The sequence below is a fragment of the Acinetobacter zhairuonensis genome (genome assembly GCF_022601715.1).
GTDB lineage: Bacteria > Pseudomonadota > Gammaproteobacteria > Pseudomonadales > Moraxellaceae > Acinetobacter.
In genome coordinates, this window is the sequence record NZ_JAKVIM010000027.1 from 1 (window position 1) to 46,759 (window position 46,759).

Below are 46,759 nucleotides of genomic sequence, written 5' to 3' on the forward strand. Positions count from 1 at the left end.
TATTGCCTATCAAAAAATCCCCACGCTTCACTCTCGTTTTATGCTAAACCTTAAATAAATGAAAATATAAGAAGAGGGATTTTATGAACCCAACAAGCATATTTGATTCTCTGCCGAGAGATCTAAATTTGGAAGTGTTCGAGGAGCTTGTTCATGCTTCAACAGTAAGAATTGAGCGTATAGTTTCAAAAGGACAGACCACACCTGAAGTAGGCTGGTACGATCATGAAGAAAATGAGTGGGTTATGGTTGTTAAAGGAAAAGCTTGTTTAGAATTTGAGGATGGCTCTATCTGTGATTTATCTGCTGGAGACTACATCAATATTTCAGCGCATGTTAAACATAAAGTACTTTGGACGGATCCCAATCACATGACAATCTGGCTCGCGGTCTTTTATTCTTAGAAATAGCACTTACTGAGTGCAATTCAATTTTAGGGTGGAATGTAGCATAAGTTAATACAAACACTTTAAATAGATATTGTTTGTGCTTTAGCTGCTTAACCAACCGGACCTAATTTATCTGATTCAAATCACTAAGGTAGTAATCTTACACATATTATTCACTTGATATTTTAAGGGGAAGCGTGGTGTTGATAAAGAGAGTGGCTGATTTAATTCATTACAGATAAAACTTTGTATGATTTTTAATAAAACTATGCTATAAAATTATAAAGCGGCATAAAAATTGCTTATATTTAATGATTAATAATGAGTAGGGTTGTATGAAGTTATCGGTTGGACTTAAAGTTGCGAACTCATTGTCATTGACACCTCAATTGCAACAAGCCATTCGTTTGCTTCAATTATCAAGTCTAGAGTTAGAACAGGAAATTCAAGTTCAACTCGACAGTAACCCATTATTAGAAAAAGTAGAAGAGCAAAATAGTGTCGAAAGTTTATCGAATCTAGAAAAAGAACAGGATAATAGTGATTTAACCAATGAGTTAAATGCAAATCATCTACCAGATGATTTGCCTGTAGATACCAATTGGGATGATGTGTATACCCATCAATCGACAAGTTTAGGCAGCGCTGAATTTGAAGAGCGAGAAGATAATCGTCAGGGCCATCTCGGTTTAAAAGAGCATATGCTCGAACAAATCAACTTACTACATTTCTCCCAAATTGATCGTTTAATTGCCTACTGTATTATTGATTCACTGGATGAGAAAGGCTTTTTAGATGCAGAACTGTCTGAAATTACGACTTCGGTGCAGCATCTTTTGGAATCTATGGAATATGACGATATCGTTGAGGAAGATGAAGTTGTTGTAGTTTTAAAACATATTCAACGTCTTGATCCGATTGGGATTGGTTCGCGTAATCTGGCGGAATGTTTGATGGTTCAACTGGAAAGTTTACCTGTACAAACAACTTATCGAAATGAAGCCATCATCTTGCTCAAGCACTATGAGTTGTTGATTTCTAATGAGCTTGCCAAATTACTCAAACAAACAGGATTAAATACTGATCAGTTAAAGTCAGCAGTTAATTTATTAAAAACTTTAAAGGCGCATCCTGGACTTGAGTTTGAAGAGAAGGATTCTGATTATCAAATTCCTGATGTTGTTGTGATGAAACGTAATGATCATTGGCAAGTTCAGTTAAATCCTGATGTCATGCCTAAATTAAGAATTAATTCGTTTTATTCCAACATGATTCGTCGGGCAGATCAGAGTGATGAAAATCAATATTTGCGTAATCAGATGTTGGAAGCCAAGAACTTCATTAAAAGTGTTGATGAACGGCATAAGACCTTGCTAAAAGTAGCTTCTTGTATTGTTGAACATCAAAAATCATTCTTGGAAATTGGTGCTGAAGGAATGAAACCTTTGGTGCTGCGTGATATTGCGGAAGAAGTTGAATTACATGAATCAACTGTTTCACGTGTGACGACGAATAAATATATGTTAACGCCGCGTGGCTTATTTGAATTGAAATATTTCTTTTCTAGTCATGTGGGGACTACCTCTGGCGGTGAAGCATCTTCAACAGCGATTCGTGCGAAAATCAAAAAAATGATTGCAGAAGAAAATGTGCGTAAGCCTTTGTCAGATAATGCAATCGCAAATATGTTGAAGGAAGAAGGAATTGATGTAGCACGACGGACTGTAGCCAAGTATCGTGAATCGTTACATATTCCGTCATCTTCTGAACGAAAAGTCTTGATCTAAAATTTAAAGTATGGCTATTCTAGAGATTCATTATGACGAAATAATGAATCTCTTTTTTATTTAAAGGAAAGTTGAAATGGTTTGATCAGGTTATTCAGATTCTATTTCTGGCTGTGAAGCATTTCGGCTGTACCTTTGCTAATCCTAAAAGAAGGTGAGGGATAGAACTATGCAAATAACAATTCGTGGTCATCATTTAACTATCACCCCTGCAATTGAAGAAAATATTCGTGAAAAATTTGCCCAAATGACGAAGCATTTAGATCAAGTCAATAGTATGCAGGTCAAATTATCTAAAGATCATCAAATCGATAAACATTCTAAAAAAGGGAGCGCGAATCATATCGCTGAAGCGATTATACGTTTACCAGGCATAGAATTGTTCGCACAGGCCACGGCAGATGATATGTACACTTCGATTAAAAAATTGACGGAAAAATTAAAACGACAATTACATAAACATCGTGAATTACAAATGGATCATGCACCAGTTTTAGCTTAATCTGGATTCTGATCTGAGGAGGTTTTGATAAACCTCCTTTTTTTATCTATAAAATTTGTGTGATGACTGCTTTATTTTACTTGATTTATAGTAAAATGGCGGGTTTTACACCATTGGTCCTGTATAGAGGTCTTTGTCATGAATAGTGAACAGCTCACTGAAATTTTAAAAACTGCTTTTCCTGAAGCTGAAGTTGCAGTTAGTGGGCAAGCTGGCAAGTTTGATCTTCGAATTGTTGATGATCAGTTTGAAGGAAAGCGTCCTGTTGCACGTCAACAGACTGTTTATGCTCCGTTGAACTCATACATCGCAAGTGGTGAAGTACATGCTGTGACCATCCGCGCAATGACAAAAGAAGAATGGCGCAAAGCAAGCCTTTTTGGAGCTTAAAATTTAATGGATAAATTTTTAATTCAGGGTGGTACCAAGCTCGAAGGCGAAGTTCGAATTTCAGGCGCAAAAAATGCTGCCTTGCCTTTGCTTGCCGCTATGATTTTGGCGGATTCTCCAATCACACTGACCAACGTTCCACATTTAAAAGATGTAAATACTTTGGTGAAGTTGATTGCAGGCTTAGGTATTAAAATGACCTATGAAGGCGATACAGTAACTGCAGATACATCCACTTTAGATAACCAGTTTGCTCCTTATGAGTTGGTTAAAACCATGCGTGCCTCAATTTTAGTATTGGGTCCACTGGTTGCGCGTTATGGCAATGCTATGGTTTCTTTACCAGGTGGTTGTGCGATTGGCTCGCGTCCAGTCGATCAGCACTTAAAAGCATTAGAAGCTTTAGGCGCTGAAATTACAGTTGAAAATGGTTATGTGCATGCCAAAGTAGACGGTCGCTTAAAAGGTGGCGAAGTTGTCTTTGATATGGTCACTGTAGGTGGTACTGAAAATATTTTAATGGCAGCTGTTTTGGCAGACGGTGTCACCACCATTCGTAATGCGGCTCGTGAACCAGAAATCACTGACCTTGCGAATATGCTCATCAAGATGGGTGCAAAAATCGAAGGTTTAGATACGGATACGCTGGTTGTGACTGGTGTTGAAAGCTTACACGGCTGTGAATATGCAGTTGTTGCAGACCGTATTGAAACTGGCTCATATCTAGCAGCAGCTGCGATTACCGGCGGACGTGTCAAAACGACACATACCGATCCATCTTTGCTTGAATCTGTTTTAGACAAATTTGAAGAAATGGGCGCCGAAGTGACCCGTGGCGATGACTGGATTGAACTGGATATGATGGGTAAACGTCCAAAAGCCGTGAGCTTCCGTACTTTGCCACATCCTGATTTTCCAACCGACATGCAAGCACAGCTCATGGCTGTGAACGTGATTGGTCGTGGTTTTGCCACAATTTCTGAAACGATTTTTGAAAACCGTTTTATGCATGTGCCTGAATTGTCGCGTATGGGTGCAAATATTGAAGTTGAAGGCAATGATGCTGTTGTGACTGGTGTAGAAAAATTATCTGCTGCACCCGTGATGGCGACAGATTTACGCGCATCTTTTTCTTTAGTATTGGCGGCATTGGCTGCTGAAGGCGAAACATTAATTGACCGTATTTATCATATCGATCGCGGTTATGAAGATGTTGAAGCAAAATTACAAGGTTTAGGTGCTCAAATTAAGCGAGTAAGTGCATGAGTGACATGAGAAACGATGATCCTAATTTCAATGTAATGGGTAATTTTGATCATGGTTTAACATTGGCATTAAGTAAGGGGCGTATTCTCAAGGAAACTTTACCTTTACTTGAAACAGCGGGTATTAATTTACTCGAAGATCCAGATAAATCACGTAAATTAATTTTTCCAACCACGCATAAACAAGTCCGTATTTTAATTTTACGTGCTTCAGATGTGCCGACTTATGTGGAAAATGGGGCTGCGGATTTAGGTGTTGCGGGTAAAGATGTTCTGATGGAACATGGAGCACAAAATGTCTATGAACCATTGGATCTTAAAATTGCCAACTGTAAGTTAATGACGGCAGGTAAGGTCGGCATGGAACGTCCAAAAGGTCGTTTGAAGATTGCCACTAAATATGTCAATTTAACTCGACAATACTATGCCAGCTTAGGTGAGCAAGTGGATGTGATTAAGCTTTATGGTTCAATGGAGCTTGCACCTCTGGTCGGTTTAGGTGATTACATTGTGGATGTGGTGGATACTGGAAATACTTTACGTGCCAATGGTTTAGAGCCATTGGAAGAAATTTGTAAAGTTTCTTCGCGTTTGATCGTGAACAAAGCCAGTTTTAAACGCAAACAAGCATTGTTAAATCCTATTCTTGCACAGTTAGAAACAGCTGTTGAAGATCGTCAAAAAGCTAAACAAGCTTAATTTAATCGATATTCTAAAACCGTCCTTTGGGGCGGTTTTTTTATTTTTAAGAAATAGAATGAAATTATGATGTAAAAATGGCTGGCGTAAATACATAGGAATGGTTTAATGCCACAGTATTTTTATATTAATTAAAGTCATTTTCGATGGGACTAAGTTGAAATGCTGATGTTATCTTGCCCACAATCTGATGGAAACAATGTAAACTAACGCTTTCTAACTCAAACCTTGTGGGTAAATTGATGCGACGTTTATCGACTCAAGATCAAAACTTCAAGCAAGCTTTTGCTGACTTGTTAGCTTTTGAAACTGTAAGTGATCCTGAACTTTTAAAAACCGTAGACCAAATCATTGCTGATGTTCGTCAGCATGGTGATGCTCATGTTCTTAAACTTACCCAGCAGTTCGATCGACATCCAGCGCATCAATTTTCAGATCTAGAACTGACCCAAGCAGAACTTAAAACAGCATTTGAAGGTTTAGACTCGGAAGTGCGAGAAGCACTTGAGTTTGCAGCTGAGCGTATTCGTGAGTTTCACCAAGCACAGAAGCAAGAAGGCTGGACCTATGTGGATGCTTTGGGAAATACTCTAGGGCAAAAAGTCACGCCTTTAGACCGAGTGGGGATTTATGTTCCAGGTGGTTTGGCATCTTATCCATCTTCAGTATTGATGAATGCTGTACCTGCGCATGTGGCGGGTGTACCTGAAATCATTATGGTGGTTCCAGCACCGAATGGTGAGTTAAATCCATTGGTACTCGCGGCTGCTTATTTGGCGGGTGTGACACGTGTATTTACCATAGGTGGTGCACAAGCGGTTGCTGCTTTGGCCTATGGTACAGAAACCGTTCCTTGCGTAGACAAAATCACAGGACCAGGTAACCGTTTTGTTGCTGCTGCGAAGCGTGCGGTTTTTGGTCAAGTCGGCATCGACATGATTGCAGGCCCTTCAGAAATTTTAGTTTATGCTGAAGGTCAAAATGATGCGAAATGGTTGGCGATGGATCTGTTGTCTCAAGCTGAGCATGACACGGTTGCTCAAGCCATCTTTATTACCCCAGACGAACAGTTGCTGAATGATGTAGCTCAAGCGGTAGAAGAGCATTTGGCTGTACTGCCAAAAGCAGAGATTGCGCGTACCTCAATTGCAAACCGTGGTGCATTGGTCTTGGTTAAGGATCGTCAAGAAGCGATTGATTTGATTAATCAAGTGGCACCAGAGCATTTAGAGTTGTGCTTAGATGACGCACAAGAGATGTCTGAAAGCATTCGTCATGCAGGCGCAATTTTTATGGGCAGATATACCCCAGAAGCGATTGGTGACTACTGCGCAGGCCCGAATCACGTTTTACCGACTTCTGGTACGGCACGCTTTTCGTCACCACTCGGTGTCTATGATTTCCAAAAGCGCTCAAGTCTGATTATGTGCTCTCAAGCTGGGGTCAAACCTTTAGCGAAAACTGCGGATATCTTGGCGCAACAAGAGAATTTGGATGCTCATGCTCGTTCGGCGCGTTATCGTTATCAATAAACTGTATTAAAACCTTGTCCTAACCTTTTCCTCAATAGAGGAAACTCATAGATGAAATCAATAATGGGGCGTAAATTCCTTGCTCTATGAGAAAGGTTAGGAGAGAGTGAAAAGAGAAAAGAAAATGTCGATTACTACAGCACAAATGCGTTTTTGGAGTCCTGAAGTACGTGAGTTAGAACCTTATGTACCGGGTGAACAACCGAAAATTCAGAATTTATTAAAATTAAATACCAATGAAAACCCATACCCACCATCACCTAAAGTGGTCGAGGCAGTACAAGCCGTTTTAGCCAATTCTGCAGATGCCTTGCGTTTATATCCTGATCCAGATGCTTCGGCACTAAAACAAGCCATTGCAAAACAACAGCAGGTGGATGTTGCTCAGGTCTTTGTTGGCAATGGTTCAGATGAAGTTCTGGCGCATATCTTTAAAGCCTTTTTTATTCAAGAACAGCCAATTCTTTATCCGGATATTACCTATAGTTTTTATCCTGTTTATAGTCAGTTCTTTGGGGTGAAAACCAAAGTTTTACCGCTAAATGATGCTTTTGAAATTGTGGTGGCAGACTATAAACAAGCCAATGGTGGCATCATTATTACCAATCCGAATGCGCCAACCAGTATTGCCTTAGGCTTAGATGCGATTGAAGAAGTTCTGCAAGCGAATCCAAATTCAGTGGTGGTGATCGATGAAGCCTATGTCGATTTCGGTGCTGAATCTGCTGTGAAACTGGTGGAAAAGTATGAAAACTTGGTGGTCTGTCAAACCACGTCTAAGTCACGCTCTTTGGCGGGATTACGCGTTGGTTTTGCGATTGCCCAACCACATTTGATTGCTGCACTGGAAGCCGTGAAAAATAGCTTTAACTCCTATCCGATGGACCGTTTTGCGATTGCGGCAGCAGTGGCTTCATTTGAAGATCAAGCTTATTTTGAGCAGCAATGTGAAAAAGTCATTCAGAGCCGTGAAAAATTGGTCCGTGAACTAGAAGCGATTGGTTTCGTGGTCTTGCCATCCAAAGCCAATTTTATTTTTGCATCCTTACCGGGTAAAGATGCAGGTGAGTTGGCTGCTGAATTACGTGCGTGTGGTATTATTGTGCGTTATTTCAATAAGCCACGGATCAATCAATTCCTGCGTATCACTGTTGGCACAGATGAGCAAAACCAGCGTTTGGTCGAGACCTTAAAGCAAGATATTTTGGCTTAAGACTCTGTTTTCTGCCATGTATTAAGTAAATTCAGCATGGCAGAAACTTTATCAAAACATTCCTGATATTCTGCGTCGCAGTCTGAGGCAATGGTGATTCCACCTCCTGCCCAAAGAGAAAGATCTTGTTGATATTTCTGAATGGAACGAATCAGAATATTCCACGAACCTGTGCCATCAAAATTAAAATAACCCATCGAGCCACAATATGCACCGCGTGGCGCACCTTCTAGTTCTTCAATAATTTGCATGGCCCGAATTTTGGGTGCGCCTGTAATGGAACCACCCGGCAGAGCCGCGAGTAACACATCTAAGGCTTTCACTTCAGGTTGAAGTGTCGCAGTCACTTCACTGACCATGTGATGCACTTGATTAAAGGATTCAATGGCAAACAATTTCGGGGTTTTGACGCTTCCCGTTTCGGCATACACACTTAAATCATTACGCAGTAAATCAACGATCATGACATTTTCAGCCTGATCTTTGGCTGAATGCTGTAATTGTAATTTGGATTGCAGATCTTTCTCTGTATCAGCATAGCGTGGCATGGTGCCTTTAATCGGTTTGGTGACCAGTTGCCGCTCCGCAAGAAACTCAATAAACAGTTCAGGTGAGCAACTGAGCAACTCGAATGCTCCAGTTTTTAAATAGCCTGAATAAGGTGCATCGGTCAGTTGCCAGAACTCTTGTGCTACAGAAAGTAAGCGACCTTCAGCCTGTCCGATAAACTCCTGAGTCAGGTTAATTTGATAACAATCACCAGCTTTAATGTACTCCTGAACTTGTGCGAAAGCTGCTTGATATTGTTGCTTATTCCAACGTGCTTGGCAGGACTGAGTAAGCTGTAGTGGAGCTGTTTTAGGCACAGTCTCTAGCTTGCTTTGAAGTAAGCTATAGATCTGATCTGCTTCAGGTTCATCGCTATAAAAACACCAACCATCCCCTGTCAATTTTAAATAGCTTCTGAATAAACCTAGCCAAAAAGATGGTTGATCTTTTGAGTGAACTTTCACTTGCTGTGCACTGGCATAGTCATAACTGACAAAGCCCATGACACCGCCACAAAAACCAGCAGTATTTTCCAGAGAATGCTCAGTTTGCTCGAAATTCAGATGAGATTGAATTGGGCGATACTCGTATAAATCATTCCTTTGATACGTGTGACGAATACCTTGTTTGACATATTCAAATTGCAGAGGGAGAAATGCAATCACGGGCGCCGAATTATTTTTTAAATAAATTAAATGAGGCAAATCATCAAGGCGAGCAAGAATTTCTTGAGCATTAAGATTTTGATCAGAAATAACTTTTTTGAAAAAAGAGGGGGTGGTCATACGCTTGGGAAAAGCTGGCATTAAAACTATATTTTACATTTTACTCGAATGTGAATGAAACAACACGGTAAATACCGTTTGTCGGTAAGATTCATATTGCGACCAACAGCAGTTGAACAAAAAATAACAGACATATAACGTTGTCAATGCCAACGGATCGCTCAAGGAAAAATGTAGCACTGTCGAAAAACAAATAAAACAGCTGGTACATCGAGTGGTTGACATTAAAGAAAAATAATACTCTTGGGAGAGTGGAACATGAAAAATTTGACTAAACTTGTTTTAGTTTCTTCGATGGCTATTAGCGCGAATGCGATGGCTATGCAAGCAATGGATGATGCTGCATTAAGCGCGGCAACGGGTCAAGATGGTTTGAATATCGGTATTGGCATTTCTAAAGTTGAAATTGAAAAACTCTTCATTCATGACAATGATGGTTTTACCAATTCAGCTTTAGGTGGTACTTCTACTGCTGGTGCAATCGTGATTAAGGGCAATGGCAAAACGGGTGATGCGAATGAGACCAATGGTATTGTTATTGGTGCCAACTATGACAACGCTGGGGCATATTTATTGGCTTCACGTAACCTTGCAGATTTAACCATTGATAGCGATGCAGGTACGACTGGAACTGGCGGAGCATTCCTCAACATTGGCGCACAAGTTTCTGGTTTAGATATCAAAATTGGTGAAATTGGGGTAACAGGTTCAGGTGCTCTTCCAACTGCAGCTTCAACTGACATTCGTCGTGGTGGGGATGATGCAAACTACAATGCGATTTTGTCTGGTTTATCTTTAAAAACGGGTCCAATGTCAGCCAATATTCAATTGGGTGCAGCACCTCAAGGCGCAATGGTGAAATTGAATGCGCAAATGATTGGTGGTCTTGAAATTACCAACTTAGGTATTTTAGATAATTCAACTAAACAAGGCACGGGTGATGGAACAGTGGGTAACCGTGCAGCAGGTCAAATCTTTGTGGATAGCATTAAAGTTGCAGATGCGAATTCAAAAGATTTAACTTTGAATCAAGCGATCAGTGTGGTGGGTGCTGAAGGTGCATCGACGGGTTACTTGCGCATTATCAGCTCTAGCGGTCCTGTAGATAACTATGTGAAAGGTGTACATTTAGGTAGTCAAGGCGCGGCATCAATTGGTGATGTAGAAGTACAAGGTTTACAGACGTATTACAGCCCTTCAATGGGTGTATATAATCAAGGTGCGGTGATTACGATTTCTGGTCACTAAGTTTCTGATTTCAAAAGCGCGTGAATTCACGCGCTTTTTTTTACAAAAAAATATTCAGTCATCGAAAAATGTAAGAAAAAGCTGTTTCTTTTTTTTAAAAACAGGTATCTTGTCGAAAGACAAGGAAGTATAGAGTTTTTACTCTAGAAAATAATAAAATTCAGGCACATCATGCCGAAAACTTAAAAGTTAGGGAATATGTTAGAGATCGCATTGGGCTCGGCATTGATGTATTATTTTGCCACACAAGCCTTTGAAATAAAAGAAAAATCACCTGAAACAGTCTATTACACGGAAACCTTGGATTCACGGCAAGATTCCTTTACCCGCATGCATCGTGAAACCGTACAAATTCAACCTGCACTTATTGATCAATTCCGTGGCATTGTCCGTCAAGCCTACGATTACAGTTGTGGCTCCGCTGCATTAACAACCTTGCTCAATGGTTATGTCGGGACTCAACTGACTGAGCAACAGACCATGACAGGCCTGCTTAAATTTGGTGAGTCAGAGCGAATTATCGAGCGTCGCAGTTTTTCTTTGTTAGACATGAAACGTTTTGTGGCTGCTTTAGGACTAGAAAGTGGTGGCTATAAGGGCGCATTTGAAGATCTGGTTGCACAGGGGCAACCTGCGATTGTTCCTATTTCCTATGCAGGTTTTAAGCATTTTGTGGTGTATAAGGCGTACAAGGATGGCCGTGTTTATGTAGCAGATCCAGCCCTCGGTAATATTAGTTTTGATGAAGAGCGCTTTAAACAGGTCTGGGAAAATAACACCTTGTTTTTAATAAGTGTGCCGCCAGAGCAACGTAAAAATTTATTGGCATTACAGGAAAGTGATATGCGTCATGTTGAGGATGCAACAGTGAACCGTTATGCACTGGTTGATATTCAGTATCCGCAGTTTTATATGGAAAAACTGGCGGATCGGGGGGCAACGACCTCAAGAATTGTCAATAATAACCCTGAATCCGAGATGAACGGCCAATATGTCGATCGACATTTACGCCTATATTACAAGAGCAAATAGCACAGTTTAAAGCAAATAAAAAAAGAATAGAGTGGATGGAAATGAAAAATCAATGGATGAATAAAACATTATTGCTACTGAGTATCCAAGTCTTGATGGGGACTGCTTATGCAGCGGATACCGTAACAGAAGCGCAAGGAACGTCAGCTTCAGCAAATGTGGAAAATGAGAGTGTTGCCAATCCTCAAGAGGCATCAACTGCCTTGCAGCAACAAGAAGGGGATGCCACTAAACAGACGAATCTTGAAGAAGTTTTTACCTCAAATGAGCGTCAATATTCCTTGATTAAAAGAGGGGATATTTCTGCATTTTATGATGTGGATTATACCTATTATCGCGATACCCAGTTAGATTTAGAGATGGCACAGGGCAGTCTTTATCAGTTACGGGTACAGGAAAATGCCAGCCATACTTTAACCAATATCTTTACAGTGCAGTACGGGATTCTGGATAACTTAACCTTTACCGCATCCTTACCTTTGGTCGCGAAAACCGACAATTTAAAAGACACCTCTACAGCTGGTTTAGGTGATATTTCTTTAGGCACACGTTGGGAACCCTTTCCGTTAAAAACAGGTCGTTTACCTTTAATTTTATTTGGAAATGTATCGACCAAAACTGGGGATAGTCCATATGAAATTAATCCCACGACAGATCTAGCAACGGGCAAAGGCTATTACTCTGTTGGCGTAGGCGCGAGTACGCGTAAGTATATTGATCCTGTGGTCTTGTTTGCATCTGTTTCTGCCAACTATGGATTTAAAGAAACAGGTTTAGATCAGCGCCGCGGTCCACGTGTAATTGAAGAGTTTGATCCAGGTATAAGTGGAGGCTTTTCATTCGGTTTTGCTTACTCCTTTAACTATGATGTTTCTATGACCATGTCATATCAACAAAGTTTCAATACAGGGGCAGAATTTCTGTATACCTCGGGTGAAAGCTATTCTCCTGCCGACCAAACCAGTTCAACCTTTGCCATTTCATTGGGTGTACGTGTTTCACCTGAAACCATTGTGAACGGCACGTTAGGCATCGGCTTAACGGAAGATGCACCAGATGTATCTTTAGGTTTGTCTTTCCCATTAGATATTGCAGGTTTCGGTAAAAAAATTAGCTAAGAGGGCAGTCGCATGTACAAGGTACGACTTAGCCCGTTAGTTTCAGCGATAATTTTATCGGGCTGTTCAAGTATGGCTTTTGCTCAACTTGGGCAAAATTTATCAGTAGATATTCGATCACTAGCCATGGGGAATGCGGTTACAGCCGATCCTCCAGGGGTCAGTGCAGTCCATTATAACCCAGCAGCACTTACCAAAATTGAAGGGCTGCAAACCGATGTACAGGGTATTTTGGCTGACTTCAACATTAAACGTCAGTACTCTGCACCTGAAGGCTATAACGTTTTTGGCTATTCAGATGATCCTTTGGTTTGTAATGATGGTCCAGAAGTCGCTTCAGATTTATGTACTGACTATAAAGGTGCGGTGAATGGGGATGTGGAATACATCAGCCTGTATGTGCCTTTTTTAAAGAAAGTGGTGGATTTAGGTGAGGGCATGCCAATGCTGGCACCAACTGCGGGTGCCGCCTATAAACCGCCAGGCTCAAAAACCACGTTTGCAACAGCCTTCTATGCGCCGTTGGTTGCAGGCTTTGGTGCTGAAAATGGTAATCCCAGTAATTTTATGGGGCAACAAGTTGCCTTAGAACGCTTTACCTATTTATCACCATCTATCGCCTATGAAGTCAATGATGAGCTTTCGATCGGTGCTTCGGTGGGAATGTCCTATCAAGCTTTTGCTTTAAAAACCGATCTACGGTTTCCCAATGAAATGATTGGGATGCTGCGTATGATTGATGAGGTGGTGTGTACCCCGTTTAAAGACAATTCTGATGTTATCACTGACATTTTATTGCTCGGGATTTGTAATGCCGAAGAAGGCATGAATCCATTTGGCCGCTTTGGACGGATGGAAGTAGCCATGGAGCAGTCGCTGAGTCCGAGTTTTAACCTTGGAGTCATGTGGGAACCCACCGACGAGTTTAGTTTTGGGATGGTGTACCAAAGTGCAGCCAAAATGCGCTTAAAAGGTAAATACACCATTGATAACTCGAAAGCCCCCCGCGAACTCATCAATGGTTTGATGTCTTCACCGACAGGACAGATTCTTGCGGCCATTCTTGGTTTTCCACAGAGTATTCCTGCATCAGAGTCTGGTCTGGTTTCGATGGATTTTGAATATCCACAACATATTCAGGCAGGGATCAAATATAAAATTTTTCCTGATTTACAAGTTAATTTTGATGTGGGCTGGACGGATTATCGTGCTTGGGACAAATTTAAGTTTGAATTTGACCGCTCCATTTCTGCTTTAAAAATTGCGAAATTGTTGTCGCCTGACATTACCGATAACAGTTTGGCTTTGCCGTTGAGGTTTGACTCACCTTGGAACTATGGCATTGGGATTGAATATTCGGCAACAGATCGTCTGAAACTACGTGCAGGATATGAGCCACGAACCAGCGCGATTCCAGATGATAAGCGTAATACCATGGTCCCAATTAACAATGCCCAGTTATTTGGTTTAGGGGTCGGTTATCGTTTTGATGCCGATACAGATCTGGATTTATCCATTGGTTATTTACGCAGTAAAGATAGTATTCCTGCGAATACCAGTAGCTTATCCAACCAAACTGGGGTGAATAATATTCTGCTGAATCCTTATGCAGGATTAAACGTAAAAACTGAAACCAGTATCACAATCTTAGGCTTGAGTTATCGTACGAAATGGTAAAACACAATAATAAGAAGCAGATTTTCGCATGGGTGTCATCTTCTACGTGGGTATTATGTGGAATGCTGGCATTGCCTGCGCATGCGGGTGAGTTTTATACCATTATTGGTCCAGATGGTCGTCCAATGGTGATTCCTCGTGCACCCTCGGAAACCAAGCAAGTTGAAACCAAAACTCAGTTGGAACCTCAACAAGTAGAGAAAATTGAATTCAGGTTAAGTCAAACCAAACAGACACCACCCATTCAGACTGCTACAACAGTAGCAAAAGCTCAGATCTCCCAACCACAAACCGCAGTAACAGTTAAAGAAGAAACAGTAACTAAACCCAAGCCTCAATTGGTCAAGAGAAAACCATCAATTGTCCATCAGCAGTCGAAATTCGTAGAAAATGTTCAAACTGTAACTGTTGAGAATCCAGACAAGCTTAAAACTCAAGTTGAGTCATCAGTTGCTGTAAGTGTGCAACCTGTAGAGACTCCGGAACAAGCATCTCCTGTGCCTGTTATACAAACAAATTCTCAAGAGATTTCCTCATCAGCGCCAGCCAAAGACCCCACGCTGGGCAATAAAAATATTCAAAAGACCACAACCGCTAAACAGGTAGATCGTGCACTTCATAAGATTGAGGCCAATACAGCAATCGAAAAAGCCACACGCCTAGCAAGTCCTCCAATGGCTGTTCCTGTCTCATCGAAGTCAACTTCGGATGGTTTTCTTGAAATCAATGGCGACCGTTATGTCAAAAATGAATATCTGGAAGGGCAAGAGTTTAATTTAGAAAATAAAAAACGCTTTTACGTGATGCCTGAAGGGGTGGTGGATAAAGAGTTAGGTGCACCGCGCTTACAAGTGGTGGAACGTGAAAAAGGTGTGAACCAAGGAGTGCTGGATCGACTCTTTAAATCGACGCAACATGCTGAAAATAAAGTCATTACCTTATCAACCCAATATTATCCGATTGCCAAAGATCAAGTGGTGCAGAGTCTGGGACAAGCGTGTTATAGCGATAAAAAAGTCAAAAAAGCCAAAGTGCTGAAAGCACAACAGGATGTCAATGTGTGGCCTCGGCAACCGTTGCAGGATCAGTTTGATTATGAAGTGGTCGCTGTTCAGGCAGGCATCAAAAATGTACAGCTCAGCTCTTATGCTTCTAGTCAGGATCAGCCGAGTTTTTACTGGCCATTCGTGGCATTTCTAGACGAATCAGGATGTGTGATTGAAGGGGTGACGGGCTTTAAAAATCAGAATCGGGAAGAAAACAAGTATCGCTATGCGGTGATGGATGGCATGTTACAGCTGCCAACACAGACCCGTTATATTTTGATGACGCCTTTACTTTCGGCAGTTGATGTTGAAGACCAAATATTAAGTAATCAAGGACAAATCAAACTAACAGCCATTCGTTAGTTGAGAATTAGAGTGATGGGAATGAAAAATAAATATTTATTAACTTTGGCACTTTCGACGATGGTATCAGGACTCACAGGCTGTGGTGGTGAAAGCGCGAATGTTATTCCAGAGAAAAATAATAACAGCACGGTCAATGGCAGTTGTAGCGCTGGTGCCAATAATTGTATTGAATTCGCACTCGATTATCCTTTGGATGGGCTGAATTTTTCTTGTAGTAGTGATACGCAAAACACCTTTGTCACTTTAATGGATTTAGATAATGGCGTGGCAACAGGCACCTGTAATTATAGTGATACGGTGAATGTATTCTTGTTGGGTAAAGCGGACAAGCGTATTGCTTTGGGATCGTTCCCGATCAGTAATATTGCTTTGGTTAGTACCAATCAGATTCCACGCTTAACTGTACTGGACATTGCAGTGGGAATGACCAACCGTAAAGCGACTGTACTAGATCCAAGTGATGTCACGGTCAAGACCGCCATGAATTTGGTCAAAATTGTTCAGGCTCTGGCACTACAGCAGAAATCAATTAACACGAAAACGGATATTCAAGCGCTGTATATGAATGATTCGATCCGTGAAGGTCTGGATAAAATTATCAGTTCCGTCACAGCACAGCAGATGGTGAATGGCGATTATGCGGCAATCCTTAAGCCATGGTTAGATGTGTCGGTCATATCTGATGCTGAGGCATTTGAGGTGGTCAGCAAGTTATTAAATATTAGTAATGCCGCCGTGTATCAACCAGAATTTTCTTTGTTTTCCACCTCAGGCAGTGTCATTAGCAGTTTAACGGGTTCAGATGGTTTAACAGGCTGTAATAAAGATGTCTGTGAAGCCAATGACACTACCACCAAACATTTGTTTGGACATTTTATGTTGCTGACAGACCGTCAGGGCTACACCTTTGGTAGTGGCTTGCAATGGCGTGGTTTGGCAAAATCTGGACTCACGTCTATTGCAGGGGTGAATGCGGAATTAATTCGCAGCTATAAACCCACCCAGATGACGGCTTTACCGCAAAATCACTGGATTAATCCGCTGAATAAACGGATTGATCAAAATTATTATATTGGTGTGAATGATCCAAATTCAGAAGATCTGATTATTAATCAGGGCAAGCTGTATAACGACTATATGATTGCGGGTAAGGAAAAGTTCTACAAGCTACTCACGCAAAAAACTACGGTGACCACTGAAGACCTCAAAGACTTGGGGCAATGGCAACAGCGTTATGGGGTTAGCGATACCTATAAAGGCTCTCTGGATATTTTTAAAGTTTATCCAATTACCTATCTAGACAAGCAAGTGTTTAAATCCAGCAGCAATGTCGCGACAGGGGAGAGTTATATTTTCCCACTCTACGCAGATCTGACTTTCAAATTTAGCGAGAGCAGTGTTCCGAGTCTAAAACTGGGAGTCGTGATTGATGAAAATGGTGATATTCGCACCAACATAAAATCTGCCGCTACCGAGACTGATATGAGTACAGGCAGTTGTAGCCTAACTGTCGGAAGCAACTTAAAAGACAGTAATGGGGTGCAGCAATACCGCATAGGAACGACTTCACGTGCATTTATTGATGATCGTGCGATTTCAATTCGCATGATTTTAGGCGATGAAGCATTAAAATCTGTAAATGGTGCATTGGTTGGGGTGAATTCAACGATTCAAACCTCAGCTGCAGGTGAAAGTATTGTGGTCGGTGGTGCACTGATCCATTTACAGAATTTATTAAATGCTTCGGCAGGCAGTACAGGACGGATTAGTTTTACCGATTCGGCAGGTGAGAGTGTGAAATGGGCAAATAGTTATGCCAGTTTCCAAAAGGTTTATAATGCCAACAATACCGATGAAACCGCAGATGACACAGCCTTGGCAAAATTAAGCGGGGGAACTTTGGAGATGAGTCTAGCCTCTTGCTACGCGGTGAAGACGAAAAGTTAACCCTCCTTGATACAGACTAAAAAGCCGATTCAATTGAATCGGCTTTGATCTTTGGCATGAGTGAAACTGCTTTAGCCCGTATGATCCAGACGAGTGCCCAAGGTTTCTAAATGGGTGATAAATTGATTACTTTGACGATCGGCAAAATAGTGTTTCAGCGTTTGTTCTACACTTGGGAACGCCAGTTCTGTCCATGGAATTTCATGTTCTTCAAATAGGCGGCATTCAATACTTTCTTCACCTGCACCAAAAACGCCATCAATCAATTGACCTTTAAACAGCACATAGATTTGCCCAATACGAGGAATATTGTACATACAGTAAAGTTGTTCAATGTCTACTTCTGCTTCTGCTTCTTCACGAGTTTCACGTGCAGCACCTTGTTCCATAGTTTCAAATAATTCCATGTAACCTGCAGGCAAAGTCCATAAACCATAACGAGGTTCAATTGCACGACGGCAAAGCAGGACTTTATCTTCCCAGAGGGCTAAAGCACCACAAATGACTTTGGGATTTACATAATGAATATGACCACATTCTGTGCAAACGCGACGTAATTGATGATCGCCAAGAGGGATTTTTTCAGTCGTTTTATGTCCACAATTTCCGCAGAAGTTCATATTCATCATCAATGATAAAGGTGCCACTCAGCATAACTGAAAAAAATAAGTTTGACATCTATTCTCTCCAATCCGATTAAAATTCAGCTATGATGAAATGAAGAAGAACAGAGGTGAGTGATATGGATAATCGTTCATTAACACATGTATTACAGCAGCATTTAAGATTTTCAACCCGTAAACGAGAAGCTGAAGCTGCTGTGTTAATTGCGATTACCGATGAAGCTGACCCTAAAGTATTATTAACCCGCCGTTCGGTGTATTTAACCAATCATGCAGGTGAAGTTTCTTTCCCAGGAGGGAAACGGGACCCACAGGATACCAGTAACATTGTGGTGGCACTCCGCGAAGCACAAGAAGAAACGGCTTTAAATCCTTTTGATGTGCAGTTACTGGGTGATTTACCCATGCAAAAAGCTCGTAATGGTATGTTAGTCAAACCGATTGTTGGGCTGATTCCACCTCAGGTTGAACTGATTGCTCAGCCTTCAGAAATTGATCGTATCTTCTTTGCCTCATTACGACATTTAATGGATGCACCACCTACGCCGCATGAAGTGCGTTATGCCCAGCAGTCATTGTATTTTCCCAGTATGCGGGTCGAAGATGAAATTGTCTGGGGCTTAACAGCTCGGATGCTGATTTCCTTATTTGCTTATGGATTAAATTATCAAAAAGAATGGCCATTTTTATTAAATTCGCCATTATTTTATGCACAGCAGGCATTGCTAAAAACCAAAGGACGTAATTAAACATGATGTACAAATTTGCAGGACATACACCGAAAGCCACACATGCTCCTTTTGATGGCTGGGTGGCAGACAATGCCACCGTGATTGGTCAGGTAGAATTAGGAAAACAGGTGAGTGTCTGGTTTGGTGCTGTGGTTCGTGCAGATAACAGCACTATTCAATTGGGGGATTTTACCAATGTACAGGAAAATGCCGTATTACATACCGATGCAGGAATTCCCATGCAGATCGGTAATTATGTGACCATCGGGCATCAAGCCATGCTACATGGCTGTACTGTGGGTGATAACTCCTTGATTGGCATTAATGCCGTGATTTTGAATAATGCGGTGATTGGTAAGAACTGTATTATTGGCGCAAATGCTTTAATCCCTGAGGGTAAGGTCATTCCTGATAATTCCTTGGTGATGGGTTCTCCAGGAAAAGTGGTGAAGACGCTGGATGCCGATGTCGAAGCAAAACTAAAACTTAGCGCTTTGCATTATGCTGAACATTATAAAAAGTTCACTCAATTGGAAGTTTTTGAGTTCTAGCCAATAGCGTGTTTAAAACCAAGCAACTGCTTGGTTTTTTTGTATCTGCGGTTGGAAATTCTCGCGTCCAAGATATGAGTGGAGTATCATAGCCCTCGTTTTTTAAGATTAAATTAAAGCAAGGTTGAGCATGAAATTGCTGGCATTAGAAACAGCCAATGAACAGTGTTCTGTTTCTATCGTAGATGAAAATCAAGAACTGTTTTTCCAATTAGATACGCGTGCAAAAGCTCAAACGCAAACCATTTTACCCATGGTTGAACAGGGCTATGCTCAACTCGGTCTGACCACCGAAGATTTAACCGCGATTGCATTTAGCCGCGGACCAGGTTCATTTAGTGGTGTGCGTATTAATGCTGCTGTGACTCAAGCTTTGGCATGGTCACATGATTTGCCCGTGATTCCTGTATCCACTTTACAAGCTTTGGCTCAAGCCGCTTATCGATTGCATGGCTTAAGCGCGGTGACCGCTGTGCTTGATGCCCGTATGAATGAAGTCTATATCGCCAGTTTTCAGTTAAATGAGCAAGGCATTATGCAGGCGGTTGATGAAGAACAACTTTTAGATTATCAACAAGCGGCACAAGTCACTCAATTTACCTTAGTCGGTTCGGGTTCAGCTTTAATTCAGTCAGACGCTTTAGAATTTAAAGACATTATGGCAACAGCACAAGATATTGCACAGATTGCACGCGTTGCTGCGCAACAGCAGCATTGGGTCGCAGCCGAAGAAGCACTTCCTGTGTATTTACGTGATAATGCGTGGAAAAAAATTCCAGAACAAGGCAAATCATAATTAGGATTTTGTATGGATCTTTTACTGCTGCTGAAAGCAGCGATTATGGGTATCGTTGAAGGTATTACCGAGTTTTTACCCATTTCGAGTACAGGACATTTAATTCTAGCATCAGAATTAATGAACTTCTGGACCAAAGAAAAAAGTGATGTATTTGTGGTTGCCATCCAGATGGGAGCAATTGCAGCAGTGATTTATGAATACTGGGCTCGCCTATGGGGTGCGGCAACGGGGATGTTTACGGGCGAACCTAAAGGTCGTCATTTGGGATTCAACCTGATTATGGCGTCTATTCCCATCATTATCATCGGTCTAACCTTTGGACAAATGGTTAAAGAATTATTATTTAATGACATTACCGTGGGGATGGGGCTGATTATTGGTGGTTTGATTATTATGTGGATTGAAAGAAATCCACCGAAAGTCAATGCACAAGAAGTGGATAACATCAGCTATAAAGAAGCCATTTGGATCGGTCTAATTCAGGTGTTGTCTTTAATCCCAGGCACTTCGCGTTCAGGAGCCACCATTATTGGGGCAATGTTCCTTGGCGTATCCCGTAAAGCTGCGACTGAGTTTTCGTTCTTTCTCGGAATTCCCGTCATTATTGGCGCAGGATTGCTCGATCTATATCAAAGCTATGATGTCTATCAAACGACTGAAGATTGGGCAGTGCTTGCTGTTGGGATTATTGTTTCATTTATTTCGGCACTCATTTTGATTCGCGTTTTGGTGGCGTATGTGGCAAAGCGTGATTTCATGGTTTTTGCTTGGTATCGCATTCTTTCGGGCTTAGTAATTTTATTATTCGCCTTTACTGGATGGAAGTTATGGTAAGCGTGATGCGCTTATATGTTGAAGCCCATTTTCAGGAACAAGCACAGCATTATGCTGCTGTGCTTGTTTCACGTGGTGTTGCCGTTCAGATTGAAATGGTAGAAAAACTCAATGCACGTTTTCTACGTTTAAATCCTGAATTAGCACTTTGCGTAGATGAATGTGGACTCTGGTTATGCGCCAATGGTATGAAAATGCAGCCCGACTGGTCAGCTGAAATTCCACGCTTAAAACGCGCTTCGCTCAAGTCTGAAATGATTGCGCGAGCCTGTAATCTTGCTGAAAAACCCAACTTGATTGATGCAACTGCAGGTTTGGGGCATGACACATTATTATTGGCGGCACTTGGCGCTAATGTAACTTTGGTGGAACGGCATCCGATTTTATTTACCTTACTAGAAGATAGCCAGCAGCAGGCACTCAAAAATGCGTATCTTGCCCCAATTGTGTCGCGGATTCATTTGGTGTTCGCAGACTCTGCTGATTATTTAAAGCAATGTGCTGTGCAATCGCACTATCGTGATGTGGTGTATTTAGATCCAATGTTCCCACAGCGTGATCAAAATCAGCAGGCTGTCAAAAAGCAAGCGCAAGTCAAAAAACAAATGCAATTGCTGCATATGCTTTTACCTGAAGATGGTGAAATGGATTTGGGCGATCAACTATTACCCTTGGCTCAACAGATTGCAAAACGGGTAGTGGTCAAGCGTCCTCGTTTGGCGGTTTTTCTGAATGATCAGCAACCTGATACTCAATGGCAGGGAGATGCGTGTCGTTTTGATGCTTACTTTCAGCTCGATCATCAGACCTTAGGATAATTGCTTCATTATTGGGCAAAGATTTGTTATATAGTGAAAAATAATATTGATAAAAACCCGATCAAGCATAAACTAACTATGCGATGAAGCGAGTAGCACTAGCCACCTGAAACCTTATGAAGATTGATTTCAAACCCTCCATTAATTTTTGGCACGATTTTAAAAGCAACCAAACGGCGGGACTGTGGCTATTCTTGGGTTCACGACGTGCATTGCAAATCGTCCATCCTTCAATTACACAATTGATTTTCTGGGGGATCTTAGGTGGTTGTGCCAATACCTTATTTAGCTGGCTGAGTGCGGGCGAAGTTGGTGATTTTAACTCGCAAGGTTTAGTCAGTTACGCGCTTTGGCCTTTTATTGCATTAATTGTCGGGATTTTTCTTTCGCAACGGGTAAATAACCCACGTCTGATGCTGGTTCCAGCACTATTGTGGCTAGTCTTAGACACACATATCGCGTTGCTACAAAGTTTGATCCAGTATTTGGGCATGATTGATATCTTGCCATATGCCTTTTATGACTACTTGCCGACCATTTTTATGGTGTTGTTTGTTTGGCAAAGTCTCGCTGTAGTCTGGGTATTTGCACGTGAATTAAAATGGCCATGGTGGGAACGTGCGCTGATTATGTTGGCAACACTGTTTACCTTAGTCGTGTGGCAGATGTCAGTCAAAAGCCAACCCATTTGGAAAGTCGAAGAGGTTGCACCAACTTTTGCAGAAGATGCATTTTATGCACAAAGCCGATTACTGAACAAGAATTTACAAGCCATTGAATATGGTGAATTTGCCCAGTCACATTGGTACTTTTTAGGTGTGGCAGGTGCCAGTTATCAAGATGTATTCATGTCGGAAGTGATGCGGATTCGTGAACAATTCGACACCCGTTTTGGCACGTTTGGTCGTTCCTTGATCTTGGTGAATAACCCTGCAACACGCACCGAAATTCCAATTGCTTCACGTACCAGTATGGAGTTGGCACTGAAAAGAATTGGGCAGCAGATGAACCGTGAAAGTGATGTGCTGTTTCTGTATATGACGTCACATGGTTTGCAAAATCAGTTTGAAATGGAAAATGCACCACTAGATTTGGCACAGGTCGATCCGAAATGGTTACGGGATGCTTTAGACCGTTCTGGAATTCGCTGGCGTGTGATCGTGATTTCAGCCTGCTATTCTGGTAGTTTTGTGTCTGCTTTGCAGAATGATAATACCCTGATTATTACGGCTTCTGCAGCCGATCGAGCCTCATTTGGTTGTTCTAATGAAGCAGACTATACCTATTTTGGGCGCGCTTTCTTTGATCAGGCGATGCGTGAACAAAGCTCGATGAAAGACGCTTTTGCCGAAGCGAAAGAGACCGTTGCTAAGTGGGAATCAGCTCAAGGGTTCGAGCCTTCTGAGCCGCAATGGTCGATTGGTAAAAATATGGAATTGATGTTGCCACAACTAGAGCAGCGCTTATTTCCACCGACAACAATAACCCAGCAAACTCAAGCGCAAGCGGTTGCGCATACACCTTAAAAGGAATCCAAGATGGAATTATTACAACATAATCGCTGTTTTGAAGGTGAGCAACGTATTTACCGTTTTAATTCCCAAGTACTCAAAGGCGATAGTCGTTTTGGCGTGTACTTACCACCACAAGCACTTGAAGGTGAGGCGTGTCCTGCCTTGTTTTATCTCGCAGGTTTAACCTGTACAGAAGAAACCTTTGCCATTAAAGCGCATGCACAACGTTTAGCTGCACAACTGGGCTTGATTTTGATTATGCCTGATACGTCACCACGTGGTGATCAAGTGGCACAAGGCGATCATTGGGATATTGGTCAGGGGGCAGGTTTTTATATTAATGCGACGCAGGCGCCGTGGGCTGAGCATTATCAAATGGAAAGCTTTATTGCGGATGAACTATACACTTTGGTGTTGCAACAGTTCCCTATTCAACAGCATCGCGTGGGTATTTTCGGACACTCTATGGGTGGACATGGTGCATTAACACTGGCATTTAAATATCCTGAGAAGTTCAAATCAGTTTCTGCCTTTGCCCCAATTTGTGCACCCAGCCAATGTCCATGGGGAGAAAAAGCCTTTTCAAACTATTTAGGCAATGATCAAACTGTTTGGAAGCAGCATGATGCGACGGCTTTGGTGAGTGAGAAAGGTGCATTGTTTAATGAAATTCTGATTGATCAGGGCTTACAAGATCAGTTCTATGCACAGTTACATCCTGCAGCATTTCAGCAAGCTTGTACCCAAGTGGGGCAGGAACTGACTTTGCGTGAACATGTGGGCTATGATCATGGCTATTATTTTATTCAAAGTTTTATCGATGATCATCTGCAATTTCATGCGGTACAACTTGAATCATAAATTGCATTAAAAAAGCGGAGTTTAACTCCGCTGCCATACTGCTTCAAATTCTTGCTGTGCCATGCGGCTTAAATGATCCAGCACCACTTTCTCCAAATGATCCAGTTTCTCTGTGGCTGCGGTAATTTCAACGGCTAAATATTCCGTCTGCGGGATCAGGTTCACATGTGCTTCTGGCATAATAATTTCAAATTGCTGCTCGGATTCTTTCACTTCAAATTTGTGTTTCCAGTGATTATATAAACGCTTGGCGATACGGGCAGATTCTAGTGTGGCAATTTGACTGCTGCTTTTCATTTTTTTCGACCATGATGTAGGAACATTACCTTAACAAATTTACTGCGCTTGAACACCAGTCCATTGCAACGCAACGTTGCAAAAATGAAATGTCACAGACCTTGGTCGCAGTTTGCTATAATATCAGCATTAAATTCATGAACTCTCAGGTTGATCCATGTCTAAGCCTTATTTAATCGCGCCTTCAATTTTATCTGCTGACTTTGCACGTCTGGGCGAAGATGTTGAAAAAGTATTAGAAGCGGGTGCTGACGTGGTGCATTTTGATGTGATGGATAATCACTACGTCCCAAATCTGACGTTTGGTGCGGGTATATGTAAAGCATTAAAAAACTATGGTATTAAAGCTCCAATTGATGTGCATTTAATGGTGTCGCCAGTCGATCGTATGATTGGTGATTTCTTGGAAGCAGGTGCAGACATTATTACTTTCCACCCTGAAGCAACTGAACACATCGACCGCTCTTTACAGTTGATTAAAGCGGGTGGTGCAAAAGCAGGTCTGGTCTTTAATCCAGCAACACCATTGCATTACTTAGACTATGTGTTGGATAAAGTTGATCAAATTCTTCTGATGAGTGTAAACCCAGGTTTTGGTGGACAAAAGTTTATTCCAATGACTTTGGAAAAATTACGTCAGGCACGTAAGATTATTGATGCTTCTGGGCGTGACATCCGTTTAGAAGTTGATGGCGGCGTAGGTCCTGCCAATATTCGTGAAATTGCAGAAGCTGGTGCAGATATGTTCGTTGCAGGCTCAGCAATTTTTGGTAAGCCAGATTATAAAGCTGTGATTGATGAAATGCGTGCTGAACTGGAAAAAGTCGGTTCAGTGAGCGTTTAAGTCTTATGGATAACTATTAAACGAGCTGTGGATAACTTTGTGGGTAAGCTTGTCGATATCTATGTAGATAACCTTATGGATATCTTGTGTAAACAATAAACAATTCCACATCAAGCGTTTAGTGATTAGACTTATTCTGTATAAAAAGAGCACGTTTGTGCTCTTTTTTTTGCAATTACTCTTTGAAAAAAATAGCTGTTTTATTCAGCAGGGCTTAAGAATTGCACAGCGCAAAAAATAATAAGATTCAGATAATCCTCGTGAGATTACAGCGCTTCTCAAATGTATTATTTTTTAGAAAAAATTGTGCATAAGTCATTTCTTGGGTATGCTGTAGTTATATCTTTTGCTGTAACAACCTTCACAATATAGGGTTTTTAAAGTGTCCACTTCTCTCCGCAAACAGTCTTGGTTTGTTTGCCTGATGGCTTTTGTCATGGGGTGGAGTAGTCTTGTCTATGCATCAAGCATGCCGATGCATGCCCAAATGTTACAACAGCAGATGTCAGTACACGTTCAGCAGCAAGCTGAAGCCGTTGCGGCTCAGCATCAGCAGCATCAAACGACACAAGCTCAGCCTGATTGTCATGCTGCTGCACCTGTCATGCAGCATCAACAGCATATGGCACAGATGGATATGAAACTCTGTGATAGCCATTTGAACAGCAGTACTCCAGTGAAGCAATGTGCCGATTGTGCACAATTACATTGTCAAACATTGACGGTCTGGCTCGATACAGCTGTGGCAGATACACTGCAAAATTTTCATCCAGATTCAGTATCCAATTTGCATAGTTGCTATACAGCTCAGCATTTAATAGGTTATTGGCAAGAGATTCTCCGACCGCCCAAAGCTTAACCCTATTCAGAACGTAATTTTCATTAATTTCCAGAATAAAGGTTAAGTCATGTCTATATTATTTCGTCAAAGCTTGATGCTTGGGCTATGTGTATTTTCCTCTACATGGGCATTTGCTGCCGTAAAGGAATATCATCTGACCATTGCAGAAGCGACAATCAATTTAACGGGTAAGCCGCTCAAACGCATTACCGTCAACGGTCAATTTCCTGCACCTTTATTGGAATTTGAAGAGGGCGATGAAGCAGTTATTCGAGTGCATAACCAGCTTAAAAATCAGGACTCTTCCTTACATTGGCATGGTTTATTGCTGCCTGGTCTCATGGATGGTGTACCTGGTTTTAATGGATTTAAAGGGATTAAACCGAATCAAGATTTTGTCTACCGTTTTAAAGTCCGTCAAAATGGTACCTATTGGTATCACGCGCACTCTAAAGGGCAAGAGCAAGATGGTTTGTATGGTGCTTTAGTGATTTATCCTAAAGGTAAACAGCCTGTAGCCCAACATGAACAGGCACAACGTGATTATGTGGTGATGTTCTCAGATTTTCATGAATCGGGCAGTGAGCAGATCATGAAAAATCTGAAAAAATCGGCTGAGTATTATCAAAATCAGCGCGAGACAGTGTCCGATGTCTTCAAGCAAGCGCAGCGAGATGGGGTGAAAAGCACATGGCAAGACCGTTCCATGTGGAACAAAATGCGCATGTTAAAAACGGATCTGTCCGATGTCACGGGTTATACCTTTTTAGTAAATGGCAAAACGCCTGAACAAAATTGGACAGGTGCATTTCAACCGAATGAAAAAGTCCGTTTGCGCTTTATTAATGCTTCCGCCATGTCGTTCTTTGATGTTCGCATTCCGAATTTAAAAATGACCGTGGTCAGTGCCGATGGGCAGCCGGTTAAACCTGTCTCTGTAGATGAATTCCGTATTGGTACCGCTGAAACTTATGATGTAGTCGTTGAGCCGAAACAAGCGAAGTATCAGATTGAAGCTGAGTCGATAGACCGTTCAGGTTTTGCAATTGGAACTTTACAGGCTGAAGGAAGTGCCAAAGCACCCATCACGATGCCAACTGCACGACCACGTGCACTCCTGACCATGGAGGATATGGGGCATGGTTCAGGACATGCAGGCATGGATCATTCTTCAATGACTGATTCAGATATGAACGGCATGGATCACTCCAAAATGAACCATGCTGAAATGCAGGGAATGGATCATTCCAAAATGAATGCTACCAATATGCAAAACATGGATCATTCTAAGATGAACCCTGCATCATCGACAAACCAGTCGCATGACCAGCATCAAGTGACAACAGTAAGTTCAACTAAAAATATGCCTATATACGGTTGGGCAAATGCAGCCACTCCGCAAGGGCAAAAAGCTTTGCAATACTCCGACTTGGTCTCTTTAGAACCGCAAAAAGACACTCGACCTGCTGAGCGTGAATTGGAAGTACGCTTGGGTGGAACCATGGAGCGTTATATTTGGACCATTAATGGCAAGAAGTTTACTGATACACAGCCTTTGCAGGTGAAATACGGTGAGCGTGTCCGGTTAAAATTTATTAATGACAGCATGATGGCGCATCCAATGCATTTACATGGCATGTTTATGCAACTGGAAAATGGGCAAAGTGTTGCCAATATGCCGAATAAGCACACTTTGATTGTCCCGCCAGGAAAAACAGTAACGGCATTACTGACTGCAGATGAGTTGGGTGAGTGGGCCATTCATTGTCATTTGTTGTATCACATGTCAGCAGGGATGATGAGTAAATTGGTGGTGGCAAATGTTGATTCTGCTCAACCATCTACACCCTCGGTTCAACCAGTAACTCAAGGAGCTGAACATGCGAATCACTAAGTTTTCATTTATTGCGGTCAGCTCTTCGTTACTCTTGCTTAGTCCGATGTTATGGGCTGAAACCAATTCTTCATCAGTGCATCAGCATGATCATTCATCCATGGTGATGCCAACTGAAACGGAGATGCCTTCAAGTAATACCACGAGTGCACCTGCAACGATCCAGCCTCAGCCAGCAGCTTCAGTGGCTGCGGGTCCAGATGATGATCATGCTTTACATATCAAAGAGCATGGCGGTCAGATTTATCAAGCTACGACAGTCGAAAGTCGCTGGTTATGGAATGAAGATGGCGAGGGTGCCTTAAAATCCGAACTGGAAACCCGTATTGGTACCGATGAAAATAAGCTGTTTATCAAATTGCATAGTGATAAAGCGGAATCTCATCGTGCAGAGTCTGAAGCTAAAGTTTTATATAGCCGCATGATTTCAGACTTTTGGGATGCTCAGGCTGGTGTGCGATATCGCAATGATCCAAACCGACAGGTGGATGAAAATCAGCTAGATGCCGTTGTTGGCTTACATGGCATGGCACCTTATTTCTTTGAAACCGATGCTTATGTTTATGCAGGGCAAGATCAACAGTGGAGTTTTAGTTTAGAGACAGAGCGTGACCTATTGCTGACCCAGAAATTGATTTTAAAACCTTATTTGGATCTGGATATCGTATTTAGTGACGATTCTAAATATGCCAAGAAAACAGGTCTGAGCAGTATTGCATCAGGGCTGGAAACCCGCTATGAAATCAGTAAACAAATCATGCCGTTTATTGATGTGTCTTATGAATACCAAAAAGGAAATGAGGCGACAGCATGGCAGGAGGGCAGTGATTCAGAGCATGGCTGGCTGTATGGTGCGGGTATTCGATTTAAATTTTAAAGATTTTTAACAGATTTAATCTCGGTTTAACGGACTGGGTTGATCCTGAACCAAATAATGTTGGTGCGGGATCAACCCGTCTTTTTTATGAGTATGTATACAGACCTGAATTGAAACTTTGCATTTGCGCTATTTTGAAGCAGCTTTACGTATAATAAAGCCCAGTTTTAGGAGGAACGACCTCCCTTGAGGCAAAGCTAAAGGCTTTTGCACCAAGAAAATTCGTCAGGACGACCTGACGCTAATCCATTGGAGGAAGGCAGATGGCCTGGATTGTGTTGGTGTTGGCGGGTATATTTGAAGTGATTTGGGCATATTCTATGAAAATGTCTGAAGGATTTACCCGTTTCGTTCCGAGTGTAATCACCCTAATTTTTATGGTGCTGAGTTTCGCTTTGTTGGCGTATGCTATGCGCTCTTTACCACTCGGCACAGCCTACACCATTTGGACGGGCATTGGAGCAGTCGGCTCTTTTCTGGTGGGCATTTTTATTTTGGGTGAGCCTGCTTCTGCATTACGTATGCTTGCCGCCGTGCTGATTATTTCAGGACTGGTGCTGATGAAAGTGGCTTCCAATTAATCTCTTCTTTTTATATTTATGTCGCAGTGCGGGAGTGAGTTATGCAACTTTCATTTACGTATATGTCCACGCCTGTGGGGCAATTGAAACTGGTTGCTCATGCAACAGCACTGGTGGCGGTGCTCTGGCAAAATGAAAATCCTAAACGTGTGCGTTTAGCGGAATTGGTTGAACAACAGGATCATCCAATTTTATGCGCAACTCAGCAACAATTGGCTGAATACTTTGCTGGGACACGACAGCAGTTCGATTTGCCTTTGGACTTTGAAGGAACGGAATTTCAAAAGCAAGTCTGGCAAGCGTTGTTACAGATTCCTTATGGTGAAACCCGCAGTTATAAACAGCTTGCGGAACAATTGGGTAATCCTAAAGCTGTACGTGCCGTAGGTGCTGCCAATGGCAAGAATCCGATTTCAATTATTGCGCCGTGCCATCGGGTGATTGGAGTAAGTGGAAAATTGGTGGGCTTTGCGGGTGGATTGGACAATAAACAGATACTTTTAAAACTCGAGCAACTTCAATAAACTCATTGACTTAATTCTTTATAATATTAAGTAAAAAATGATTGCACAGATTTTCACACCGCTATTGTCCACACTTGGATGGATACTTTTATTGTTTATTGCAGTCGCTCTATTTAAGGTATTCAAACCCTTTTTAAAAGGGAAAATGGGTGAGTTTGCGGTGAGCGCCCATGTCAAACTGTATCTGAATCAAGATAATTATATTTTATTAAATGATTGTACATTGCCTGATGAGCAGAACCAGACCACGCAAATTGATCATATTTTACTGAGTCCATTTGGTGTGTTTGTGATTGAAACCAAAAACTATAAGGGATGGATTTTTGGTGGTGAACGTCAAAAAATGTGGACGCAAAAAATTTATAAAAAGAGTTTTAAATTTCAAAATCCATTGCATCAAAATTATAAGCATCAGAAAGTGCTAGAAGCCATCTTGGAGGATATTGTGGATCCAGCACTGATTCATTCTGTGGTGGTATTTATGCCCGATTGTGAGTTTAAAACTCAGATGCCGCAGAATGTGTTCCGTGGCGCTGCTTGGACGGATTACATCAAGACTTTTGCTGATCCTGTTATTCCACCGATGAAGTTAAAACGGATTCAACTGCGGATTGAAAAAGAAGTGCTGGAAAAGTCGTGGAAAACCAATCGTCAGCATGTCGAGAATTTAAAGACGTATCGTGGTAAATAAAAATAACCCCGCAATTTCACTCGGTCATTGCGGGGTGAGCATACCCTTTTAGAAACGCTTTGGAATCTTCTGTCCATTCGGGACAGGGGTTTCAGCCTGTTTTAACACGCTAAATAACCATGTTTCTGCATGTTGAACGGCAATTTTGAGTTCATCGCCCATCGCGAGACGACCCGCAATAAAGCTTGCCAGAGAGCAGCCTGAACCATGGTATTCACCTGCCAAACGTGGGCAGTGGCTTTCAGCCACAAATTCACCATCAACATATAAAACATTACGAATATAGTCGGCAGTCTGTTCATGTCCACCTTTGACTAATACCGCTTTGGCACCCATTTCAAATAGTTTCTGAGTAGCTGCTTCGAGGTCTTGCTCACCTGTGAGGGCGCGCAATTCAACCGTGTTTGGGGTAATAATCGTTGCAAGAGGAATAAGTTCCGCAAATGCTTTGACCAGTGTGGCTTGATCACCCAATGAACCACCACTATTGGCAACCAAGACAGGATCTAGTACATAACGGTACTCAGGATGTTCACGCAAAAATTCAGCCAGTGCGGCAATATTGTCGGTCGTACCAAGCATGCCCGATTTGACACATTGAATAGGCAAATCGCCCACGACCGCATGTGCTTGTGCTAAAAGTAATTCTTTTGAAGTGGCTTCAAAGCCAAACACCTGTTGTGAATTTTGAATAGTGAGTGCTGTACATGCAATTGCGGCATGTGCACCACTTTGTCCAATCGCTTCGATATCCGCTTGTAAGCCAGCGCCGCCAGAAGGGTCTAAACCCGAAAAGCAAAGTACCGTAGGGCGCATGTACATTTCCTTAATTCATTCAATTTGCGATAGTATAGGCAACTTTGAGCGAAGTCTCGAGTGTAATTTATCGGGTTTAGGGTCGGGTTGTGATTAAGAATATTTTGATTGATTTAGATGGAACACTGACAGATCCCAAAGTGGGGATTACCACTTCTGCACGATATGGATTGGCAAAAGTGGGGCATCCTATTCCAGAGTCAGAGAATATTGACTGGATAATTGGTCCGCCGTTAAAAGCTTCTTTGGCGAAATTGCTGAATGTAGACACCAATGATATCTTGGCAGACCAAGCCTTATTGGGCTATCGGGAACGTTTTGCCGTGACAGGCCTATTTGAAAATCATGTGTTTGATGATGTTGCCCAGACTTTGGAGGCTTTGAAAAGCAAAGGTTATCGTTTGTTTTTAGCAACTGCGAAACCAGAAGTCTATGCACGTCAAATTTTAGATCATTTTGAGCTGTTACAATATTTTGACTATCCTTATGGCAGCGAACTGAATGGTGATCGGACCAATAAAGGCGAGTTGATTGCTTATATTTTAGAAAAAGAACAGCTCAAGCCTGAAGAATGTTTGATGGTCGGTGACCGTGAACACGATATTTTCGGTGCGCGCAGCAATGGCATTGAAACGGTTGCGGTGGAATATGGTTATGGTTCTCCAACCGAACTGGATCAGGCACAACCGAAAGCACGGATTCAACGTTTTGCCGATTTGCTGAAGCTGATTTAATTTTGCAGAGATCGATTGCGTAGCCCCACTTTTTAGTACAGAGAAAATCAGTACATAGCAAAGTGGGGTTATGTATTTTTAAATGCCGAGTGTTCTGCGGATTTCATTGGCGAGAACTGCAGGATTGGCATGTTGATGCGGAATGGTGAAACTTTTAAAACCATCCCCTCGGAACTTGCGATCTACTTCTAACAGCACATGGGTTTGATGTTGCTCTGCCACAAAAGATACTTCAACTTCATTGATGCCACTAAAGAACTGTGCAGGTTTAAACTCTAATTCTTGATAGCAACCTAAAGTTGAGTAAAAGCCATTGCCGCGCAGTTGTCCCTTTTCGACATCAGCCGTGACCAAGTGTAAACCACATTGCTGCATGGCTTGAATAAAGGCGTGCATGGTGGGTGTAGGACTAATCTGCAAAAAGTCTTTATCGGTTGCATCCAGTCCCCAATCCACATCTAAATGCGTATGCAACCAAACACGGGTTTTATTCATACGGCATGCCAGATCCGTCAATGGGGTTTCAAAAGGCAACTGAATCGAAAATGGGAATTTATGGGTCTGGTTGGCGAGCAACTCAAATGCACCGCTAATATGCCATTCTGCAATCGTCAAACTGGTGTTGTATTCCGAATCATTCGATTCCACTTCTGCGCTGGTCATTAATTTTAAGTAAATGCCATTAATGGTTTTGTTGGAGGACGCCCCAGTAAAAATGACTTCGCCATTCAGGACTTGACCCGCTTGTAATTGGCTATTGTGGATGCGGGTGTCTACCTGAATACCTTGCAGACCTAAGCTCGACATGAGTTTATTCAACATGATGCAAAAATTCCCAAAAGATATGAAAATTAAGAAAGATTAGAAAATGAAAAATAAGTAAATTCTAAAATAAAGCTGCTCGAGATTAGCACAATTCGAGCAGGACTTAGCGCATATCTAAATACAAAGTCTCTTTAATTTCTTCCATCACAATATAGCTGTGTGAGGACGCAGAAGAAGGTAGTTTTTTCAATAAATCGCCCAACAAGCGTCGGTAAGCACTCATTTCTTTTAAGCGGGCTTTAACCAGATAGTCGAACTCACCTGAGATCAGATGACATTCCAAAACCTCGGGAATTTCGACCAAATCACATGCCACTTGGTCAAACACATCGCCAGATTTGGCAGACAGTTTAATCTCTAAAAACACCAGTAAATTGCGATCCACCAGTGCAGGATTCAGCCGTGCATGATAGCCGGTAATAATGCCATCACGCTCCAGTCGCTTGACCCGTTCCGAGCAGGGTGTCGTGGATAAATTGACCCGAGAAGCCAATTCACTAATCGCAATGCGGCCTTCCATTTGCAGAATATCCAAAATCAGGCGATCTACACGGTCTAATTTACGCATAAGTTTTTCTCTGTTTTTAGCCTTTATTTAGTAAAAAACACATGAATATATCTTAACTATACCTATTAAATCAGTCAATTTCACTATTGATGTGGAAATATACTAGTTAAATAAACTGGCGGCATCAGTGAGAGAAAGGAAATGCGCGTAATCGTTTTAGGTAGTGGTGTAATTGGTGTAGCAAGTGCATATTATCTTGCGCAGCAGGGAGCGGAAGTAACTGTATTGGATCGTCAAGCAGGTCCAGCAGAAGAAACAAGTTTTGGTAATGCAGGGCAAATCTCACCAGGGTATTCGACCCCTTGGGCTGCACCTGGCATTCCGTTTAAAGCGGTGAAGTGGATGTTCCAGCACCATGCACCATTAGCCATCAATATGGATGGCAGCATGTGGCAGTTACAGTGGATGGCGCAAATGCTAAAAAACTGTAATGCACAAAGTTATGCAGTTAATAAAGAGCGTATGACGCGTGTGGCGGAATACAGTCGTGATTGTTTACGTGAATTGCGTAAAGACACTGGCATCAGCTATGAAAACCGTTCAAAAGGCACATTACAAGTGTTCCGTAATGAAGCGCAATTAGAAGCGGTACAACGCGATATTCAAGTATTAAAAGAGTGTGGCGTGCCGCATGAGTTGTTATTGAAAGACGACCTTGCGCGTGTAGAGCCTGCGCTTGGTTTTGCCAAAGATAAATTGGTCGGTGGATTGCATCTGCCAAATGACGAAACAGGCGATTGCTACAAGTTTACCAATTCACTGGCAGAGATTGCCAAAGCTAATGGTGTGAATTTCCTGTTTAACCAAAACGTTGAGCGTTTAGTGGTTGAAGGTGATGAAATCAAAGGTGTAGTGGTGAATGGCAAAGTATTGACCGCAGACCGCTATGTGTTGGCATTTGGTAGTTATTCACGTGATTTCCTAAAACCACTTGAGTTGAATTTACCAGTTTATCCAGTCAAAGGTTATTCATTGACTGTGCCAATTGTGGATCCTGCATTTGCACCACAATCAACCGTACTGGATGAAACCTACAAAATTGCGATTACTCGTTTTGACCAACGTATCCGTGTGGGTGGCATGGCAGAGTTAAGCGGTTTTAACTTGAAACTGAATGATGACCGCCGTGGCACGCTGGAAATGGTCACCAAAGATTTATTCCCAGGCGGCGATTTACCGAATGCAACCTTCTGGACAGGCTTACGTCCAATGACCCCAGATAGCACGCCAATTATTGGCGCGACTCGCTTCAAAAATCTGTTCTTGAATACAGGACATGGCACCTTAGGTTGGACCATGGCATGTGGTTCAGGCAAGCTGATCAGTGACTTGGTGATGAACCATAAACCAGACATCAGCATCGATGGCCTATCGATTGAACGTTATTTGAGTGCAGCATAATTCCTGAATTCAGGGAGTTGTTTCAATTTAGGGAAGAAGGGTTATGCCACGTCCAATTACCGCGGTCATTCATCAATCCGCATTAAAACATAATCTGGCGATTGCACGTGCTGCAATGCCAGACAGCCAAGTGTTTGCCGTAGTCAAAGCCAATGCCTATGGGCATGGCATTGAGCGCGTGTACCAAGCATTTAAATCTGCCGATGGTTTTGCTTTACTCGATATCGAAGAAGCAAAACGCGTGCGTGCCTTGGGCTGGACAGGAGAAATCCTGTTACTCGAAGGCATTTTCTCAGCGCAAGATTTATATGATTGTGCGCAGTATCAACTCAATTTTACCGTGCACAATGAGCTGCAAATTCAATGGTTACAACAGTTTCCAGTCGCAGCACAATTCAAAGTGTTCGTAAAAATGAACAACGGCATGAATCGTTTAGGATTCACGCCAGAACGCTATGTACAGGCTTGGCAACAACTGAAAGATTTAGCATCGGTTAAAGAACTAGTGCATATGATGCATTTCTCCGATGCTGATGGTGAGCGTCAGGGGCAGGCAGGCATTGAATACCAGCATCAAGTCTTCCAGCAAATTCTGCAACAGTATCCAGCACCTTGCTCAATCAGCAATAGCGCAGCGATTTTAAGATACTCGACCCAGCTACGTTCAGACTACGCGCGTAGTGGCATTATGCTGTATGGCAGTTCTCCAGATTTCCCGAGTCATAGCATTCAGGACTGGAATTTACAACCGAGCATGAGTTTGCGCAGTGAACTGATTGCGATTCAACAGTTAAATCCAAACGACAGCATTGGCTATGGCTCAAGCTTTGTCGCTGACCGACCAATTCGGGTTGGGATTGTGGCGTGTGGCTATGCCGATGGCTATCAACGTATTTCACCGACAGGTACGCCTGTGCTGGTGAACTCTATTCGTACTCGTACTTTAGGGCGTGTCAGCATGGACATGCTTGCGGTTGATCTCGACCCGATTCCCGATGCGCAAATTGGCAGTGAAGTGGTGTTGTGGGGACAATCGAGTTCGGGTGCAGTATTACCGATTGATGAGGTGGCAGCAACCTCTGGCACGGTCGGCTATGAGCTGATGTGCGCCGTGACTGCACGCGTCAATTTTTCAATTCAGGAATAAGGAATTTTAACCATGTCACAACAAGATATTCAGCGCTTCAATACCACGCCTGTAATGAGCGCCGTGACCGTTTTTAACAACGTGGTGTATTTGTCAGGTCAAGTACCTAAAAATCCTGATTCGGATATCACAGCGCAAACTCAAGATGTTTTAAATACGATTGATGAGCTGTTGTTACAAGCCAATAGCGATAAAAGCCGTATTTTGTCAGCACAACTATTTTTAAAAGATTTAGCTGATTTTTCAGTCGTGAATGAAATTTGGATTGATTGGCTTGAAGGTTATGCAACACCAGCCCGCGCCACTATTCAAGCCGATTTGGTTAACCCAAAATGGTTGATTGAAATTGCAGTTGTTGCTGCACAGAAGTAACACCCTAATCTACGGACGGAGGAACGTACCGAAAGTCAGTGCACTCATTAGATAAACCAAGACGGTTTAGAGTGTAGTGACAAGGACGAAGGCTTGGCTTTATTTTCAGCAATGATTGCTCGTGAGAAGCGAGATCAAGCCAAGCCATGGAAAGGAATAAAAAAGGATGTTAAGTAATGACCACGACGCGTCAGCCACAAGCAGAACAGGCAACTCATGAGTTGCAACGCAAGCTCTCCAATCGTCATTTACAATTGATCGCAATTGGTGGAGCTATTGGTACAGGCTTATTTATGGGTTCAGGCAAAACTATCTCTCTTGCTGGACCTTCAATTTTAATTATCTACATGATCATTGGCGGTATGTTTTTTTTCCTAATGCGTGCATTAGGTGAAATTTTGCTGTCCAATCTGCATTACAAATCTTTCATCGATATGGCACACGATTTAATAGGTCCTGCAGCGGGCTATTATATCGGCTGGTCGTATTGGCTCGGCTGGGTCTTGGTGGGCATTGCTGACCTCGCTGCTATTATCAATTATCTAAATTTTTGGTTACCCCCAGATATGACCTTTACCCCTATGGGGCAGGCATTGATTAGTGTGGGCTGTGTATTATTGGTTCTTGGTCTAAATCTTTTAACGGTAAAGCTCTTTGGTGAAATTGAGTTTTGGTTTGCATTAATCAAAATTCTCGCCATTTTAGGCTTGATTGTAATTGGTGGCTTTATGGTCTTCAGCCATTTTCAAGCACCGCAAGGTTCAGTTGCCAGCTTTAGTAATGTCTGGGCAAATGGCGGCATGTTTCCGAAAGGGACCAGCGGATTCTTGGCGGGCTTCCAGATTGCACTGTTTGCTTTTGTCGGTGTCGAACTGATTGGTACTATGGCGGCTGAAGCCAAAGACCCTGAAAAGAATCTCCCTAAAGCCGTAAATGCGATTCCAACCCGCATCATTTTGTTCTATGTATTGGCATTGTTTATTGTGATGTCGGTCACCCCATGGAATGAGATTCCAGCGGATCAAAGTCCATTTGTGAGCTTATTCTTGCATGCAGGGATTGGTGGTGCCGCAGTGATTATGAATTTAGTAGTGCTATCTTCGGTAATGTCATCCATGAATAGTGGTGTGTTCTCGACCAGCCGTATGCTCTACGGTCTATCCAAAGGTAGTCAGGCACCAAAAGCGTTGGGGGAGTTATCCAGCCGCGCTGTTCCAGCCAAAGGTTTACTGTTCTCCTGTATCTTCATTATGGCGGGTGCGGCATTGCAGTATTTCGTTCCAAATACTGTAGAAGCATTCACCTTGGCAAGTTCATTGTGTGTAATTCTGTTTATCAGCATTTGGAGCCTGATTATGGTGTGCTATTTACGCTACCGTAAACTGCGCCCTGAATTACATGCCAAGTCGAAGTTTAAAATGCCTGGTGGGGTCTGGATGTCTTACGTGGTATTGGTGTTCTTATTCTTCACCTTGGTCATTTTAAGTCTAGAGCCAGATACCTTACGCGCCTTAATCATTAGTCCGATTTGGCTGATTATTTTGGCAATTACGTATCGTGTGTTGTATTTACCTCGCGTGAAAAAGAGCATGTTAAAGCAACAGCTGGATAGCTAACCTATCCATCATTGATGCTCCGAACGATAAAGAAGGCCTTGTTTAAACCAGGGCCTTCTTTTTGTCTAAACGGAATCAATAGCTTCGAATGAAGTGTTCGATAATTGTATGATTTTAGGCTTAAAAGCTATTTTAAACGTGTGCTTTGACATTAAATGAGGCACTTTAAAATTTTAACAATCGTTTATGCGTAATTATAAAATTGACCTCCTGCGTGGAGTTTCTATTCTTTTGGTGCTGATTCACCATTTCAATATTCCGTATAAATTGCACGATACATTTTTGGGTATCCAGATAGGTGGTGAAAGTCTGAGTACCTTGATTGCACGAAATGGCAATTATGGTGTGACCATGTTTTTTGTCATTTCTGGTTTTTTAATTACCCAACACACCATCCAGCGTAGCGGGTCTTTGGCACAGATTCGGCTGGAAGATTTTTATATTCGGCGTATTGCTCGAATTCTGCCGTGTCTGGTGCTATTGGTGGCAATCGTCACCGTACTGGGGGCTTTGGGAGTACCACCTTTTATTAATCAGTCTCCCAATGGTGTAGAGGTGTCCTATGCGGTAACCGTGCTCTCTGCTTTTAGCTTTTGGATGAACCTGCTGATTATTGAATACGGCTGGGTCAATTATGCTTTGGGGGTGTTGTGGTCTTTATCGGTTGAAGAAGTCTTCTATGTAGCATTTCCTGTACTGTGTTTAGTACTTGGTCGAGGCAAAGGCTTTATTGCTTTTCTGCTCATTATCATCGCGTATGCACCATATTTTCGTGCTCTACATTTTGGGGATGCAAGCGGGGCGTATCTGTATCATTATTTTTCCAGCTTTGATGGAATTGCGATTGGCTGTCTGACTGCAATTTATGCTCAGTCTTATAAAGGGGCGATTCGTCATCAAAAGGTGATGCTTACAGTGATTGTATTTTTGATGGTCGTTTTGTATTTTTATGCGCCAATCAAAGAAGTGAGCACTTGGGCGATTAGTGTGTTTGCGCTACTTACGGCATTGTTATTGTTATGCTTTCAGAAGAACCAAAATCATAAGCCTACTTCATTTGTGGCAAAGGGTTTGATCTGGATGGGGCAGCGTAGTTATGAAATGTATCTGTTTCATTTGATTGTTTTGGGTTTAATCAAAGCGGTGTATTTCCCAAAAGAAACGCTAGTGGCTGAAAAATTAATATTGTTGCCTGTTTATTTTATTGCAGTGTTTATTTTGAGTTGGGCGATTGAAAAATATTATTCGGTTCCGCTCAATGTAAAAATTCGCCAATATTGGTTAGGCTCTTAATCTTGATTGCTAAATATACTATTGATTTTTTCAGACATAAAAAGCCCCGAATCAATCGGGGCTTTTTATTTGATGGATTTTAAAATGTTGGTTTAACCACCACTAAAATCACCACGGTAAACAAAATCAAGGTTGGCATTTCATTAAAGAAGCGCCAGAACTTATGCGATTTATAGTGCGCATTGCCAATCAGTTTTTTGCGGTAGTAACCACAGATAAAGTGGTAAATCACCAAAAGTCCAACCAAGCCGACTTTCAAGTAAAACCAGAGTGCTTCGTGATAGTGGCGCGTCGCATCACCCCAATCTACCAAGAAATGTGCCGTTATTAGCGTAGCAATCATGGATGGCCACATAATACCGCGGTATAACTTGCGTTCCATCACTTCAAAGCGCTGATGACTTACGACATCTTCACTCATGGCATGATAGACATATAAACGAGGGAGGTAGAAGAGTGCAGCGAACCAACAAACGACTGCAATGATATGTAATGCTTTTACCCAAAGGAAAGCATCAGAAGGAGCATCCATCAATTCACCCTATTAAGGGCAGTGTGGAAAGTTGATCATTCACCGCATCAGCAATGAATGATCAAGATTTCTTAAATTAGCCTTCCCATTTTTTGAAAATGAGACAAGCATTTACACCGCCAAAACCGAAACTGTTACTCATCACAGTATTCAATTTTGTATCACGTTTTTCAAGTACGATATCAAATGGTTTTGCGCCTTCATCAAGTTCGGTCACGTTGATATTTGGAGCAATAAAGTCATTTTGCATCATAAGAACAGAGTAAATCGCTTCTTGAACACCCGCTGCACCCAAGCTGTGACCTGTCATTGATTTGGTTGAGCTAAGCGGAGGGACTTGACCTTCACCAAACGCACGTTCCATAGCCAACAATTCAGTCACGTCACCAGCAGGGGTAGACGTACCATGTGTATTCACATAGTCAATCTTGTCTACGCCGTGTTGTTTCGCTTCTTCAAGTGCCATAAGTACACAACGTGTTGCACCTTCACCAGATGGTGCAACCATGTCTGCACCGTCACTGTTTGCTGCATAAGCCACGACTTCAGCTAAAATGTTGGCACCACGTGCTTGAGCGTGCTCAAGTGATTCAAGTACCACGAAACCGCCACCGCCAGCAATCACGAAACCATCGCGGTCAGCTGAATATGGACGTGACGCTGTTTCAGGTGTGTCGTTGTATTTCGAGCAAAGCGCACCCATTGCATCAAACAATAAGCTTTGTGACCAGTGATCTTCTTCACCGCCACCCGCAAGCATCAAGTCTTGTTTACCGAGTTGAATTAAGTTGTAAGCATAACCAATCGCATCTGCAGAAGTTGCACAAGCACTGGTAATGGTGTGTGCAACACCTTGCATTTTGAATGCAACACCCACGTTAGCCGTAATCGTGTTCGACATGTTACGTGGTACGAAGAAAGGACCAACTTTACGCGCACCTTTAGTGTCGAGTAATTCTTTCATTTCAATCACAGAAGCAGTTGAACCGCCACCTGAACCACCTGCGATACCATAGCGTGGGTTACCGCCAATTTGTTCTGCTGTCAAACCAGCATTTTCAACTGCAGCCACTGCGGCGTTATAGGCATACATCGCACACACGCCCATAAAGCGTTTTAATTTACGGTCAATGTGATCGAAATCTTGTTCTGCTGCAGCACTGATGTGACTTTTGAAATTAAGTTCAGCATAAGTCGGGTTGAAACGTGTTCCAGAAATCCCGTTTTGCAATGAATGAGTGACATCTTCTAAAGTGTTACCGATACATGAGTTGATGCCCATACCAGTAATAACAACACGTTTCATCTACAGATCCCTTATATGGTGATATTTTGCGTGACTGTATGCAGTCAGGGGAGAGCCTTTATGCTACAAGTCTTCATATGTTTGATTTGAACTCATAATAGCAGAAAGAATTTTGAATTCTTATGGCAAATATGATGCGTATTTGGAACAGGAGAAAAAAGCCGATTTGAGCAAACTTCTTAACTAAAAGAAACAGTTTGATGTTGAGATAAACTTAGACTATACCTAGTATTTAGCGAGAAATGAAAGAATTGAACAAGAAGGGTCAAGAATGACAGAAGCTAATAATAAACAATCAACAGGATTCCTCTCAAATGCCTTTGGGGTGGCTAAAAAGCTCAGCCAAACAGGAATTGATGTTTTGCAACATGTTGCACCAGGCTCTGTGGCTGCCTATCCGCAAGGTGCGGGAAATTCAGCTTTTATTGAAGGAAAAGCAGATTCAAAATTGGCTTTTGATAAGAAAAAATATCAAGATGCACAACAGATTTTACGCGAGCACTTACCGCAAGTTTCTCGCCAGCTTTTAGGCAGACATTATTCCAAAGTGAATAATGTGGCGAGTTTTGTCGCACCACAATATACAGATAAAATTAGCGATTACTTTTTTGAACGCTTGAATGCTTTTAGTTCTGATATTAGCTCGGTGGATGATGTTCTAGATCAGGCGGGAGTCAAAGATCTTGAAACACTGACCCAGGATGTAGATCGATCTAAGCGGATCAGTCAGGCTTTGGCTGAACAGAATAAATGGATAGCTTCTTTACAAGGCATGCTTACGGGAGCTACGGGTACCCTTGGTTCAAGTGTTGATATTCCACTGTCTTTAATTTTGTCTTTACGAACCATTTATCAAGTGGGTCGTGCTTATGGTTTCGAACTGAATAAGGACACCGAGCAAGATATCGTCCAGTTTATTTTTAAACAAATTGATCTGGGACTTATCGCTGAAAAGCAAACCTTGTTGATGGCATTAAAAGCCTTATCACAGATGTTACAAACGCATGATATTGGTCAGTTACAACATTTACTTGGTTCGAGTAACGACATTGAGACACTGAAAAAGTGGCTGCACAATGAACAAGGCGACTACAAATGGGCTTGGATGAATAAAATTCCAAACTATGCGTTCTTAAGTAAACTAACTCCCGTTGCAGGTGCGACTTTAAGTGCGGTGTATAGCTGGAAATTGATTGAAGATGTCAATCAAAAAGCCCAAGTAGTATTTGCACAGGCGCGACAATACATTCAGCAGCATAAAGATGTTGAGCTTTCAGTGGTAACCGCTTACGAGCGTTCATTGGTTTTGTTGGCGCAGGCAGCACCTAAATTACTCACTGAAACCGTACAGCCAAGCTTGGTTGAAGCTGAGTCATTCAATGATGCAACTGAAGTGACACTGGATAATCATCAAAATATTGCCAAGGTTCGAGTTAAGCGAAAAACTGCCGCCAAACCAAGAGATGACACTGCTCAACAACAGAAAATAGAAGAGGGGCTGGAAAAATTAGCGGGTGATTTGGTCGAACCGCATGACAAAGTCCAACAACAATCCGCATTATCGCCTCAAGCGTTAGAGGTCATGGTGGATGGTGCTGTAGAGCAGATTGAAAATCCTTTGGCAGAGCCAGTTGTTGCAGCAAAACGTCCGCGCAAGACGCCTGCAAAAAGGGTTACAAAAAAGACCACACCACCGACTGAACAGTAAATACCGAAAAGTGTTTAAAAAATGGCAAGAAAAGCTGAAAGCCTGATGGATTGGTGCTTTGCTTAGGTTGACCATTTTTGCATCTTGACTTACAATTGCATGCCCTCAAAAAGTAGTATTTTTTGGGGCTTTTTATTAACGGGAGAATTGCCATATGGCAACAACAAATCAGTTGATCCGTAAGGGTCGTACGACTTTAGTTGAAAAATCTAAAGTTCCTGCGTTGAAGGCTTGTCCACAACGTCGTGGTGTTTGTACACGTGTTTACACAACTACACCTAAAAAACCTAACTCAGCAATGCGTAAAGTTTGCCGTGTTCGCTTAACTTCTGGTTTTGAAGTTTCTAGCTACATCGGTGGTGAAGGCCATAACCTACAAGAGCACAGTGTTGTTCTTATCCGTGGTGGTCGTGTTAAAGACTTACCAGGTGTACGTTACCATACCGTTCGTGGTTCTTTAGACTGTGCTGGTGTTAAAGATCGTAACCAGTCACGTTCTAAATACGGTACTAAACGTCCTAAGAAATAATCTTTCGAGATTAACTTCTTAGTTCGCTAGAACTGCAATCCTTTATCGTCTCGCTTGTCTGATTTCTGCATTTATTTTGTGAAATTCAAGCGACGTGTAGTAAGGCCAGCGAAAGTACATGACACTTTGTACTACTGCTGGATTAACCTGAAGTGTCATATCTATAGGTAGTTTAAAATGCCAAGACGTCGCGTAGTTGCTGCTCGTGAAATCCTTCCGGATCCTAAGTTCAGTAGCCAAACAATCGCTAAATTCATGAACCACGTAATGCAAGATGGTAAAAAATCTATTGCTGAAAGTATCGTTTACGGTGCTTTAGACCGCGTTCAAGAAAAAAACAAAGTAGACCCAGTTGAATTTTTTGAAGCTACGCTTGAAAAAGTTCGTCCTATGGTTGAAGTAAAAGCACGCCGCGTTGGTGGTGCTACTTATCAAGTACCTATGGAAGTACGCCCATCCCGTCGTACTGCCTTGGCTATGCGTTGGTTAGTAGATGCTGCTGCTAAGCGTTCTGAAAAAACTATGGCTTTACGTCTTGCTGGTGAGTTGCTTGATGCAGCTGAAGGTAAAGGCGCAGCGGTTAAAAAGCGTGAAGACGTGCATCGTATGGCTGAAGCCAACAAAGCATTCTCACACTACCGCTTCTAAGCGACTAAAACAGCCCCTATTCAGGAGGGTGATAGTTTGGCTTACGCTAGATTGTCATCGAATCGCTTTAAGCTGTTCGTCAGCTTAAAGCGTCCTGTTTTAAACAACAAATTTAGGAATGCAAGAAATCATGGCTCGTCAAACCCCTATTTCTCGTTACCGTAACATTGGTATCTCTGCGCACATTGACGCAGGTAAAACGACTACCACTGAACGTATTTTGTTCTACACAGGTGTATCTCACAAAATTGGTGAAGTACACGATGGTGCAGCAACAATGGACTGGATGGAACAAGAGCAAGAGCGCGGTATTACTATTACTTCTGCTGCTACAACTTGTTTCTGGTCTGGTATGGGTAGCCAATTCCCACAACACCGTATTAACGTAATCGATACACCAGGACACGTTGACTTCACAATTGAAGTTGAGCGTTCTATGCGTGTTCTTGATGGCGCGTGCATGGTTTACTGTGCAGTTGGTGGTGTACAACCTCAGTCTGAAACTGTATGGCGTCAGGCGAACAAATATAAAGTGCCTCGTTTAGCATTCGTGAACAAGATGGACCGTACTGGTGCAAACTTCTTCCGTGCAGTTGAGCAAGTTAAAACTCGTCTAGGTGGTAATCCTGTACCTATCGTTGTGCCAATTGGTGCAGAAGATACGTTTGCTGGTGTTGTTGACCTCATCGAAATGAAAGCGATTATCTGGGATGAAGCATCTCAAGGTATGAAGTTTGAATACGGCGAGATTCCAGCTGACCTCGTTGATACTTCTAACGAATGGCGCACTAAGATGGTTGAAGCTGCGGCTGAAGCATCTGAAGAGTTAATGGACAAGTACCTAGAAGAAGGTGATCTTTCTAAAGAAGAAATCATCGCTGGTCTTCGTGCTCGTACATTAGCTTCTGAAATTCAAGTAATGCTTTGTGGTTCTGCGTTCAAGAACAAAGGTGTTCAACGTATGTTGGATGCTGTTATTGAATTCTTACCATCGCCTACAGAAGTTAAGGCGATTGAAGGTGTTCTTGACGACAAAGACGAAACTAAAGCATCTCGCGAAGCATCTGACGAAGCTCCGTTCTCTGCATTAGCGTTCAAAATCATGAACGACAAATTCGTAGGTAATTTAACGTTCGTACGTGTTTACTCTGGTGTTCTTAAACAAGGTGACCCAGTTTATAACCCAGTTAAGTCTAAGCGTGAGCGTATCGGTCGTATCGTGCAAATGCATGCGAACGAGCGTCAAGATCTTGATGAAATCCGTGCAGGTGATATCGCAGCGTGTGTAGGTCTTAAAGATGTTACCACTGGTGATACATTATGTGATGAGAAAAACATCATTACACTTGAGCGTATGGAATTCCCAGAGCCAGTAATTTCATTGGCTGTTGAACCAAAAACTAAAGCTGACCAAGAGAAAATGTCTATCGCTTTAGGTCGTTTGGCTAAGGAAGATCCATCGTTCCGCGTTCGTACAGATGAAGAATCTGGTCAAACGATTATTGCTGGTATGGGTGAACTTCACCTTGACATCATCGTAGATCGTATGAAGCGTGAATTTGGTGTTGAAGCGAACATTGGTAAACCAATGGTTGCTTACCGCGAAACAATCAAAAAGACTGTTGAGCAAGAAGGTAAATTCGTACGTCAAACTGGTGGTAAAGGTAAGTTTGGTCACGTATACGTACGTTTAGAGCCAATGGATGTTGAAGAAGCTGGTAAAGAATACCAATTCGCTGAAGAAGTTGTAGGCGGTACTGTACCTAAAGAATTCTTCGGTGCGGTTGACAAAGGTATTCAAGAACGTATGAAGAATGGTGTCTTGGCTGGTTACCCTGTTGTGGGTATCAAAGCGACATTATTCGACGGTTCTTACCACGATGTCGACTCTGACGAATTGTCGTTCAAAATGGCGGGTTCTTACGCATTCCGTGATGGTTTCATGAAAGCAGATCCTGTTCTTCTTGAACCAATCATGAAAGTTGAAGTAGAAACTCCAGAAGACTACATGGGCGATATCATGGGTGACTTAAACCGTCGTCGTGGTATGGTTCAAGGTATGGACGATCTTCCTGGTGGAACTAAAGCAATTAAAGCTGAAGTACCGCTTGCTGAGATGTTTGGTTACGCGACTCAAATGCGTTCTATGTCTCAAGGTCGTGCGACTTACTCTATGGAATTTGCTAAATACGCTGAAACTCCACGTAACGTGGCGGAAGGCATTATTTCTAAATTCCAATCTGGCGGTAAAAAAGGTGACGACGAGTAATCTTTCGATTACTATAATCCCAAACTAATTTTTAGTTAATAACCAGTTGCTCATGCAGTGATCCTGCATGAGTAGTTTAAAAAGGAAAATCAAATGGCTAAGGCTAAGTTTGAACGTAATAAGCCACACGTAAACGTGGGCACAATCGGTCACGTTGACCATGGTAAAAC

The 46,759-nt window shown here is 42.2% G+C and carries 46 protein-coding genes and 1 pseudogene; 39 read left to right on the forward strand and 8 right to left on the reverse strand.

The genetic code is table 11. The features are described 5' to 3' along the window. The first annotated feature begins 83 nt into the window (after nt 1-83). The 8 genes from MKI85_RS15985 (at nt 84) to hisC (ending at nt 7,777) form a co-directional block, all read left to right on the forward strand. Nucleotides 84-404: a cupin domain-containing protein gene (locus tag MKI85_RS15985; protein ID WP_241629164.1), complete on the forward strand. Its 321-nt coding sequence runs from the start codon at nt 84-86 to the stop codon at nt 402-404. Nucleotides 405-724: 320 nt separating this feature from the next. Then, complete coding sequence (locus MKI85_RS15990; RefSeq protein ID WP_241629166.1) at nt 725-2,176, forward strand: RNA polymerase factor sigma-54; 1,452 nt, start codon at nt 725-727, stop codon at nt 2,174-2,176. A gap of 169 nt (nt 2,177-2,345) precedes the next feature. Continuing rightward, the gene (gene hpf, locus MKI85_RS15995; RefSeq protein ID WP_100242922.1) at nt 2,346-2,678 is read left to right on the forward strand and encodes a ribosome hibernation-promoting factor, HPF/YfiA family; all 333 of its coding nucleotides are present in this window, start codon (nt 2,346-2,348) and stop codon (nt 2,676-2,678) included. Nucleotides 2,679-2,816: 138 nt separating this feature from the next. After that, complete coding sequence (gene ibaG / locus MKI85_RS16000) at nt 2,817-3,068, forward strand: BolA family iron metabolism protein IbaG (protein ID WP_016167324.1); 252 nt, start codon at nt 2,817-2,819, stop codon at nt 3,066-3,068. A gap of 6 nt (nt 3,069-3,074) precedes the next feature. Further along, nucleotides 3,075-4,334 carry a UDP-N-acetylglucosamine 1-carboxyvinyltransferase gene (gene murA, locus MKI85_RS16005; protein ID WP_241629168.1) on the forward strand — a complete coding sequence of 420 codons (1,260 nt, stop codon included), beginning with the start codon at nt 3,075-3,077 and terminating at the stop codon, nt 4,332-4,334. Then, nucleotides 4,331-5,032 (forward strand): ATP phosphoribosyltransferase, encoded by a 702-nt coding sequence (gene hisG / locus MKI85_RS16010; protein ID WP_100242925.1) that lies wholly within the window; start codon nt 4,331-4,333, stop codon nt 5,030-5,032. The genes murA and hisG overlap by 4 nt, the downstream gene beginning before the upstream one ends. A 230-nt stretch (nt 5,033-5,262) precedes the next feature. After that, nucleotides 5,263-6,564: a histidinol dehydrogenase gene (hisD, locus tag MKI85_RS16015; protein WP_241629169.1), complete on the forward strand. Its 1,302-nt coding sequence runs from the start codon at nt 5,263-5,265 to the stop codon at nt 6,562-6,564. 124 nt (nt 6,565-6,688) lie between these two features. After that, a complete protein-coding gene (gene hisC / locus MKI85_RS16020) occupies nt 6,689-7,777 on the forward strand; it encodes a histidinol-phosphate transaminase (RefSeq protein ID WP_241629171.1) in 1,089 nt (362 codons plus the stop codon). Here the strand turns inward: hisC and MKI85_RS16025 are convergent. Then, on the reverse strand, nt 7,774-9,111 hold the full coding sequence (locus MKI85_RS16025; RefSeq protein ID WP_241629236.1) for an anthranilate synthase component I family protein: 1,338 nt from the start codon (nt 9,109-9,111) through the stop codon (nt 7,774-7,776). The two genes, hisC and MKI85_RS16025, sit on opposite strands and share 4 nt — an antisense overlap. 258 nt (nt 9,112-9,369) lie before the next feature. On the opposite strand from MKI85_RS16025, the gene filA reads away from it, so the two are divergent. The 6 genes from filA to filF all read left to right on the forward strand — a co-directional run bounded on the left by filA (nt 9,370) and on the right by filF (nt 17,545). Further along, the gene (gene filA / locus MKI85_RS16030) at nt 9,370-10,359 is read left to right on the forward strand and encodes a putative pilus system protein FilA (RefSeq protein WP_241629173.1); all 990 of its coding nucleotides are present in this window, start codon (nt 9,370-9,372) and stop codon (nt 10,357-10,359) included. Nucleotides 10,360-10,557: 198 nt separating this feature from the next. Then, on the forward strand, nt 10,558-11,391 hold the full coding sequence (gene filB / locus MKI85_RS16035; protein WP_100242930.1) for a putative pilus system C39 family peptidase FilB: 834 nt from the start codon (nt 10,558-10,560) through the stop codon (nt 11,389-11,391). A gap of 35 nt (nt 11,392-11,426) precedes the next feature. Beyond that, complete coding sequence (gene filC / locus MKI85_RS16040) at nt 11,427-12,509, forward strand: putative pilus system protein FilC (RefSeq protein WP_413351700.1); 1,083 nt, start codon at nt 11,427-11,429, stop codon at nt 12,507-12,509. 12 nt (nt 12,510-12,521) lie between these two features. After that, nucleotides 12,522-14,186, forward strand: coding sequence for a putative pilus system OmpP1/FadL family transporter FilD (gene filD, locus MKI85_RS16045; protein WP_241629178.1), 1,665 nt, complete (start codon nt 12,522-12,524; stop codon nt 14,184-14,186). Next, on the forward strand, nt 14,180-15,595 hold the full coding sequence (gene filE / locus MKI85_RS16050) for a putative pilus assembly protein FilE (protein ID WP_241629179.1): 1,416 nt from the start codon (nt 14,180-14,182) through the stop codon (nt 15,593-15,595). Before filD ends, filE begins: the two co-directional genes overlap by 7 nt. 21 nt (nt 15,596-15,616) lie before the next feature. Continuing rightward, nucleotides 15,617-17,545 (forward strand): putative pilus system protein FilF, encoded by a 1,929-nt coding sequence (gene filF, locus MKI85_RS16055; RefSeq protein WP_241629181.1) that lies wholly within the window; start codon nt 15,617-15,619, stop codon nt 17,543-17,545. Between the two features lie 71 nt (nt 17,546-17,616). On the opposite strand, the gene MKI85_RS16060 is transcribed toward filF, so the two are convergent. Further along, nucleotides 17,617-18,165: an NUDIX hydrolase gene (locus MKI85_RS16060; RefSeq protein WP_241629238.1), complete on the reverse strand. Its 549-nt coding sequence runs from the start codon at nt 18,163-18,165 to the stop codon at nt 17,617-17,619. A 122-nt stretch (nt 18,166-18,287) separates the two neighbouring features. On the opposite strand from MKI85_RS16060, the gene MKI85_RS16065 reads away from it, so the two are divergent. The 7 genes from MKI85_RS16065 to fghA all read left to right on the forward strand — a co-directional run bounded on the left by MKI85_RS16065 (nt 18,288) and on the right by fghA (nt 24,276). Further along, nucleotides 18,288-18,917 carry an NUDIX hydrolase gene (locus MKI85_RS16065; RefSeq protein WP_241629184.1) on the forward strand — a complete coding sequence of 210 codons (630 nt, stop codon included), beginning with the start codon at nt 18,288-18,290 and terminating at the stop codon, nt 18,915-18,917. A 2-nt stretch (nt 18,918-18,919) separates the two neighbouring features. Further along, the gene (locus tag MKI85_RS16070) at nt 18,920-19,450 is read left to right on the forward strand and encodes a gamma carbonic anhydrase family protein (protein ID WP_241629186.1); all 531 of its coding nucleotides are present in this window, start codon (nt 18,920-18,922) and stop codon (nt 19,448-19,450) included. A 130-nt stretch (nt 19,451-19,580) separates the two neighbouring features. Further along, the gene (gene tsaB / locus MKI85_RS16075; RefSeq protein WP_241629188.1) at nt 19,581-20,246 is read left to right on the forward strand and encodes a tRNA (adenosine(37)-N6)-threonylcarbamoyltransferase complex dimerization subunit type 1 TsaB; all 666 of its coding nucleotides are present in this window, start codon (nt 19,581-19,583) and stop codon (nt 20,244-20,246) included. A 12-nt stretch (nt 20,247-20,258) separates the two neighbouring features. Further along, nucleotides 20,259-21,083 (forward strand): undecaprenyl-diphosphate phosphatase, encoded by an 825-nt coding sequence (locus tag MKI85_RS16080; protein WP_241629190.1) that lies wholly within the window; start codon nt 20,259-20,261, stop codon nt 21,081-21,083. Next, on the forward strand, nt 21,077-21,901 hold the full coding sequence (locus MKI85_RS16085; RefSeq protein WP_241629191.1) for a class I SAM-dependent methyltransferase: 825 nt from the start codon (nt 21,077-21,079) through the stop codon (nt 21,899-21,901). Before MKI85_RS16080 ends, MKI85_RS16085 begins: the two co-directional genes overlap by 7 nt. Nucleotides 21,902-22,017: 116 nt before the next feature. Next, complete coding sequence (locus MKI85_RS16090; protein ID WP_241629194.1) at nt 22,018-23,427, forward strand: C13 family peptidase; 1,410 nt, start codon at nt 22,018-22,020, stop codon at nt 23,425-23,427. 12 nt (nt 23,428-23,439) lie between these two features. Continuing rightward, a complete protein-coding gene (fghA, locus tag MKI85_RS16095; RefSeq protein ID WP_241629195.1) occupies nt 23,440-24,276 on the forward strand; it encodes an S-formylglutathione hydrolase in 837 nt (278 codons plus the stop codon). Nucleotides 24,277-24,297: 21 nt separating this feature from the next. Here the strand turns inward: fghA and MKI85_RS16100 are convergent, their stop codons facing one another. Then, on the reverse strand, nt 24,298-24,573 hold the full coding sequence (locus MKI85_RS16100) for a DUF2218 domain-containing protein (RefSeq protein WP_241629197.1): 276 nt from the start codon (nt 24,571-24,573) through the stop codon (nt 24,298-24,300). 157 nt (nt 24,574-24,730) lie between these two features. Here MKI85_RS16100 and rpe point away from each other — a divergent pair, with 157 nt between their 5' ends. The 7 genes from rpe (at nt 24,731) to MKI85_RS16135 (ending at nt 30,825) form a co-directional block, all read left to right on the forward strand. Further along, a complete protein-coding gene (gene rpe / locus MKI85_RS16105) occupies nt 24,731-25,417 on the forward strand; it encodes a ribulose-phosphate 3-epimerase (protein WP_241629199.1) in 687 nt (228 codons plus the stop codon). A gap of 382 nt (nt 25,418-25,799) precedes the next feature. Beyond that, nucleotides 25,800-26,276 (forward strand): hypothetical protein, encoded by a 477-nt coding sequence (locus tag MKI85_RS16110; RefSeq protein ID WP_241629201.1) that lies wholly within the window; start codon nt 25,800-25,802, stop codon nt 26,274-26,276. Between the two features lie 49 nt (nt 26,277-26,325). Beyond that, nucleotides 26,326-28,152: a copper resistance system multicopper oxidase gene (locus MKI85_RS16115; protein ID WP_241629203.1), complete on the forward strand. Its 1,827-nt coding sequence runs from the start codon at nt 26,326-26,328 to the stop codon at nt 28,150-28,152. After that, nucleotides 28,139-29,029 (forward strand): copper resistance protein B, encoded by an 891-nt coding sequence (locus MKI85_RS16120; protein WP_241629205.1) that lies wholly within the window; start codon nt 28,139-28,141, stop codon nt 29,027-29,029. The genes MKI85_RS16115 and MKI85_RS16120 overlap by 14 nt, the downstream gene beginning before the upstream one ends. Before the next feature lie 263 nt (nt 29,030-29,292). Further along, on the forward strand, nt 29,293-29,610 hold the full coding sequence (gene sugE / locus MKI85_RS16125; RefSeq protein ID WP_241629208.1) for a quaternary ammonium compound efflux SMR transporter SugE: 318 nt from the start codon (nt 29,293-29,295) through the stop codon (nt 29,608-29,610). Nucleotides 29,611-29,651: 41 nt separating this feature from the next. Then, a complete protein-coding gene (locus MKI85_RS16130; RefSeq protein WP_241629210.1) occupies nt 29,652-30,134 on the forward strand; it encodes a methylated-DNA--[protein]-cysteine S-methyltransferase in 483 nt (160 codons plus the stop codon). Between the two features lie 37 nt (nt 30,135-30,171). Next, nucleotides 30,172-30,825 carry a nuclease-related domain-containing protein gene (locus MKI85_RS16135; RefSeq protein ID WP_241629212.1) on the forward strand — a complete coding sequence of 218 codons (654 nt, stop codon included), beginning with the start codon at nt 30,172-30,174 and terminating at the stop codon, nt 30,823-30,825. 48 nt (nt 30,826-30,873) lie between these two features. Here MKI85_RS16135 and MKI85_RS16140 read toward each other — a convergent pair whose 3' ends face one another. After that, entirely contained in the window at nt 30,874-31,641 is a 768-nt protein-coding gene (locus MKI85_RS16140) for a hydroxymethylpyrimidine/phosphomethylpyrimidine kinase (RefSeq protein WP_241629214.1), read from the reverse strand. Between the two features lie 89 nt (nt 31,642-31,730). Between MKI85_RS16140 and MKI85_RS16145 the strand changes: the two genes are divergently transcribed. After that, a complete protein-coding gene (locus MKI85_RS16145) occupies nt 31,731-32,375 on the forward strand; it encodes an HAD-IA family hydrolase (RefSeq protein WP_241629216.1) in 645 nt (214 codons plus the stop codon). Between the two features lie 78 nt (nt 32,376-32,453). On the opposite strand, the gene MKI85_RS16150 is transcribed toward MKI85_RS16145, so the two are convergent. Further along, nucleotides 32,454-33,197 carry a sporulation protein gene (locus tag MKI85_RS16150; protein ID WP_241629218.1) on the reverse strand — a complete coding sequence of 248 codons (744 nt, stop codon included), beginning with the start codon at nt 33,195-33,197 and terminating at the stop codon, nt 32,454-32,456. A gap of 106 nt (nt 33,198-33,303) precedes the next feature. Next, complete coding sequence (locus tag MKI85_RS16155; RefSeq protein WP_241629220.1) at nt 33,304-33,768, reverse strand: Lrp/AsnC ligand binding domain-containing protein; 465 nt, start codon at nt 33,766-33,768, stop codon at nt 33,304-33,306. Nucleotides 33,769-33,909: 141 nt separating this feature from the next. Between MKI85_RS16155 and MKI85_RS16160 the strand changes: the two genes are divergently transcribed. From MKI85_RS16160 to MKI85_RS16180, 5 genes are all read left to right on the forward strand, one after another. Then, entirely contained in the window at nt 33,910-35,169 is a 1,260-nt protein-coding gene (locus tag MKI85_RS16160; RefSeq protein ID WP_241629222.1) for a D-amino acid dehydrogenase, read from the forward strand. 43 nt (nt 35,170-35,212) lie between these two features. Continuing rightward, nucleotides 35,213-36,316: an alanine racemase gene (gene alr / locus MKI85_RS16165; protein ID WP_241629224.1), complete on the forward strand. Its 1,104-nt coding sequence runs from the start codon at nt 35,213-35,215 to the stop codon at nt 36,314-36,316. 12 nt (nt 36,317-36,328) lie between these two features. Beyond that, a complete protein-coding gene (locus MKI85_RS16170) occupies nt 36,329-36,688 on the forward strand; it encodes a RidA family protein (protein ID WP_241629226.1) in 360 nt (119 codons plus the stop codon). Between the two features lie 176 nt (nt 36,689-36,864). Further along, nucleotides 36,865-38,304 (forward strand): amino acid permease, encoded by a 1,440-nt coding sequence (locus MKI85_RS16175; protein ID WP_241629228.1) that lies wholly within the window; start codon nt 36,865-36,867, stop codon nt 38,302-38,304. A 186-nt stretch (nt 38,305-38,490) separates the two neighbouring features. Continuing rightward, nucleotides 38,491-39,597 carry an acyltransferase family protein gene (locus MKI85_RS16180; protein ID WP_241629230.1) on the forward strand — a complete coding sequence of 369 codons (1,107 nt, stop codon included), beginning with the start codon at nt 38,491-38,493 and terminating at the stop codon, nt 39,595-39,597. Between the two features lie 79 nt (nt 39,598-39,676). On the opposite strand, the gene MKI85_RS16185 is transcribed toward MKI85_RS16180, so the two are convergent. Both MKI85_RS16185 and MKI85_RS16190 read right to left on the reverse strand, forming a co-directional pair. Then, nucleotides 39,677-40,129 carry a CopD family protein gene (locus tag MKI85_RS16185; protein WP_241629232.1) on the reverse strand — a complete coding sequence of 151 codons (453 nt, stop codon included), beginning with the start codon at nt 40,127-40,129 and terminating at the stop codon, nt 39,677-39,679. 76 nt (nt 40,130-40,205) lie between these two features. Next, nucleotides 40,206-41,435 (reverse strand): beta-ketoacyl synthase N-terminal-like domain-containing protein, encoded by a 1,230-nt coding sequence (locus MKI85_RS16190; RefSeq protein WP_100242959.1) that lies wholly within the window; start codon nt 41,433-41,435, stop codon nt 40,206-40,208. Nucleotides 41,436-41,706: 271 nt separating this feature from the next. Here MKI85_RS16190 and MKI85_RS16195 point away from each other — a divergent pair, with 271 nt between their 5' ends. The 5 genes and pseudogenes from MKI85_RS16195 to MKI85_RS16215 form a co-directional block, all read left to right on the forward strand. After that, nucleotides 41,707-43,143, forward strand: a complete 1,437-nt coding sequence (locus MKI85_RS16195) for an EcsC family protein (protein WP_241629233.1) — start codon at nt 41,707-41,709, stop codon at nt 43,141-43,143. Nucleotides 43,144-43,297: 154 nt separating this feature from the next. After that, nucleotides 43,298-43,672 (forward strand): 30S ribosomal protein S12, encoded by a 375-nt coding sequence (gene rpsL / locus MKI85_RS16200; protein WP_002050319.1) that lies wholly within the window; start codon nt 43,298-43,300, stop codon nt 43,670-43,672. A gap of 177 nt (nt 43,673-43,849) precedes the next feature. Further along, entirely contained in the window at nt 43,850-44,320 is a 471-nt protein-coding gene (gene rpsG / locus MKI85_RS16205; RefSeq protein ID WP_005179845.1) for a 30S ribosomal protein S7, read from the forward strand. Nucleotides 44,321-44,450: 130 nt separating this feature from the next. Next, a complete protein-coding gene (gene fusA / locus MKI85_RS16210; RefSeq protein ID WP_241629235.1) occupies nt 44,451-46,589 on the forward strand; it encodes an elongation factor G in 2,139 nt (712 codons plus the stop codon). A gap of 93 nt (nt 46,590-46,682) precedes the next feature. Beyond that, a pseudogene (locus tag MKI85_RS16215) lies at nt 46,683-46,759 on the forward strand (hypothetical protein); the annotation flags it as partial.

Excerpts from the sequence above, each read along its gene's own strand:
- MKI85_RS16115 (WP_241629203.1), top strand. The coding sequence starts at position 26,326 with ATGTCTATATTATTTCGTCAAAGCTTGATGCTTGGGCTATGTGTATTT.
- murA (WP_241629168.1), top strand. The coding sequence starts at position 3,075 with ATGGATAAATTTTTAATTCAGGGTGGTACCAAGCTCGAAGGCGAAGTT.
- filC (WP_413351700.1), top strand. The coding sequence starts at position 11,427 with ATGGAAATGAAAAATCAATGGATGAATAAAACATTATTGCTACTGAGT.
- ibaG (WP_016167324.1), top strand. The coding sequence starts at position 2,817 with ATGAATAGTGAACAGCTCACTGAAATTTTAAAAACTGCTTTTCCTGAA.
- MKI85_RS15985 (WP_241629164.1), top strand. The coding sequence starts at position 84 with ATGAACCCAACAAGCATATTTGATTCTCTGCCGAGAGATCTAAATTTG.
- MKI85_RS16065 (WP_241629184.1), top strand. The coding sequence starts at position 18,288 with ATGGATAATCGTTCATTAACACATGTATTACAGCAGCATTTAAGATTT.
- MKI85_RS16175 (WP_241629228.1), top strand. The coding sequence starts at position 36,865 with ATGACCACGACGCGTCAGCCACAAGCAGAACAGGCAACTCATGAGTTG.
- MKI85_RS16180 (WP_241629230.1), top strand. The coding sequence starts at position 38,491 with ATGCGTAATTATAAAATTGACCTCCTGCGTGGAGTTTCTATTCTTTTG.
- fusA (WP_241629235.1), top strand. The coding sequence starts at position 44,451 with ATGGCTCGTCAAACCCCTATTTCTCGTTACCGTAACATTGGTATCTCT.
- filF (WP_241629181.1), top strand. The coding sequence starts at position 15,617 with ATGAAAAATAAATATTTATTAACTTTGGCACTTTCGACGATGGTATCA.
- MKI85_RS16080 (WP_241629190.1), top strand. The coding sequence starts at position 20,259 with ATGGATCTTTTACTGCTGCTGAAAGCAGCGATTATGGGTATCGTTGAA.
- filB (WP_100242930.1), top strand. The coding sequence starts at position 10,558 with ATGTTAGAGATCGCATTGGGCTCGGCATTGATGTATTATTTTGCCACA.
- filA (WP_241629173.1), top strand. The coding sequence starts at position 9,370 with ATGAAAAATTTGACTAAACTTGTTTTAGTTTCTTCGATGGCTATTAGC.
- MKI85_RS16190 (WP_100242959.1), bottom strand. The coding sequence starts at position 41,435 with ATGAAACGTGTTGTTATTACTGGTATGGGCATCAACTCATGTATCGGT.
- MKI85_RS16135 (WP_241629212.1), top strand. The coding sequence starts at position 30,172 with ATGATTGCACAGATTTTCACACCGCTATTGTCCACACTTGGATGGATA.
- MKI85_RS16160 (WP_241629222.1), top strand. The coding sequence starts at position 33,910 with ATGCGCGTAATCGTTTTAGGTAGTGGTGTAATTGGTGTAGCAAGTGCA.
- hpf (WP_100242922.1), top strand. The coding sequence starts at position 2,346 with ATGCAAATAACAATTCGTGGTCATCATTTAACTATCACCCCTGCAATT.
- fghA (WP_241629195.1), top strand. The coding sequence starts at position 23,440 with ATGGAATTATTACAACATAATCGCTGTTTTGAAGGTGAGCAACGTATT.
- alr (WP_241629224.1), top strand. The coding sequence starts at position 35,213 with ATGCCACGTCCAATTACCGCGGTCATTCATCAATCCGCATTAAAACAT.
- MKI85_RS16085 (WP_241629191.1), top strand. The coding sequence starts at position 21,077 with ATGGTAAGCGTGATGCGCTTATATGTTGAAGCCCATTTTCAGGAACAA.
- MKI85_RS16140 (WP_241629214.1), bottom strand. The coding sequence starts at position 31,641 with ATGCGCCCTACGGTACTTTGCTTTTCGGGTTTAGACCCTTCTGGCGGC.
- MKI85_RS16120 (WP_241629205.1), top strand. The coding sequence starts at position 28,139 with ATGCGAATCACTAAGTTTTCATTTATTGCGGTCAGCTCTTCGTTACTC.
- MKI85_RS16185 (WP_241629232.1), bottom strand. The coding sequence starts at position 40,129 with ATGGATGCTCCTTCTGATGCTTTCCTTTGGGTAAAAGCATTACATATC.
- MKI85_RS16090 (WP_241629194.1), top strand. The coding sequence starts at position 22,018 with ATGAAGATTGATTTCAAACCCTCCATTAATTTTTGGCACGATTTTAAA.
- hisC (WP_241629171.1), top strand. The coding sequence starts at position 6,689 with ATGTCGATTACTACAGCACAAATGCGTTTTTGGAGTCCTGAAGTACGT.
- filE (WP_241629179.1), top strand. The coding sequence starts at position 14,180 with ATGGTAAAACACAATAATAAGAAGCAGATTTTCGCATGGGTGTCATCT.
- filD (WP_241629178.1), top strand. The coding sequence starts at position 12,522 with ATGTACAAGGTACGACTTAGCCCGTTAGTTTCAGCGATAATTTTATCG.
- MKI85_RS16060 (WP_241629238.1), bottom strand. The coding sequence starts at position 18,165 with ATGAACTTCTGCGGAAATTGTGGACATAAAACGACTGAAAAAATCCCT.
- rpsG (WP_005179845.1), top strand. The coding sequence starts at position 43,850 with ATGCCAAGACGTCGCGTAGTTGCTGCTCGTGAAATCCTTCCGGATCCT.
- MKI85_RS16070 (WP_241629186.1), top strand. The coding sequence starts at position 18,920 with ATGATGTACAAATTTGCAGGACATACACCGAAAGCCACACATGCTCCT.
- MKI85_RS16130 (WP_241629210.1), top strand. The coding sequence starts at position 29,652 with ATGCAACTTTCATTTACGTATATGTCCACGCCTGTGGGGCAATTGAAA.
- hisG (WP_100242925.1), top strand. The coding sequence starts at position 4,331 with ATGAGTGACATGAGAAACGATGATCCTAATTTCAATGTAATGGGTAAT.
- MKI85_RS16025 (WP_241629236.1), bottom strand. The coding sequence starts at position 9,111 with ATGACCACCCCCTCTTTTTTCAAAAAAGTTATTTCTGATCAAAATCTT.
- MKI85_RS16195 (WP_241629233.1), top strand. The coding sequence starts at position 41,707 with ATGACAGAAGCTAATAATAAACAATCAACAGGATTCCTCTCAAATGCC.
- rpe (WP_241629199.1), top strand. The coding sequence starts at position 24,731 with ATGTCTAAGCCTTATTTAATCGCGCCTTCAATTTTATCTGCTGACTTT.
- MKI85_RS16170 (WP_241629226.1), top strand. The coding sequence starts at position 36,329 with ATGTCACAACAAGATATTCAGCGCTTCAATACCACGCCTGTAATGAGC.
- rpsL (WP_002050319.1), top strand. The coding sequence starts at position 43,298 with ATGGCAACAACAAATCAGTTGATCCGTAAGGGTCGTACGACTTTAGTT.
- tsaB (WP_241629188.1), top strand. The coding sequence starts at position 19,581 with ATGAAATTGCTGGCATTAGAAACAGCCAATGAACAGTGTTCTGTTTCT.
- sugE (WP_241629208.1), top strand. The coding sequence starts at position 29,293 with ATGGCCTGGATTGTGTTGGTGTTGGCGGGTATATTTGAAGTGATTTGG.
- MKI85_RS16150 (WP_241629218.1), bottom strand. The coding sequence starts at position 33,197 with ATGTTGAATAAACTCATGTCGAGCTTAGGTCTGCAAGGTATTCAGGTA.
- MKI85_RS16100 (WP_241629197.1), bottom strand. The coding sequence starts at position 24,573 with ATGAAAAGCAGCAGTCAAATTGCCACACTAGAATCTGCCCGTATCGCC.
- MKI85_RS15990 (WP_241629166.1), top strand. The coding sequence starts at position 725 with ATGAAGTTATCGGTTGGACTTAAAGTTGCGAACTCATTGTCATTGACA.
- MKI85_RS16155 (WP_241629220.1), bottom strand. The coding sequence starts at position 33,768 with ATGCGTAAATTAGACCGTGTAGATCGCCTGATTTTGGATATTCTGCAA.